General features: G+C 45.9%; 52 protein-coding genes (1 of these 52 running past the window's edge). 17 read left to right on the top strand and 35 right to left on the bottom strand.

Annotation, left to right across the window (positions count from 1 at the left end; genetic code table 11):
• Positions 1–584, top strand: partial view of a tetratricopeptide repeat protein gene (locus RH88_RS12545; RefSeq protein ID WP_005596496.1) — the 3' portion only. Its footprint begins 292 nt before the window's first position; the window shows 584 of its 876 coding nt (coding positions 293–876); its start codon lies beyond the left edge, outside the window; the stop codon is at positions 582–584.
• Between the two features lie 112 nt (positions 585–696).
• On the opposite strand, the gene RH88_RS12540 is transcribed toward RH88_RS12545, so the two are convergent.
• From RH88_RS12540 to RH88_RS12530, 3 genes are all read right to left on the bottom strand, one after another.
• A complete protein-coding gene (locus tag RH88_RS12540; RefSeq protein WP_005596494.1) occupies positions 697–2892 on the bottom strand; it encodes an immunoglobulin-like domain-containing protein in 2196 nt (731 codons plus the stop codon).
• Between the two features lie 283 nt (positions 2893–3175).
• The gene (locus RH88_RS12535) at positions 3176–3943 is read right to left on the bottom strand and encodes an alpha/beta fold hydrolase (RefSeq protein WP_005596492.1); all 768 of its coding nucleotides are present in this window, start codon (positions 3941–3943) and stop codon (positions 3176–3178) included.
• A 205-nt stretch (positions 3944–4148) separates the two neighbouring features.
• Positions 4149–5144, bottom strand: a complete 996-nt coding sequence (locus tag RH88_RS12530; RefSeq protein WP_040757961.1) for an MBL fold metallo-hydrolase — start codon at positions 5142–5144, stop codon at positions 4149–4151.
• 341 nt (positions 5145–5485) lie between these two features.
• Here RH88_RS12530 and RH88_RS12525 point away from each other — a divergent pair, with 341 nt between their 5' ends.
• From RH88_RS12525 to RH88_RS12515, 3 genes are all read left to right on the top strand, one after another.
• Positions 5486–5779, top strand: a complete 294-nt coding sequence (locus tag RH88_RS12525; protein ID WP_005596489.1) for a PTS sugar transporter subunit IIB — start codon at positions 5486–5488, stop codon at positions 5777–5779.
• A 39-nt stretch (positions 5780–5818) separates the two neighbouring features.
• A complete protein-coding gene (locus RH88_RS12520; protein ID WP_005596487.1) occupies positions 5819–7231 on the top strand; it encodes a glycoside hydrolase family 1 protein in 1413 nt (470 codons plus the stop codon).
• A 268-nt stretch (positions 7232–7499) separates the two neighbouring features.
• Positions 7500–7793, top strand: coding sequence for a SemiSWEET transporter (locus RH88_RS12515; RefSeq protein ID WP_005596483.1), 294 nt, complete (start codon positions 7500–7502; stop codon positions 7791–7793).
• A gap of 7 nt (positions 7794–7800) precedes the next feature.
• Here the strand turns inward: RH88_RS12515 and RH88_RS12510 are convergent, their stop codons facing one another.
• Complete coding sequence (locus tag RH88_RS12510; RefSeq protein WP_005596481.1) at positions 7801–8238, bottom strand: GNAT family N-acetyltransferase; 438 nt, start codon at positions 8236–8238, stop codon at positions 7801–7803.
• 259 nt (positions 8239–8497) lie between these two features.
• On the opposite strand from RH88_RS12510, the gene RH88_RS12505 reads away from it, so the two are divergent.
• Positions 8498–8974: a copper resistance protein NlpE gene (locus RH88_RS12505; RefSeq protein WP_005596478.1), complete on the top strand. Its 477-nt coding sequence runs from the start codon at positions 8498–8500 to the stop codon at positions 8972–8974.
• Between the two features lie 91 nt (positions 8975–9065).
• Here the strand turns inward: RH88_RS12505 and RH88_RS12500 are convergent, their stop codons facing one another.
• Positions 9066–9542: an outer membrane lipoprotein gene (locus RH88_RS12500; RefSeq protein WP_005596476.1), complete on the bottom strand. Its 477-nt coding sequence runs from the start codon at positions 9540–9542 to the stop codon at positions 9066–9068.
• Between the two features lie 256 nt (positions 9543–9798).
• On the opposite strand from RH88_RS12500, the gene RH88_RS12495 reads away from it, so the two are divergent.
• A complete protein-coding gene (locus RH88_RS12495; RefSeq protein ID WP_005596474.1) occupies positions 9799–11115 on the top strand; it encodes a ferredoxin reductase family protein in 1317 nt (438 codons plus the stop codon).
• A 69-nt stretch (positions 11116–11184) separates the two neighbouring features.
• Here the strand turns inward: RH88_RS12495 and RH88_RS12490 are convergent, their stop codons facing one another.
• Both RH88_RS12490 and RH88_RS12485 read right to left on the bottom strand, forming a co-directional pair.
• Positions 11185–11724: a GNAT family N-acetyltransferase gene (locus RH88_RS12490; protein WP_040757960.1), complete on the bottom strand. Its 540-nt coding sequence runs from the start codon at positions 11722–11724 to the stop codon at positions 11185–11187.
• A gap of 29 nt (positions 11725–11753) precedes the next feature.
• The gene (locus tag RH88_RS12485; RefSeq protein WP_005596470.1) at positions 11754–12917 is read right to left on the bottom strand and encodes a methyltransferase domain-containing protein; all 1164 of its coding nucleotides are present in this window, start codon (positions 12915–12917) and stop codon (positions 11754–11756) included.
• A gap of 381 nt (positions 12918–13298) precedes the next feature.
• Here RH88_RS12485 and sodC point away from each other — a divergent pair, with 381 nt between their 5' ends.
• Entirely contained in the window at positions 13299–13811 is a 513-nt protein-coding gene (gene sodC / locus RH88_RS12480; RefSeq protein ID WP_005596466.1) for a superoxide dismutase family protein, read from the top strand.
• Between the two features lie 100 nt (positions 13812–13911).
• Here sodC and RH88_RS12475 read toward each other — a convergent pair whose 3' ends face one another.
• Complete coding sequence (locus RH88_RS12475; protein WP_005596464.1) at positions 13912–14802, bottom strand: LysR family transcriptional regulator; 891 nt, start codon at positions 14800–14802, stop codon at positions 13912–13914.
• A 153-nt stretch (positions 14803–14955) separates the two neighbouring features.
• On the opposite strand from RH88_RS12475, the gene RH88_RS12470 reads away from it, so the two are divergent.
• The gene (locus tag RH88_RS12470; RefSeq protein WP_005596462.1) at positions 14956–15384 is read left to right on the top strand and encodes a PACE efflux transporter; all 429 of its coding nucleotides are present in this window, start codon (positions 14956–14958) and stop codon (positions 15382–15384) included.
• 89 nt (positions 15385–15473) lie between these two features.
• On the opposite strand, the gene RH88_RS12465 is transcribed toward RH88_RS12470, so the two are convergent.
• Positions 15474–17048 (bottom strand): glutathione synthase, encoded by a 1575-nt coding sequence (locus RH88_RS12465; protein WP_241212188.1) that lies wholly within the window; start codon positions 17046–17048, stop codon positions 15474–15476.
• Between the two features lie 479 nt (positions 17049–17527).
• Here RH88_RS12465 and RH88_RS12455 point away from each other — a divergent pair, with 479 nt between their 5' ends.
• Positions 17528–18274: a phosphatase gene (locus tag RH88_RS12455; protein ID WP_005596456.1), complete on the top strand. Its 747-nt coding sequence runs from the start codon at positions 17528–17530 to the stop codon at positions 18272–18274.
• Positions 18275–18356: 82 nt separating this feature from the next.
• Here RH88_RS12455 and RH88_RS12450 read toward each other — a convergent pair whose 3' ends face one another.
• From RH88_RS12450 to RH88_RS12435, 4 genes are all read right to left on the bottom strand, one after another.
• Positions 18357–19487 (bottom strand): DUF4056 domain-containing protein, encoded by a 1131-nt coding sequence (locus RH88_RS12450; protein ID WP_005596455.1) that lies wholly within the window; start codon positions 19485–19487, stop codon positions 18357–18359.
• Positions 19488–19495: 8 nt separating this feature from the next.
• Complete coding sequence (locus tag RH88_RS12445; RefSeq protein WP_420895767.1) at positions 19496–20608, bottom strand: BamA/TamA family outer membrane protein; 1113 nt, start codon at positions 20606–20608, stop codon at positions 19496–19498.
• Between the two features lie 245 nt (positions 20609–20853).
• Positions 20854–21315, bottom strand: a complete 462-nt coding sequence (locus tag RH88_RS12440; protein ID WP_005596452.1) for a DUF2059 domain-containing protein — start codon at positions 21313–21315, stop codon at positions 20854–20856.
• A 161-nt stretch (positions 21316–21476) separates the two neighbouring features.
• The gene (locus tag RH88_RS12435; RefSeq protein ID WP_005596450.1) at positions 21477–21857 is read right to left on the bottom strand and encodes a SpoIIAA family protein; all 381 of its coding nucleotides are present in this window, start codon (positions 21855–21857) and stop codon (positions 21477–21479) included.
• Between the two features lie 276 nt (positions 21858–22133).
• Between RH88_RS12435 and RH88_RS12430 the strand changes: the two genes are divergently transcribed.
• Entirely contained in the window at positions 22134–23333 is a 1200-nt protein-coding gene (locus RH88_RS12430; protein WP_241212187.1) for a hypothetical protein, read from the top strand.
• Positions 23334–23437: 104 nt separating this feature from the next.
• Here RH88_RS12430 and RH88_RS12425 read toward each other — a convergent pair whose 3' ends face one another.
• The gene (locus tag RH88_RS12425; protein WP_174269652.1) at positions 23438–24097 is read right to left on the bottom strand and encodes a Bax inhibitor-1 family protein; all 660 of its coding nucleotides are present in this window, start codon (positions 24095–24097) and stop codon (positions 23438–23440) included.
• Positions 24098–24192: 95 nt separating this feature from the next.
• The gene (locus RH88_RS12420) at positions 24193–24522 is read right to left on the bottom strand and encodes a zinc ribbon domain-containing protein YjdM (protein ID WP_005596445.1); all 330 of its coding nucleotides are present in this window, start codon (positions 24520–24522) and stop codon (positions 24193–24195) included.
• Positions 24523–24722: 200 nt separating this feature from the next.
• On the opposite strand from RH88_RS12420, the gene RH88_RS12415 reads away from it, so the two are divergent.
• On the top strand, positions 24723–25382 hold the full coding sequence (locus RH88_RS12415) for a CatA-like O-acetyltransferase (protein ID WP_005596442.1): 660 nt from the start codon (positions 24723–24725) through the stop codon (positions 25380–25382).
• A gap of 237 nt (positions 25383–25619) precedes the next feature.
• Positions 25620–26192: an AcfA family outer membrane beta-barrel protein gene (locus RH88_RS12410; protein WP_005596440.1), complete on the top strand. Its 573-nt coding sequence runs from the start codon at positions 25620–25622 to the stop codon at positions 26190–26192.
• A gap of 117 nt (positions 26193–26309) precedes the next feature.
• Here RH88_RS12410 and RH88_RS12405 read toward each other — a convergent pair whose 3' ends face one another.
• From RH88_RS12405 to RH88_RS12395, 3 genes are all read right to left on the bottom strand, one after another.
• Positions 26310–29462 carry an efflux RND transporter permease subunit gene (locus tag RH88_RS12405; protein WP_005596439.1) on the bottom strand — a complete coding sequence of 1051 codons (3153 nt, stop codon included), beginning with the start codon at positions 29460–29462 and terminating at the stop codon, positions 26310–26312.
• Positions 29463–29474: 12 nt separating this feature from the next.
• Positions 29475–30617 carry an efflux RND transporter periplasmic adaptor subunit gene (locus RH88_RS12400; protein WP_005596437.1) on the bottom strand — a complete coding sequence of 381 codons (1143 nt, stop codon included), beginning with the start codon at positions 30615–30617 and terminating at the stop codon, positions 29475–29477.
• A 903-nt stretch (positions 30618–31520) separates the two neighbouring features.
• Positions 31521–31736, bottom strand: a complete 216-nt coding sequence (locus RH88_RS12395) for a VF530 family protein (protein ID WP_005596436.1) — start codon at positions 31734–31736, stop codon at positions 31521–31523.
• A 331-nt stretch (positions 31737–32067) separates the two neighbouring features.
• On the opposite strand from RH88_RS12395, the gene RH88_RS12390 reads away from it, so the two are divergent.
• Positions 32068–33399, top strand: coding sequence for a tetratricopeptide repeat protein (locus RH88_RS12390; protein ID WP_005596434.1), 1332 nt, complete (start codon positions 32068–32070; stop codon positions 33397–33399).
• A gap of 166 nt (positions 33400–33565) precedes the next feature.
• Here RH88_RS12390 and RH88_RS12385 read toward each other — a convergent pair whose 3' ends face one another.
• The 9 genes from RH88_RS12385 to RH88_RS12345 form a co-directional block, all read right to left on the bottom strand.
• Positions 33566–34033 carry an ASCH domain-containing protein gene (locus tag RH88_RS12385; RefSeq protein WP_005596432.1) on the bottom strand — a complete coding sequence of 156 codons (468 nt, stop codon included), beginning with the start codon at positions 34031–34033 and terminating at the stop codon, positions 33566–33568.
• 150 nt (positions 34034–34183) lie between these two features.
• The gene (locus RH88_RS12380; protein ID WP_005596430.1) at positions 34184–36061 is read right to left on the bottom strand and encodes a propionyl-CoA synthetase; all 1878 of its coding nucleotides are present in this window, start codon (positions 36059–36061) and stop codon (positions 34184–34186) included.
• Between the two features lie 133 nt (positions 36062–36194).
• Complete coding sequence (gene prpF, locus RH88_RS12375; RefSeq protein WP_174269651.1) at positions 36195–37367, bottom strand: 2-methylaconitate cis-trans isomerase PrpF; 1173 nt, start codon at positions 37365–37367, stop codon at positions 36195–36197.
• Positions 37368–37482: 115 nt separating this feature from the next.
• The gene (gene acnD / locus RH88_RS12370; protein WP_005596426.1) at positions 37483–40086 is read right to left on the bottom strand and encodes a Fe/S-dependent 2-methylisocitrate dehydratase AcnD; all 2604 of its coding nucleotides are present in this window, start codon (positions 40084–40086) and stop codon (positions 37483–37485) included.
• Positions 40087–40178: 92 nt separating this feature from the next.
• Positions 40179–41321 (bottom strand): bifunctional 2-methylcitrate synthase/citrate synthase, encoded by a 1143-nt coding sequence (gene prpC / locus RH88_RS12365; protein WP_005596424.1) that lies wholly within the window; start codon positions 41319–41321, stop codon positions 40179–40181.
• Positions 41322–41489: 168 nt separating this feature from the next.
• Positions 41490–42407 carry a methylisocitrate lyase gene (gene prpB / locus RH88_RS12360; protein ID WP_005596423.1) on the bottom strand — a complete coding sequence of 306 codons (918 nt, stop codon included), beginning with the start codon at positions 42405–42407 and terminating at the stop codon, positions 41490–41492.
• Positions 42408–42446: 39 nt separating this feature from the next.
• Positions 42447–43172 carry a GntR family transcriptional regulator gene (locus RH88_RS12355; RefSeq protein WP_005596421.1) on the bottom strand — a complete coding sequence of 242 codons (726 nt, stop codon included), beginning with the start codon at positions 43170–43172 and terminating at the stop codon, positions 42447–42449.
• A gap of 258 nt (positions 43173–43430) precedes the next feature.
• Entirely contained in the window at positions 43431–43808 is a 378-nt protein-coding gene (locus tag RH88_RS12350; protein ID WP_005596419.1) for a hypothetical protein, read from the bottom strand.
• Between the two features lie 94 nt (positions 43809–43902).
• A complete protein-coding gene (locus RH88_RS12345; protein WP_005596417.1) occupies positions 43903–44208 on the bottom strand; it encodes a monooxygenase in 306 nt (101 codons plus the stop codon).
• 143 nt (positions 44209–44351) lie between these two features.
• Between RH88_RS12345 and RH88_RS12340 the strand changes: the two genes are divergently transcribed.
• Positions 44352–45242 (top strand): LysR family transcriptional regulator, encoded by an 891-nt coding sequence (locus tag RH88_RS12340; RefSeq protein WP_005596415.1) that lies wholly within the window; start codon positions 44352–44354, stop codon positions 45240–45242.
• An 80-nt stretch (positions 45243–45322) separates the two neighbouring features.
• Here the strand turns inward: RH88_RS12340 and RH88_RS12335 are convergent, their stop codons facing one another.
• The 7 genes from RH88_RS12335 to RH88_RS12305 form a co-directional block, all read right to left on the bottom strand.
• Positions 45323–46402, bottom strand: coding sequence for a YjhT family mutarotase (locus RH88_RS12335; protein WP_005596413.1), 1080 nt, complete (start codon positions 46400–46402; stop codon positions 45323–45325).
• Positions 46403–46405: 3 nt separating this feature from the next.
• On the bottom strand, positions 46406–47557 hold the full coding sequence (locus tag RH88_RS12330; protein ID WP_005596411.1) for an N-acetylneuraminate epimerase: 1152 nt from the start codon (positions 47555–47557) through the stop codon (positions 46406–46408).
• A gap of 164 nt (positions 47558–47721) precedes the next feature.
• Positions 47722–48555, bottom strand: coding sequence for a MurR/RpiR family transcriptional regulator (locus tag RH88_RS12325; protein ID WP_038219506.1), 834 nt, complete (start codon positions 48553–48555; stop codon positions 47722–47724).
• A gap of 186 nt (positions 48556–48741) precedes the next feature.
• Positions 48742–49638 (bottom strand): dihydrodipicolinate synthase family protein, encoded by an 897-nt coding sequence (locus RH88_RS12320; RefSeq protein ID WP_005596408.1) that lies wholly within the window; start codon positions 49636–49638, stop codon positions 48742–48744.
• Between the two features lie 63 nt (positions 49639–49701).
• Entirely contained in the window at positions 49702–50985 is a 1284-nt protein-coding gene (locus RH88_RS12315; protein ID WP_005596406.1) for a TRAP transporter large permease, read from the bottom strand.
• A gap of 6 nt (positions 50986–50991) precedes the next feature.
• The gene (locus tag RH88_RS12310; protein ID WP_174269650.1) at positions 50992–51513 is read right to left on the bottom strand and encodes a TRAP transporter small permease; all 522 of its coding nucleotides are present in this window, start codon (positions 51511–51513) and stop codon (positions 50992–50994) included.
• Between the two features lie 65 nt (positions 51514–51578).
• Positions 51579–52544, bottom strand: coding sequence for a sialic acid TRAP transporter substrate-binding protein SiaP (locus tag RH88_RS12305; RefSeq protein WP_005596402.1), 966 nt, complete (start codon positions 52542–52544; stop codon positions 51579–51581).
• 292 nt (positions 52545–52836) lie between these two features.
• Between RH88_RS12305 and RH88_RS12300 the strand changes: the two genes are divergently transcribed.
• From RH88_RS12300 to nagA, 3 genes are read left to right on the top strand one after another with little or no spacing between them, the layout of a single operon-like run.
• On the top strand, positions 52837–53520 hold the full coding sequence (locus RH88_RS12300) for a putative N-acetylmannosamine-6-phosphate 2-epimerase (RefSeq protein ID WP_406853491.1): 684 nt from the start codon (positions 52837–52839) through the stop codon (positions 53518–53520).
• Positions 53520–54401: an N-acetylmannosamine kinase gene (locus tag RH88_RS12295; protein ID WP_005596398.1), complete on the top strand. Its 882-nt coding sequence runs from the start codon at positions 53520–53522 to the stop codon at positions 54399–54401. Before RH88_RS12300 ends, RH88_RS12295 begins: the two co-directional genes overlap by 1 nt.
• 2 nt (positions 54402–54403) lie before the next feature.
• Entirely contained in the window at positions 54404–55537 is a 1134-nt protein-coding gene (nagA, locus tag RH88_RS12290; RefSeq protein ID WP_005596396.1) for an N-acetylglucosamine-6-phosphate deacetylase, read from the top strand.
• Positions 55538–55685: 148 nt separating this feature from the next.
• Here the strand turns inward: nagA and RH88_RS12285 are convergent, their stop codons facing one another.
• The gene (locus tag RH88_RS12285; protein ID WP_081467378.1) at positions 55686–57578 is read right to left on the bottom strand and encodes a methyl-accepting chemotaxis protein; all 1893 of its coding nucleotides are present in this window, start codon (positions 57576–57578) and stop codon (positions 55686–55688) included.
• Positions 57579–57671: the final 93 nt, after the last annotated feature.

Genomic DNA, 57671 nt, shown 5'->3' with positions numbered 1-57671 from the left:
TTGGTTGGCAATCGTTACGTGAATTCAAACACAACACCAAAGAGATGGCAGAAAGTCGTTTGGACTCGATCGCACAAGACTATGAGAAAAAATTCAGTGCACTAGAGCGGGATCTAAAACGTAAGACCCGTATTATCAGCGAAAACAATAAAGAAATTGAGATAATCAACGAAGTTCACAACTTATGGCTTCGCGCACAGAGCATGCAAACTCCAGAGCAAAAAATTGAAGTCTACGATGAGATTCTTCACATACGCCCAGGAGACTTAGAAGCACTGACTTACAAAGCCGATGCCGCAATGGAAATCAACGAATATAACTGGGCACTGAGTATGTGTAACCGAGTGCTCGAAGTTGATGATACCAACGGCCCAGCGCTCTATCAACGTGCTTGCGCCTTTGCTCGATTAGGCATTGAAGACCAAGCGATTGAAGATTTGCAACGAGCCATCGACGCCAGCCCTTCGATTAAAGATCTCATCGCCAGCGAAAGTAATTTTGAATCTCTGCAAGGAAACCAGCGCTTCGAAACCATGCTAGAACAGTATGCTGACGAAGCCTCAGGCGCTGAAATTACGCGCTAGAAGCGAGAAGCGAGAAGCGAGAAGATTTGATCACTATTTGCAATTCTGTCCAGCATCCTCATAAAAAAAGCACCACAATTGTGGTGCTTTGTCTTAGCTCAGCTGTTTGGGGTTACAGCTTCGTCCAAGCTTCTTTCCAGTAAAGGCTATCCGCTGGCGCGTAAGAAGCGCTCGCACACCATGCCGTTGTTGGCCAAGGCTTACATTCATATACTGCGTTATCAGCGCCTAACACACGATCACCCGTTTGGTAATTTGTGCCCGCTTGGTATGGCGGAATGTCACCTGGTGGTGGGGTTACGGTACCTTCTTCTTTGACTAAGAATGACTGGCTAAAGAGCACCATTTCACCATCGGCTGCCGAACCTGTCACCTCAAGCGTATATTGGCCTACTTGCGCGTCATAGATTTCTAATGTGATCGCTTTCGTGTCCACTAAGTTAACTTGAGCTTGATTCACCACAGTATTGCTGCTGTCTAGTGCCATAACGGTCACATCCAGCGCTTCATTCGCTGCCAGTGATAGCGATAAGTTCACACTGCCATTCGCGGCAACATACTCTGACGCAAGTCCCGTCACCGTCATTTCCAAATCCGTCTCTGGATCTGGCGTTTCACCGCCACAAGAGCTGTCAGAAACTTTCTTCCAAACGCCCCACTCACCAGTGGTACCTGGCTCATCACCGCGAGTCCACCAGCCCGCTTCCCAAGTGGCACCATCGTGCGATACTTGGTCACCTTCAACGTAAGTGGTTGCCGCATCCCATGCATTGGCACAACTGCTACCATCATTGACAACGACGTTGCGCTCAACACGTACCGTTTGATTTGCGCTGTCAGTCACCGCATATTCAAGCGCATAAGTACCCGCAACAGCCGTATCTACTTGGCCTGAAACGCGAATTTGCTCCGTTAGCTCACCATCTTCCGCATCCGTTGCCGTCACACCCGTAAGTGGGTTAAATGCACTGCCAATCAGAACCGTCGTATCAGACACACCACTAAATACAGGCTTCTGGCTATAAACTTCAACACTACGTGCTTTTACCGTTTCATTGTTGTCACTATCTTGCACGCGATAAGTCAGTACGTAAGTGCCGATCTGGTTTGTATCAACAATACCTTCAACCACGATCGTATTGGTCAGTTCGCCATCTTCTTTATCCGACGCCGTCACGCCTGCTAGCTCATTAAACGCACTACCATGCAGCACACGTGTGTTCTCAACCCCTTTCAGAACAGGTACGCCTGCTGGCGGTGGTGGGGGAGGTGTTTGTCCGTGTACAAATGGGCCGTAATCTTTAATGAACTGTTCGTTATATGCTTGGCCTGCTGCATTAGTCCCCATGTCCCAGTTAACTGACCAAGTCATCACTCCACGCAGTGGCTGACCTTGTGCGCTTAGGCGCGCAAATGCATCGTAAAGATCTTGTGGGTTTTGAACGTACCCCGTTGCTGCCGCATCAATGCTCGATGGAATACCAAACACTAATTTGCTGCTTGGGATCTGGTGGAAACCACGAGTGCCATTGACCAACGAGTCAGAAATGTAGTAGATAAATTCTTCTTTCAGCGCATCGTTATTTTGAGCAATCCAGCCGACACCATCAATCCAAATGCCGTCGCCACCTTGGTTGTAGAACTGTGGGTTAATCCAATCGTAATAACCTTCTAGGTTCTCAATGTATGGCACGTATTTACCATGTTGAACTAGGTAAGGAAATTCAGGAGCCATGGTGATAAGGAAGTTCTTTCCTTGTGCTTGGTAGTGATCTTTCACCATACGTAGCGCAGCAGGAATAACCGTTTGGTTATCAGCCGCGGTTACCGCCGCTTGCTCTAGATCGATGTCTAGGCCATCAAAGCCATAACGATCCGTGACACGAATAATTTCATCGGCAAAAGCACGCTCGTCGCCCGCTTTCAATTCAACGTGAGCATCAGCACCACCCAGCGCAATCAGTACAGAGCGGCCTTGCTTGTTTAACTCACCAATTTGGTCAATAAATTGCTGCTCAGAAAGGCCAATAGCTGGGTCTAAACGAAAGGTGGGAATACGGCCTTCAGCAACATCAAACACTTTCATAAATGAAACGTTGACGACGTTATACATTGGGTCAACTTCTTCCAGCGTCACACACGGTGCATTGCCCCCTTTATAGCCAGCACCATCACACCAGTTATGCCAGTAACCGACAACAACACCCGCTTCTGGGTTGACCATTTTTGAGCTGTCAGCGTACGCTGCGCCAGATGCAGCTGCGATACCGACCGATATTGCTAATTGAAGTGCATTAAGTTTTAACATGTCCTACTTCCACAAAAATCGCTGTGGTTATCACAGCTTTGAAAACTAATTTTAGTCGGCAAATTTTGTTTTCAGATATGGCTATTTGCAGAAAAACAACACGTTTTAGTCAAATCGAGATCTTCTGTCACGATATGAAAAACAAAAGCACGTTTTTATTGACTCACAAAAGGTTAAATGCAGTTAAGTTACTGAAAGATTTGGAACTAATATTACAAAAAAGCCCCACCAGCGTGGGGCTTTTCCTACAAGCTAACAAACCGAATGGCTATTGCTTAATCAATCAGTGATTAATTTGTAAAAAACGACGCAACACTTCACCGACCACTTCTGGGTACTCGTTATGTGCCTCATGTTCGGTAAATGGGACATTGAAAAACTCGCAATCTGGTACGCGACTGATTAATGTTATCGCTTCTGAAAGAGAGAATAAGTCATCTCTGTCGCCACGAATAATCAACGTCGAGCAATTGATGTCATCCACTTGCTCATTAGGGTATCCATTTTCAGATGTGTCTAGCCAGAGTTCTTTCACCTCTTCAACAAGCAAATTAAAATCAGCTTGAGGGTTAATCTCATTGTAGCGAGCCACTTGCTCTTCAAACTCTGCTTGCCAGTCTTCAGCCGTCAAATCTTGCAAAAGCTCGATTGAAGGATCATCAGGGTGTAAACGCCATTGAGAGCCCAGCGTAGTTAAACTTAATAGACGGTGATCATAGAGTGCAGCCAAGCGATAGCCAACAATGCCGCCATCACTAAAGCCAAATAGATGAAATTTATAAATTTGCAGATGATCCAGTATCGCTTCAACGTCTTGTTGGTAGCGAGCGTAGCTCAAAGGCAACTCACCCAACGTTGAACGACCATGACCACGTAAGTCAATTCGGATGATTTTAAACACATCCGGTACATAACCTAATAGCCCATCAAAATCTTCACTACTCCCCAAACCGCCATGCAACATCACTAGCGGTTGACCATCAGGATTGCCCGACTCTTGGTAGTAAATTTCAGCGCCATCAATTAATAAATGCTGACCAAAACCAGACATAATCCTTCCTTATCATGTTGTAAATCAGGTTCATTCTAGTGTGTGCAAATATTTAACAACGTCCATTTCTTCACAGAATGAGTCGCAAAGCCGTGCCTTAGTCTCATTATTCAATCAAACTTTTTTCGTAAGAAGATTCTTCCGACTGACGAAATGAAAAAGCCCCGCAATTTCTTGCAGGGCTTAGATCTGAGTAACACAGCACTTAGAACGTCAGAGCATCACCTTGAGCTGGGAATAAGAAGTTCACACCCAGCGTATTTGCCGCATCCAATTGGCGTTTAATCACAACTTGTGGGTCTTCCCCTTTCTTCAAGCTGTATTTAATATGGCTAACCACAACATCAAGATCTTTCAAGCTGCCTTTGCCAGCCATCGACTCTAACGCGGTTAGCTCCTTCATCAGCCAATTAGGTGTTAGATGACCAAATAGGGCTTTATCTGGCGTTTCATTGGTAAATGACACTTCAATCACAATGCCCTTTAGCTGCCCTTGCTTAACAAATGGCGTTAGCGTTGACCACACTTTATTAAGCGCATCGCTCTTTTCTACTGCATCTGGCCCCGTATCACCAAAGTAGGCAAATACGTCACCTTGGGTATCTTTCAGCAAAAATGCTGTCGATTCTCCACCAGAATGCGATAGCGGCATGGCCATAACTTGCATCGTCGTGCCTTTGACTGCCTGCCATTGGTATTGGGTTAAATCGGTATAGGTGTATTTGCTAAGCTTAAAGCCATTACCTTCGTTACCAAAGTTAGGCCAAGCCGACCAGTTGAAGTAGTTATTCATCAACCCTTCGTTCGTCGATGCCAAACCGTAAATAGGTTTATGGCTGTCATCCGGTGAACTGATGATCATGCCTGCCACATGATCTAAGTGAGCGTGACTAATTAAATAGCCTTTGATCTTCTCTTTAAGTAGATAGCCGACTTTAGTGTACTTGGAATCTTCCGGCACTTTCACATCCGCAAACGCACCTTTTTGCTCAGACACAATCAAGCCGTTCACTACCGAACCGGCATCCAATAGCACGTAGTTATCATCAAGCTCGCTCTTGAGCATAAATGCCGTAAGATTGCCGTCTTGAATGCCCCCTTTACTGCCCAGTGTGACGGTTTCAAATCCCGCTGCACTCGCATTAATTGCGACACCAAGTGACAAACAACCCACTAGCACTGCCAATTTCGTTTTTAGCATATCCATTCTTATCCTTATTAGTGGAGCGCGCAGAAATCGTTACCGACCTCATTCATAGCAGCGCTATTTAATCGCAGCAAAGCGTCTCATTATGAGAGTAAAAGAATTTTATTACAGATAGTTAACTCAATTAGCTGAACTTTGAATCGATCATTTTATCGACATCATTAAGTGCTCTAATCAAGCGGTAAGAGAAATAATTGCCGATTCTGTAGCGGTCGTTAGATAAGCAATCAGAATGCCGTTGCCGAATCTAGCTCACTGTTTGACGATCTGCATCTGGCGTCTTGTTTGCGACGGCGCATAATCTCATCTAAATAGAATAACCATGAGCTAAAACGATGTTTGCTGCATTACGCAAAATTTTTACGGCTTTAACCCGCGTGAATCCTAACCTTGAACAAGAAGCCGATATCATTATCGAAGCGCTTGGAGGGATAGCCAACATAAAAGAAATCGGCGCATGTGCGACAAGATTAAGGCCAGAGCTTTACGACATGTCACGTTTGAATGAAAAAGCCCTAAAAGATAACGGCGCGATAGGCATCGTTCACGTGGATTCGCATCATGTGCAAATCATCTATGGTTTAAAAGCCAATAGCTACGCGCAATGCATCGAGCAAAAGCTCAATTAAATTTCCTCACCTTTCGCTTTCATAAAACGGGGACACCTCATGACAACCAATACTCAGTTTCCACACGATTTTCTTTGGGGCGGCGCAATCGCAGCTAACCAAGTTGAAGGGTCATACCTTACCGATGGTAAGGGCCTATCCACATCAGACATGCTACCTAACGGCATTTTAAGCCCTCACCAAACCCGTGCAGAGCGCACCGCAGGCATTAAAGATCTCGCCATCGATTTTTATCATCGATACCCAGAAGATATCGCATTGTTCAAGGAGATGGGCTTTACTTGTCTGCGTCTCTCAATTGCTTGGACTCGGATCTACCCCAATGGTGATGAACTTGAACCAAACCAAGCTGGCTTAGAATACTATGACAAGATTTTTGCCGAATTAGCTGCTCATAACATTACACCATTCGTGACGTTGTCACATTATGAGATGCCTTATGCGTTAGTAGAAAACTATAACGGTTGGGGCAACCGAAAACTCATCGAGTTTTTCACTCGTTATGCTCGCACTGTTTTTGAACGCTATAAAGACAGCGTCAAACTGTGGTTGACCTTTAACGAAATCAATATGTCATTGCATGCACCGTTCACCGGTGTCGGCCTACAAGAAGATGCGTCTGAGCAAGCTATTTTCCAAGCCATTCACCACCAGCTTGTTGCCAGTGCCCAAACCGTGCAGCTATGCCATGAAATCATCCCTGATGCGAAAATTGGCAACATGTTACTTGGGGCTCTTGCCTACCCACACACGTGTAATCCTGACGATGTAATTGCTGCCATGCATGAGAATAATCAATGGTTGTTCTTTGGCGATGTACAAACCCGTGGTCGTTATCCTGGCTATATGCTGCGCTATTTCCGTGACAACAACATCAGTATCGAAATGGAGCAAGGGGATATTGAAACACTTGCTGCCGCCAGCGTCGATTTTATCTCGTTCAGTTACTACGCATCAGGTTGTGCCAGCGCTCGAGAACAAGAAAAAGAAGTCGGTAATATCATTGCTGGCGTACCTAACCCCTACCTTGAAAAGAGCCAATGGGGTTGGCTAATTGATCCAAAAGGCTTACGCATTTTGCTCAATTTCTTGCATGATCGTTACCAAAAGCCGCTATTTATCGTTGAAAATGGCCTAGGGGCACGTGATGAAATCACCGCTGACGGGGAAATTATTGATGATTACCGCATTGCTTACTTAAACGATCACCTCGTGCAAGCCCGTGAAGCGATCGAAGATGGCGTTGAATTAATGGGTTACACCACGTGGGGGCCGATTGACCTCGTCGCCAACTCAACCGCAGAAATGAGCAAACGCTACGGTTTCATTCATGTTGATCGTGACAATGAAGGCAATGGCGATCTCACTCGACTGCGCAAAAAGAGCTTTTACTGGTATCAGGAAGTCATCAAAACGCAAGGTGGCTCTTTAACCGTAACAAATGCTGACTAAGCAAAGTGACCATTGATAATCCCTGCATCGCAGGGATTATTTGCTTTTTGGTACAGACATTCTTCGCATATCGGTTTGGATGATATCGCCCAATAACAAGCCATCATCTTCAAACACCTTATTTCCCACACTGGCGGGGATCCCAGCACGCAAAGCGATAAGCGCGTTCAAAATCCCAATAGCAAAATTCCCATTTTCAAGGAAATGCCCAACGCCTTTGATTTATCACTATACTTCTAAATCAGTCAGTTAAAGACAAGGAAAGCAAATGGTTTTGATCGAACGAATTGGTAAAGCACTTGAACCACTGATGCTGGTCATGGGGTTGATCAGTCCACTCGCCACCATGCCTCAACTCTACAAACTCTACATCTCTCACAGTGAGCATGCATTAGGTTTGTCACTCACCACTTGGCTACTCTATTCATTTATCGCGCTACTTTGGACTATCTATGGGATATATCATAAAAACCCGACGATCTGGGTCGGCAACTGTTTAGGTTTTTTGATGTATGTCGCCATGGTTGCGGGCATCATTGCTCATACTGGTGGCACGTATTAGTAACGAGCTATTGTGCTTCGTTCACTAGAGTTTTACGCAGACCAATGCGGCTATGACCAGTGGGAAAATTGTCAAAGCGGGTAAACTCTTCAAAGCCTAAACGTTGGTAAAACATCGGGGCTTGCCAGCTTTGTGTCCATAGCCACATCCCGGATAACTGCTGCGCTCTGGCATGCTCTTCCGCTTGCGCCATCAACTGTTTTCCCATGCCTGTGCCACGGCAAGTGTCATCAACCCAAAGTTCATCAATGTAGAGCCACTCCCACAATAAACTCGCCGTGAGCGCGGCAATCAGATTGCCTTCTTCATCTTGCACCGTCCAATTGAGGCTCTGTTTGAGATAGGCTGGTGCATCTTGAGTTTGACTATGTGATTCAAACCCTACACTCAATTGACGCTGTTGCTCAGCGTTCAATCCGCCCTTAGTAAATTCAATTTTCGTCATTTTCTATCTCAGTTATTGTCCTTATTCTTACTGACTATTTTATCGTGCTCCACCGGTTCATCCGTAGATTTTTCTCTCAGATTAGCAAGCTATTTTCACTTAATTACAAGTAAAGCTGGATAGTTTTAATGCGGCTTCTTCAAACAGGTCTATTATTAATCAGTAAATCCAAGCTGTTTAAATTTATCACTTTTACTGTAAAACACGTATGTCATCCGGCGCTAAATAGCAAAGGATGAGTTATTTCGAGAGGAAGCAAATGAAAAAGGTCGCAATAGCATTAACAAGTGCCGTCATCATCCTAGTCGGCTGTGAAGATAGCAATACTAATCCGAGTGCGGAACTACCAGCCGCCTCTGCTGCAGTATCAACCGCTGACACCAGTATGAATGCCGACACTAAAGCGAATCAAACCGCTAAAGAGGCCTTGGCTTGGCAAGGCGTTTACAAAGGTGACCTTCCGTGTGATGAATGCCCAAACATAGAAGTCACACTGACGCTGATGCCAGATGGCAAATACACACTTATTCAAATCTATGATGATGCCGATAACACCGAAACGACATCACAAGGGGAAATTACTTGGGATGACACTGGTAGCATCATTACTCTAGTTAATGCACCTGAGCCCAACCAATACGTGGTAGGCGAAAACATGCTGACAAAACTCAAATTTGATGGCGAAAAAGTGGATGGTGAAATGGCGACGTTCACGATTTTGACCAAACAAGAGTAATGACGTTTAACAAGTTCACATAATAGAAAAGGCCTCAATTGAGGCCTTTTACCATTTCTACATAATCGCGACTAAACTTGCCACGACTTAATCAGCGAGGCACTACCCTTGCGGTACTACCATCAACATTCACCTGAACAGCTTGCCCGGGTTGGAAAATCATATTGGGATTGGCTTCTTGTACAATCGCGATTGTCTGGCCATCTTCAAGACGGATGGTTAGATTCACCCCATTACGCTTACCTGCCGCACCTGCTGCTTCACTACCGGCGTAGCCGCCTAGTAGCCCGCCACCAATGGCTGCGATATCGGAACCTGATCCACCACCGACTTTAGAGCCGAGAATCCCCCCAATCGCGGCCCCTGCAATGGTACCGATCACATTGGTTGAATCTGAAGCATCAATGGTTACTGGCTCAGCTTTGACGACGGTGCCGTAATACACCTGCTGTACGGTGCGAGTATCCCCAGAACCATAAGCATCACCATACGGATTCGGTGATGAGCAACCGCCTAAAATGACAAATGAAGACATAACAAGCATGCCTGTACTGATACTTTTGAACATCTGAACTCTCCCTCAAGGCTCACTACTGACAAAAGTATAGATGCAGCATTTGTTTTATGCCGTGAACACGCGACAGTTTAAAAGACAAAAAAACCACCAAACAGTGTTGGTGGCTTTCGTTGATCATATCGGTTTAATCGTTAGATCACGCAGTGATTAAAACTCTTTCATCAAGCATGATTTACACAGCTTTACATCGCTTGACGTCACGTTACATTGCAACCACTAAGGTATAAGTTCACTAGGAGCTTATGCGATGAACAAACTCTATTTAACAGTGCTTGGGCTAGTTGCCACTGGCATGCTTATTTGGCTACAAGCCGAACCGACTATCTTTAGCAATACCAATTTTATGCAATGGCGAAGTAGCCTAATACAAGGCACTGGTATCATTGGCCTATTGCTGCTCACGCTGACGATGTTATTAGCACTGCGCTTACCTTGGATTGAAAAGCTAACCGCAGGGTTGGATAAATCCTACCGTCTACACAAGTGGGTGGCTATTTGGGGTGTCATTCTTGGCGCTGCGCACTGGCTGCTCGCAATAGTGCCGAAAAAACTCGTGCAACTTGGCCTGTTGGAACGAGGTAACCATGCTCGACCTGAACTCGATCCCGACTCTTTGCAAGCCACTGTCATGAGCCTAAGAGGGGGCGCAGAATCAATTGGAGAGATCGCCCTTTATGGTTTTATTCTATTGACGCTCATTGCCCTGTTTGCACCGATAAAATACAAGCACTTTAAACTCACACATAAAGCAATGGCGGTGGCATTTATTGTGATCGCCTATCACTCAGTGGTACTGCTCAAACCGAGTTACTGGGATAATCTCATCACGCCGATGGTGATAGCCTTCGCTCTCATCGGTACTGCATGCGCCGTCGTTAGCTTGCTAGGACTGATTGGTAAACGTCGAACTCATCAAGGCGTGATCAGCGCTCTCACCTATAACACAGAGAACCAAACGACGAAAGTGGCGATTGCCTTACCGACTTGGTCTGGCCACCAAGCTGGTCAGTTTGCTTTTCTCAAAGTTGCAGGTGAAGAGCCGCACCCTTTCACCATTAGTTCAAGCGCCGATGCGCCACAATTGGAGTTCACCATCAAAGCGCTGGGAGATTTTACTGCCACTTTGCACCAACGCTTAACGGTGGGCGAGAAAGTCACGGTTGAAGGACCCTATGGTAAATTTCAGTTTGATGATAATAGAGCCCAAATTTGGGTTGCGGGCGGGATTGGGATTGCGGCATTTAAAGCTCGCTTGGCCGAACGACAAAAAGATCAAAATACCACGCCAGTGACCTTGTACTATTGCACGCAAGCGCCATCTTCCATTTTTATTCATGAAATTGAAACGCTGGCAAGAAAGGCCAATATTGAGTTTCACGTGATCGACAATCGCATAAGGCAACACCTTACTATCGCTGATATCACGCAACAACAAGGGCCTTTAGATAACCACAGTGTTTGGTTTTGTGGCCCACTCGGGTTTGGGGAAGCGTTAAAATCACAGCTCTCCAGAGAGCAATTTGATTTGAAGCACTTCCATACGGAGCTGTTTAACTTTCGCTAATCCGCATAAAAAAGGCGCTCAATCGAGCGCCTTCAAGATATTCAGACTCGTGCCTACTGCTAGATTAAACTACCAATACTTTTGCTGATCCAGCGCTGCGACACATGAAGTCTCACCTGAAATCGCATCAAACTCTGAACCATCAAGCTTTTGACCGAGCCAGCCGTGAGGGTAGCTCAAGATTAGTGGCGCTTTAACTTGTAGCTCAGTAATTTGAGCAAAGCCAACCTTGCCATAGAAGCTAGGATCACCATAAGTCACAACTAATTCAGCGCCATTGGCTTTAAGGGTATCTAAACCAAACTCGATCAACTTTTGACCAACACCTCGCTTTTGCGTCGCAGTGGCCACTGCGGCCGGTGAAAGTAAGTAAGCGCTTACTGAACTATCCACAAAGGTGAATTTAGTAAAAATCACACAACCAAGTAGCGCTTCATTATCACTCGCGCCAACAATAATCATCTCTTCTTGCGCGGTCGTATCTACTAACTCATAAGCGAGATGACCAATCATTTCGCCTTCTTCAGCACCTTCAGAATCTGTAAAGGTATTTTGGAACAACTCTTTAATCTGCTGCTTGTAAGATAAATCTAAAACAGAAAATTGCATCATTTTTTCTCTTCTTAACTAGAGGCTATTTATGCCTTCTTTAAAATAAACATCTGATAATCAAACTGTTGATTACGCTGGGTATAAGCGGCTAACTCTCGCTCAATATCTTTAATTGCTTGTGAGTTTGGCAGCTCATCTTTTAGCGCCGCAACTTGTTGAGACAACGGTTGGTAATAAGCTTCCCACGCCGCATCACTAATTGGGAAAGTATCGACCAGTTGATAGCCTGCAGCTTTGGCCTGCTTAATTCGGGTCTCAACCGTGGTCATATCTGGGTATTCACTGCCCCAAAATGCTTTCGCCGTCTCATTGGCATCATCGGTTGACCAAACAAGATCGCTCAGCACCAAAACACCACCTTGATTGAGTAGTGGTCGCCACTGTTTGAAGGCATTTTCAACCCCCATGATATAGGCGCTGCCTTCCGACCAAATCAAATCGAACGAGCGCTCGGCGTACGGCAAATCCGTCATGCTGGCACATTCAAAATGTATCTGTTCAGCATGCTCTTGATTGCTCGCCTGAAGCGCTTTGATCGCTTCTTCATCGTTATCAATCGCGGTAATCTGAGCATCACGCTGCTGAGCCAATAAGCGAGTTGCGATGCCTTGCCCGCAACCAATCTCCAATATTTGGCTTGGTTTCATCGGCACTTTACGCAGCGCTGCCAAGGTATCAGATTCGCTGCCTGGACCTCTTCTCTCCAATGGATCAAAGATGCGATAAAAGTCTGCCATGTAGGTATCATGTGTATTCATGTCTTTGGATAACCACCGTAATCGTTGGGCATCAGTCTCACTAAACCCTTGCTTAATAAGCCAGTCAATATGAGCATCAGGCGCCAATTTATCTAAAGTTTCGTGCCATTGGTTCAGAGAGGTTTCACCCAATAGCGCAGCCAATAAGTCGCGTGATTGCTGCTTTTGGGCGATTTCTTGATCAAGATGCTCTAACCGCTCAAGCAACACAGCACGCTCCACTTTTGCTTCAAGACAAGCCTTACATTCTTTCAGCGTAAGCCCACCACTATGTAGTTGTTGAATTAAGCGTAATCGCTGCAGATCCATATCACTGTAAGTGCGATAACCGTTGCTTAACCGCTGACCACAAATTAGCTCCAACTTCTCGTAATAGAGCAAGGTGGTACGTGACAAGCCGAGCATTTGTGCCAACTCTGATATTCGATACATACCGATCTCCTTAAAGTGCCAACATCACCGCCAGCGAATCTTGAATATGTTTGCATCCTAAACTGTAAAGCTATAGACAGGTCAATGATTATTTACCGGATTTTCAATAACAAATCACAACGCTCAAAAAAAACACGCTTACCAATACCATTTCACTCCTCAAACCAGTGATTAACCTCACTGCGATGCTCTCTAGGCCTTGTCCTGATTAGGGTTGCGCATACATCGATAAAAACGATTAATTTTGCAGCAAAAACTCATTTCCTCACCATACTTATTGGGTGCTATTTATAGCTCCGAACCACAGCAAGATGGTGATGTCACTGCGACATTGTGGTTGATTGAGCATCAAGCTCGATACTTTCAAAAAGGAAAATAATAATGAAATACAAACTATTATTTGCTGCTTTATGTGTGACTTCTACTGGTGTATTAGCGGAAGAACTTAGCGTTGAAATGATTGACTTAAACAGCGGCAATTCTGCTGGTACGGTTGTCATCACAGAAAGTGAATACGGCACCGTATTTACACCACAACTAACAGGCTTAACGGCTGGATTACATGGCTTCCATGTCCACTCCAACCCCTCCTGTGACAGCTCGGAGAAAAATGGCAAAACCATCATTGGTGGTGCCGCGGGTGGGCACTATGATCCGGCGAATACTGGCAAACATGGTAAACCTTGGACAACGGATAACCATCTAGGTGATTTACCCGCGCTCTACGTTGATATGGATGGCAATGCCAATCAACCTGTATTGGCACCTCGAATTAAACTGGCCGATCTCGATGGCCGCGCCTTAATGATTCACGCTGGCGGTGACAACCATGCCGATCACCCAGCGCCACTCGGCGGTGGCGGTGCTCGCATGGTGTGTGGTGTGATTAGATAATACCGCTAACCCACCCAAATTAATGAAGCCCTCTGAACCGACGTGTCCCCCTACTCGGTAGGTTCTAATCGATAGGTTCTAAGGGCTTTTTTGCCTTCAATTAGCGAGTCACTGCCAGCTTTGTCGCTTGCAATGCCGCAATGAAACTCTCCAAAACGGGGCCTGATGAGTGGCTGCGAGAAACTAAGCAACCAGCCGTGGTTAGCCAACCATCTTGTTCGTGAGTCACCGGCAACACAAGGAGCTTACCTTGTTCAACCAAAGGAGTGGCAATTAACTCCGGGATCACAGCCCAGCCGATACCTTGGCAGGCTAACTTGGCTAACATTTGGTGGGTATTGGCGTACCAAAAGTTAGAGCTAATGCCATAGCTAAACCACAGCTCTTTTTGAGATGCACTGCGGTGAACGATTTGGCGATGCGCTTTCAAGTCTGAATCTCGCACGCGCGTTAAGTTCGCTAACGCATGTTCTGGCGATGCCACGGTTAAAAAACGCATTTGGCCTAGGGTGAAAAAATCCATATCTTCACGTAATTCACCATCAGCAAAGATAATACCGACGTGGGCTTTATTGCTGCGCACCGCCTCTTCTACATCGAAGGTCGCACTGATCGTGAGATCAAAATTAGTGATCGGAAATTGTTCCGCTAATTGGGTCAATATTGCTAGCAATTCATCAGTGACCAAGCATTCATCAATCGCTATAAATAACTCATTTTCAATCGATTTATCCAACGACTCTACTTTTTGGTCGAAGTACTGCTGCTGGCTTAAGATCGATTTCGCGATAGGCAACAAAGCGTGGCCCGTCGCGGTTAATTTGGGAATGTTCTTATCACGAGTGAAAAGATCTTGGTTGATGGCAAGCTCTAGATTCGCCACTGATTGACTCACCCCAGATTGGGCTCGTTTGAGTTTACGAGCTGCGGCAGAAAACGAGCCGCACTCACACACGGTGACGAAAATTTTAAGTTGCTCGAAGCTGTACATGATATGACCTATTCAAAGTGCGATATTGAGTGTGTGATAGTGCAATGCCAGCCAAGCTATCACGAAGTGTGATAGATGTTAACTTTCTTTCTATTGAGGAATCCGCATAATCGCCGCCTCTAAAGTCGAGACATTATTTTATTGGGGGAGTTTATGAGTCGATTAGAGCGTCTATTTCACGCCATTACATTTGAGGTACTAGCGGTATCATTATCGATTATTGGCCTAGCGATATTTACCGATCATAGCGTGAGCCACTTATCAGGAACTATGATAGTTGTCGCCACTATTGCCATGATTTGGAACGTCATATTTAACTGGATCTTTGATAAGTTCGTACCGGGACAAAAAGAGAAGCGTTCACTGAAAACCCGCATTGTGCACGTACTATTGTTTGAAGCTGGCTTGCTGTTCGCCACGGTACCTGTGATGGCTTACTTATTGAAGGTCAGCCTTGTTGAAGCACTCATGATGGATATTGGCGTTACCCTCTTTATCACCCTCTACGCCTTTATTTTCAACCTCGCTTATGATCATATTCGCGCTTACATCGTCGCGAGAAAAACACCAGCACTCGCATAGGCAGAGTAAAGCAAAACCCGAGTTAGCGATTAAGCTGAACTCGGGTTGTCATCTCTCTTTTCTACTTAGCGTTTTTCTATCATGGCCCGCTAGTCAATCAGCGCCAACGAATCCAATATGCCTTGACCGCTATGAATGCCACCTTCGTTTTCACTCGCAGGTTTACTGCGGATCAAGTAACCCGCATACCCATGAAAATCCGTCACTGGCTGGCCTTGATAGTGAGCGGTAAACAAACCAATTTCGCTAACCAGATCAGTCACTAATGTTGCTTTACTATCACGAACTGCAACTGTTGGCGTTTCTCTCTCATGAGGATATAAGCGTTGCATCAACGCCCATGCATCATATTCTTCCACTTTAAGAGTGGCCAATTTCGCACTAATCTCAGCGGCAAAAATACAGTGTCCACCACCCTCGCCTTGGTTTTTAAGCACCCACTCTTGCTGGTTGGCGTGCGTGTTAAACCACGCAATGCTTTCTGTGGTGATCGGTTTCATTTCCGCCAACACACTTTTGACTAAGTGTGCTTCTTCAAGGCTTAAACCCCAGCGAGTATATTGTTCTGCACTCATCATCGTCAGCAACATCTGCATCGATTTACTGGTCGCCAATTGCTGACTTACCGTGGCATTAACCGCAACATAATGCTGTTCTATAAACACGCGAGTTTGGCTAAGGGTATAACAGCACTCTTGTTCTTTCAGTTCTGGGGCACAGTAGTCTTGATATTGGTAGCCTGCCCGCAAATAGACCGAATCAATCGCGCCAACCCCTTCTAGCATGAGTCGCGGCTTATTGGCACCATTCTGTGTATCATCACTGTTTATCTGAGTGCTTAACTGGCCACTTAGTTGGGCAAAGGTCCTTCTTACAGTGCGGACACCTAAATTTCGCAGTGCCACTTCCAACAAGTGTTGATCATAAACATTATCTTCATCTGGCTGCACTACCATCAAAAACGTCGGCTTGTTTGACTCAGCGTCATCATCGCCTAAGAAGTTATCTCTTACTTCACGCGCTGCTGTTGCAATCGCTAGTGCAAGTTGTTCCATCCCTACGTTATCGGCGGGCATTGCCTTAGGATCCACCACCCACTGATGGGTCGCCTCTCCCCATTGATCCGCAATGAATTGATGTAATTGCGTCGCACGTTGACCAAATGGTGCCATGCCTGCCGCAATGCCGTTGAACTCAATCACTTTTGCGCCTTGATGACGATCATCCATAAAATCGGTACGCATCAGCAGTAGAGGCTGACGCGGGGCGAAAAGCGCGCCATCACTTACCTTTGCATGGTGTTGATCTTGGTGATGCTTATATAAATACCCATGTAACTGGATATGCAGTTTCATCAGCAGACCAAAAAAGGGATCCGCTTGCGCCATCGTCGCTAAGCTCTGTTGTAAAAACGCATGATCTTCGGACACATTGGATATCAGTTTTGCAATCAATGGCGTGACATGACGAAGGTGCTGATAGGTGGAACGCTGCATCGTGGTTGGCGCAATACTAAACGGACAATGCCTTGCGGTATTGTCTGCTTGTTTAAATGCCACACCATGCATTATTGCCCATTCACAAGCCTCATCTATCACTTGTTTCGGTATCAGTGCCGTAATGAGCGGCTTAATTGAATCCATCGTCAAAGGAGTTTGTTTCATCTTTGTCATTCACAAAATAAGGTAATCATCTCTAAGACGAGCACCAACCAAAAAAGACGGCGCGAGTGTAAGAATTTTTTAGGCGACTGCAAACAGAAATCATCACGGAGCAAGCAAGTAACCACAAACGGCAAAGAAGCTGACAAAGAGGCATAACCAAGCAAAATGCGATGACTCGCAATCATTAAGTCACAGAATTGCAATCTGTTTTTTTAACTCATTGCTACGGATTAAAGATGCCGATCGACTCGAATAAGTATAAAATTCACTCGTCGCTATATTGTCATTGTAGCGCGTAACATCGCCATCAAAGGAAGCATGAGGGGTGACCTGAGATCAGATGCGGTGAATATACGAGAAACGATGGATGTTAAACATTCATCAAGGCTCATGTATTCAGTTCAAGCCATTCGGTATTTACTATTATTCGCTGTAAAAAGCGAGTTTGCCGTAACTACCCTGAATTTCCCGAGGTAACTATGGAAATCGTGATTGATACTCACACACATACGCTGGCAAGTGGCCATGCGTACAGCACGCTGCTCGAAAATGCCGCAGCCGCCCATCGTAAAGGATTAAAAATTCTCTGCACTACCGATCACGCCCCTGAAATGCCGGGCGCGCCCCACTACTGGTTTTTTAATAACCAACGCATTATTCCGCGCTTTTTAAATGAAGTGGGTATTATTCGTGGCGTCGAAGCCAACACTTTGAACACCAATGGTGATATCGATTTGCACGCAACGACCGATCAACATTTAGATTGGATAATGGCCAGCTTCCATGAGCCTGTCTTCCCACCAGCCAGTGAAGCAGAACATACTGAAGCGTTAATCAATGTGATTAAAAGTGGCCGTATTGATGCCCTTGGTCACCTTGGGAATCCTAACTTCCCGTTTGATATTGAAGCGGTCCTAACTTGCGCTAAAGAGCACAACGTCGCGATTGAAATCAATAATTCTTCACTGCTCGGCCACAGCCGCATCGGCAGTGTTGAACGTTGCGATAACATCGCCCGTATCGGTAAAGAAATTGGCGTTTACTTTACCACCGGATCTGATGCGCATTTCTGTGAAGATATCGCCAATCTTGATTTGGCGATCGCACTGCTTGAAAAATACCAAGTAGATGAAGAGAAAGTCATCACATCAAGCACTAGCCGCTTCTTAAATTTCCTCGTGTTACGAGGCCGCAAGCCAATCGCTGAGTTTGCCGACCTTTACTAATTTAATTGCCTTAAACGTTTAAACGAAAACGCCCCTCTATCTTTCGATAAGGGGCGTTTTTTTAAATCGTTAAAAGAGCTAACTAAGGGCGAACGTTTTGATCCGCTTGCTGAGCAAAATCTGCCAAACGTTGGAATTGTTCAGGACGCCAAATCGCTTGTTGATTGATTGTATTTGGGAGAGCATAAAATGCGCTGTCTTGATCATCGGAATGCAGCTCTAAACTCACCCACTCTTCAATTCGCTGCTGATCAGCAAAACGATCCTCAAGCGCTAACGCGTGCACAGAGCCTGAGAAGTTTGGCATCAGATTAAGCGCTAAATGATAATCACGAAATAGCACTACCCACTTATCTGGCAAGCGCTTATCGCTGTCCCACCAAACGCCATCCAATTGCTGTAACTTACTTCTTGTGACCGATTTAGGCTGCGCTTTTAACTTAATCAGTTGATTGGCAAACGCAATATCCATCGCCTGTGAAAACTGGGAAGCCGTCAAATGCGGCTGCGCCACCAGTATCTCTTGCGCCAATCTCGCACCAAGCATATTGGAATAGAGATCTTCAGAAGAAAAGGCTGAGGCGTACTCTTTAAATCCCGTCACTGAGACCATACCAAACCACTGTGCAATTTCATGCCACTGCGCCAAACGAAAAGCAATTAACGCCGCTGCTTGCGCACTGCGTTCAATACGTTCAAATTCAGAGAGCGGTCTCTCTTGTTTATGCCATTGAATGCGACGACTCTTGAGCTCTGATGGCAACGTCAAGTAGCCATTGTGTCCCATCATCTGACGATTGAGTTGAAACAAATAGTAGCTATAGTCTGCCGTGTCGCGCACGTGGGCAGTATCAATAAACCCACCCAGTTCAGTAAAAATGATCCCATTACGTTCATCATTAAACCCCAGCAAACTGCCAGAGACGGACTCGCTACCATCATTGTAACGGTGTGAACCAATATTCGTTGGCTCAAGGACATTTTCTAATGAAAAGAATGGTACAGGGACACTGCCTAACTGCGCTTTTAGATCAACCCCAAAGGCACAACAAGGGCGCACACCAACAGGCGCTTTTATCGCTGCGAGCGCCTCTTGATCGACCGAATCTTGTGAAAGGTTTAAGCTTTGCAAGGTAATTTCATGTGCACTGAGGGTTTGATAGGCCAATAAGCCACCGCAAAAACTGAGCAATAACAGTCCGACTTTTTTCATCTCACACCTCAGAATGCTTCATTTATCTGAAAATAAAACCCACGGCTCTCTTTACCGATACCTAAATCAATTCGCACGTTGATACGCGCCTTAAAGGCAAAGCGATAGCCCAACCCCACACTTGGCAACCAATCACTTTCAAACAGTTGCGAATAGCTTGAAGCAACATTACCACCACCAAGCCATGCAACCACACCGTGGCGGCCTGACACCGTATGGCGGAGTTCAATTTGAGTCGAAATCTGATGTTTATCGCGGTATTGGCCTTGATAGTAGCCCCGCATGCGTTGATCATCGCCAAGCTGCGCATAATCAAACCATGGCGCATCACCAATAATCGATTGTGAATAGACTTCCATCGCAATGATGGTGGCCGTAGACCAAGGCTGGTAATGACGAATATTGGCAACAATGTTGTCATAGCCATTATCGCTACCGAGGCTATCGCGGTTTGCAATCCATTCAATATCAATAAGCTGACCTCGTGCCGGATTAGGCTCGAAGTCTCGCGAATCATATTCCAACCCCACAAGAGCACCACTACTGACTAGAGCTGAACTTGATAGCATTTCTACTGGCAAGCGATCGCCATCAACCCCTTCTACATCTCGATAAGATTGGTACTGCCAACCAAATTTAGCGTAAGTATCGGGGAATATCTCCACGGCAATCTTGGGACTAAATTGAACGCGCTGGCCTTGATATTGTCTTTTCTGATCGTCATTTTCCGCCGCGTGTCGGCCAATCCCCCAGTAGTAACCCGGAGTATGGCTGATCCAGGCTTCGCCTAGTAAACGCAAAGTATCATGATGTAGATAAGTACGGTTATTAACACCTAAGCCATAAGAGCCTGATGTCGAAGCGTAAGAAGTGAGTGTGAGAGTAGAATAAGGATCATCTTGCTGCCAATCATAAGGGGTATACAAGCCAACCGCTGCAACACCGATACCAAAGCCTTGTTCTGGGTTAACAAATGGCCCTGGTAATACTCCCCAATCAATTAGTTTGGATTCATCAACCGTTTCACTAGACCCCAAATTAGTCAGCAAGTTATCAAACCAGCTATCCTCACTCGGCTCTGCGATGAGTATAGGAGAGTAGAATAAGGCAGAACTAAACATCGCAGCATAAGCAGCTTTTGGCAATGACATCAAACCCATCCTTCCCTGTAAAACAAATGAGTGGGCAAAGGTGGCATTGATAACCGATAACTCACTCTAACTAGAGCAATATTATCGCTAAGAACCAGGCAAGTAAACTCATAGGTTTACTTTTAATATACAGCTAACGCCCAACATAAGAAAGGCTCAGTTCTTGCGAACTGAGCCTTGGGAGATAAGTCTTTTAAAATATGAGTAACGAATGACTAATTTTGCGCTGCTTGAATACGCTCTGCTTCTTCTTTAATCATTTGTTCTAAAATGTGTGCGTTTTCCATCACTCGCTTCTGGCCAATTTCCGCCCCTTGCGCTGTTAGCATTGGCGAAAGTTTCAAAGATTTCTGACCTGTAGGAGACTGTAAAAATGCAGCCAGCTCATTGAGTTCTTGCTCGGTATAAGCGCTTTGATATAGCTGAGCAAAATCGTCTCGCAAACTATCGCCGCTCATATAGGTGTTAAAAAACTCTTTCATCGTACCTTGAAACGGCTGCAACTGAGGCTGTGCTTGTAATTGTACCGCCAACATGGAATCGATGGTTTCAGACATAAGTTGATTGAGGTTCATCGCATCAATCAAATCATAAGCGGCTTCTTTATGTGAATTAGCCCATGTATTCGCGGAGAGAAAGACACATAAAACAACCAATCCTTTCTTGACGTATCGCATCGTATATCCTTATTTCATTATGACTCAATAACACTCCAAGCCAGTACAAAAAGTACGATAAGCCATTGTGTTATATATGTTTAATAGCCAGTAAAAATAGCACAAATTGATCTCAATGTTAAATTGGCTGCGTATTTTTCAATCTACATCACTCTTCGCAACTAGTTACCGTCCATTAACCAAGCGACCGCTTCGTCATACTCTTCAAAAGAACGAATCTCACCATGAATAAACCAACTCCCCACCTTAGCAGCCCATTCTTGCCAACCATGTGAACCGTACAAGGCCACGCGTTCAAATTCCGAACCATGACTCATACCAAGTTTAAAATCATCCCAAGCCGCTCTCATCTCCCAGCCTTGAAACTCAGTCGCATCAAAAAACACGTTCACTTTCGGTTGTTCAATTTTCGCCAATGCGGCATCCAACATGGGAACGAGTCTTTGATAATCATCGTGAGTTAACTTTCCGACTGCTTTAATCGATAAAAAAACATCATCATCGACTCTATCAAGGCCGATAGAAATACCATGTTTATTCATAATTCACCTCTGTGCTAGACCTTGTTCTAATTTAGTACAAATTTGCGCAAATAGAGGAAAATGAAAAGCCATATTTCGGTAAACAAAGTATGTAAGTCTCAGCCATAGCCGCGTGAGCCAATCACAAAAAACATTGATAATCTTATGCTAACCCTTATCTCATAAAAAACCTAAGCCATTGAAAATAAAGCCATAACAATTGAACGTTAACGATAAATCCAATAGGATAGGCGGCAATAATGGGGCTCAAGCCCATCACAAATAAGAGAACCCAACTTGACTGTTAGTAAGATACATAGAAAAACGAAATTACTGATTGGAATCGGCGCTTGTATCATAGTGGGTGGCGGGATCACTTACACTCTCACCAAACCCTACTTCAAAGAAAGAGCCCGCATAGCGCTCTTGGCGGAACAACTGGATAGAAAAGACAGTGCGAGAGAGTGGCGCTATGCCTACAGATTTGAATTTCCTAATAATCCGAAAGTAGCCGATTGGAATACGGAAAACTTAGAAGTACCACAAATTTTATTTACCGTTGCAAATAGTGAAGATAAAACCAAACTCAGCTATTGGGCACTCAACGTCAATGGCGGAGAACCACAACTGCTTATCCCTGAAGGTCAATTACCGCCACCGCCTGCTCTAGGAAAAGGCGCCCGCGACAGCGCCAGTTATATGAGCCGCTCTCCTAATGGACGCTATATGGTTCTTCCACTCTCTATCGGCGTCGTGCTTTATGATTTAGCGACTCAAGAAATCACAAAACTCAATGACGAAAAGTTCACGTGGAATGCTGAGTACCTTTGGGCAGCCGATAGCAGCCAGGTCATTGTAAAAAATAGTGACTTACTTGTGTTGGTGAAATTGCCCAGTAAAGAGATTCTTGATTTTTTTGAGGTTAATGATCCTGACATCGAGGAGATATACTACTCTCCTCGCGATTACAACATTGTCTTCAACCGAGCAGAAAACCGCATCTATCTTCAAGAAAGTGGACATGGCTTAACGTGTATTGTTGACGCTACAACCTTCAAAGTGATTGAACGTAAACAGTACCTTCCAACTCGATATCAATGCAATGTTGAAGCAAGTAAGTTCGGTGATAGTTACATGTGTGATGGACATGGTGATGGCCGTGTCTTTAGCTCACAAGCCCCAAATAACAAGATAGCGACCTACTCGCCATCTGAGCATATTGTCTCTCTAAACGGAGGGGATGTGTGGTATACCAATCAATACTATCATGGCCTCATTCGCAGACTCGCCCAAGCCACCCCAGAAAGCCCAACTCTAAAAATGAGTTATCATTATCTAGGTTATCAGAATGGGGAGCGTGTCTATATCTCACCGAAGAGCTTTGCTTTTAGCCGTTATGTCATCGAACATGCTGATAGCGAAAAATGGCGTGATTTTCTATACCCACTGCCCAGCCATGAAGACCTAAAGAAAGCCTTCGATACGCTTTATGACTGATCAATTCGACCGAGCTAAGTCATAGCGAGCTAAGCCACACTAAAAAATTGAGTGACTTAGCTTGTTATCGTATCTAGGGCTAAAAGTAATACGTAAATAAGAGATTATTTGCGCCCCATAATGCGCAGAATACGTAAGAACAAGTTGATGATATCCATGTAAAGCGCCGCAGCACTATCGACAGCGTTATCTAAGGTTTTTGGGATCTGATTCGCGCGGCCCCAGTCATAACCGATGTAACCACAGAAAATTACTGCAACAGCCCAATCTATCCACGCTTGATGAATGCCCAAAACGAAGATTTGAAACAGCTCAACCACAATCACGGCGAGCAGCGCGATGGTCAATGCACCAGCGATCTTAGCGAAGAAGTTCGGGAATAGAGTGCCAAGTATCATCATCACCCCAGTAACAAGCCCGGTCACTTGAATTGCCGATAACACCAATGCGGGATCATATTGGGAGACCACCATATTAATGATCAGGCCAAAAGGCACTACGACAAAGTTATAGCCTAGAAAGCTGACTAACGGATTCGATGACGACCGAAAGAGATAAATACCGATAAAACAGCTAGCAAAATAGCCAATGAAAAAGACCCAAGGATTGATCGACGCAATCACCTCGACGGGAATGGCTGACACCATTAACCAGTTGATCCAAAACCCCCAACACAATACAGCGCCAATCGCCAAATTATAAAGGCGTGCACTGATCTCAGGTTCGCCAGTAAAACCGCGTTCAAATACGTTATCTTCCATTATGTCCTCACTTCCTTACGCTTGATTTATATTGCCACGACTCTTGTCAGCTATATTTCCATTCCTATAGGTAACAGGAAAATAGTGACCAAAATTCACTACGCTTTTTTGACAAACTTCGCTGTCACCATCATTTCGCCTGCCCCATCCACTTTACAATCCAGTTGATGATCTTTTCCTTCAACAATACGTTTAATTATCGCTTTAGTACCAATCTTCAATACCAACGAACTGCCTTTGACCTTGAGATCTTTGGCCAACGTGACTTTGTCGCCTTCAGATAACAAAGTGCCATTCACATCTTTGATATTTAAGCCTTCTTCGACCTCATCAGGGTTCCACTCATGCGCACATTCCGGACACACAAGATTGTTTTGATCTTGATAAACAAACTCAGACTGACAATTTGGACAAGCAGGAAAAGACATAACACACCTTCAATCAATAAACTTATTACACATGGTAATGGCTCTGATACATCTTAGCGAGGGGATTGTGTGCATCGAACATTTCAATCGTAGTTTGCGAGATCTCAATTACAAAACTTCACTAAATTTAAGTTCTCTTCTCCCACCACAATCACTACAATTTGCGCGGTTAAAATCATTGAAACTCATAGGGAAATCACATGGCGTATCGAGTGCTGGATGTCAGCCAATGGGCGCGTGCCGAACACTTCAAATTCTATCAAGGCTTTAGCCATCCTTGGTATAACATCTGCTCCAATATCGATGTCTCTGCGCTATACCAATATTGTAAGCAGCACAATCATCGCTTCTTACATGCTTATCTTTATCTCACCCAGCAAGCGCTGAATAAATGTGAGCCAATGGCTTATCGCCTAGTGAATGATGAAGTGCGTATTTACTCGCCGATGTGTGTTAGCGTCGCGCTGCTGGCCAACGATGATACGGTGCGTTTTTGCGATTTAGATTATCAAATCGATTTCGCTGATTTTACCGTTCGCGCAACGGAAGCCGAGGCTCGCATTAAAAACACACCATTTATCTTAGAGCAGTTCATTGGTCAGGAGATGAAGCAAAATACAGTTCATTTAACCGTGTTGCCATGGATAGATTTCACCAGCATGAGCCACGCGAGAGATGTCAATTTTCCTGATAGTGTACCGAAGATGGCCTTTGGTAAATTGGTGCAGCAAGGCGAACAATGGCGCATGCCATTATCGCTTGAAGTGCACCACGGCTTGATGGATGGCTTGCACGTAGGGCAATTTCTCCAAACACTGCAACAACTCTTTGATGAGCCGACGCTGCTCGATATGAACTAAGTCAGTTTGCTTTCTTGCTTGGGCGAATGACTCAACTCGCCCAACTCACCACGATGTCAGTCAATCGATAATATCCGAACATCGGTATGCGAACCTGACCATCATCATTTCTTTGACTAACTCTATGAGCGCGTGAGAATTTTCTGACATTCAACCGCACAAATATGCAGCGCTCACTAGTTAACTAATTCAATCGCAACCCATAGAATACAGCGCTTCAGTTACTGGATTGATTCTATGAAGAAATATTGTTTGTCCCCACTGCTTGCTTGCGCATTGCCCGCGTTTGCTTCGCCTTATATTGGTTTGGAAGTGGGCCGTGCGATGCCCCATCACGACATCACGGTGTATGATCTGGCTACCGAGCAAAAACTCAGCCCTGATTCAACCGATGGCTTTATCGCATTATTGGCTGGCTATCACTTTGATAATAATTTCGCACTTGAAATGGGCTATCAAAAAAATTATCACTACCATGAGTCTGATAGCAGCAATCTGTGGGATGTGTCATTACAGGCTAAACAGTTTTCGTTAATGCCCGTCTATGCCCTATCACTGACTAATAGCCGCGATTGGAGCTTAAAAATGAAAGCAGGGGCGACCTATACGCAATATCAGCTTTCTGCCACCAAAGCAGGTGCAGATCCCCTCCATGCCTCCAAACAGAGCAATGAGCTGGGTATGGTTGGCGTGGTTGGCATTGAATATCACCTAACCGACAATGTATCGATGAGTGCTAACTTCAAGTACCAAGCCGACAGCTTCTCAAACATGAGCATGATGACATTGGGTGGTCAGTACGACTTCTAAGCTACCCGTTGGCTTGGCTTCATCTCTCATGGTTTTTGTGCTCTTCACTATGACACAAAAAAAAAGGGTCGACTAAGTCGACCCTTTCTATTTTGCTATCAACAAATATCGCGAATATTACGCTTCGTTTGTCTCTGCTGAAAGTTTACTTTGGCGATGCTCTTCACGCTCACGTTTACTGAACATGCGTTCTACTACGACAAAGAATAGTGGTACGAAGAAGATGCCTAGGAAGGTTGAACCCACCATGCCACCTAGTACACCAGTACCGATAGCGTTTTGCGCGCCAGAACCAACACCAGAGCTGATTGCTAGAGGCACAACACCTAAACCAAATGCCAATGAAGTCATTAGGATAGGACGAAGACGTACACGAACTGCGTGCAGTGTCGCATCTCTCAGGCTTGCGCCTTTTTCGTAGTACTCTTTGGCAAATTCGACGATAAGAATCGCGTTCTTCGTTGCAAGACCAACGGTCGTCAATAGACCAACCTGGAAGAATACGTCGTTTGGCAAACCGCGTAAGTTCATCGCAACAATCGCACCAACCACACCTAATGGCACAACCAGAATAACGGCGATTGGTACCGACCAGCTTTCATACAGCGCAGCCAATACGAGGAATACCACTAGGATAGACAGTGCGTATAGTGCTGGCGCTTGGTTACCAGATAGACGTTCTTCATAAGAAAGACCGTTCCATTCAATGCCATAGCCCGGTGGCAGTTTGGTCAGCATGTTTTCGATGTCAGCCATTGCCGCACCTGTACTGTAGCCTTGTACTGGCGCACCTTGAATGTTCACCGCTGGCATACCGTTGAAGCGCTCTAGACGTGGTGGACCATATTCCCAGCTACCGGTTGCAAATGCCGAGAATGGCACCATTTCACCTTTACTGTTGCGTACGAACCATTTGTCCAGATCATCTGGTTGCATGCGGTATTGAGCTTCACCTTGCAACATCACTTTCTTGATGCGGCCACGGTCGATAAAGTCATTTACGTATGAACCACCCCATGCCGACGCCAATACCGAGTTCACTTCTGAAATGTTCAGATTCAACGCTCGTAGTTTTGTATGGTCGATATGTAACTGGTAGATCGGAGCTTCTTCTTGACCGTTCGGGCGGACACCCACTAGATTTGGATCTTGTCCTGCCATACCCAGCAGTTGGTTACGAGCCGCAATCAATGCGTCATGGCCATTGCCGCTACGATCTTGTAGGTAGAAGTCAAAACCACCTGCCGTACCTAGCTCCATTACTGCAGGCGGAACGAAGGCAAATACCATCGCTTCTTTGATCTGCATGAAAGCACCCATTGCACGATTAGCAACAGATTGTACGTCGGTACCTGGCTCGGTACGCTCATCCCATGGTTTTAGGTTGATGAACGCCATACCCATGTTTTGACCCATACCAGCAAAACTAAAGCCTGCAACGGTAAAGACTGATTCAACCGCTTCAGCTTCATCCGTATTGAGGTATGTTTCCATCTTATCCAGCACTTTTAGGGTGCTTTCTTGAGATGCATTCGCCGGTAGGATTGCTTGCGCAAACATAACGCCTTGGTCTTCATCCGGTAAGAATGCGGTTGGCATACGTAGGAATAAGAAACCAGTACCAATCGTGATCGCAAGGAAAATCATAAACATACGACCAGTACGTTTAATGATGCTTGCGACACCTGACTCATAGCGATTCGTCCAGCGATCAAACCAACGGTTAAATGCGCCAAAGAAGCCTTTATCAGTGTATGCGTGACCTTTTTCTACCTGCTTAAGCATCGTGGCACAAAGTGCAGGCGTAAGAACCATTGCCACCAACACTGACAAAGCCATTGCTGATACGATGGTAATCGAGAACTGACGGTAAATAACACCGGTAGAGCCCGACATAAATGCCATTGGTACGAATACCGCAGACAGCGTTAGACCGATACCAATCAATGCGCCAGTGATTTGATCCATTGATTTACGCGTCGCTTCCAAAGGCGTACAGCCTTCTTCCGACATAATACGTTCAACGTTCTCTACCACAACGATGGCATCATCCACCAGCAAACCGATGGCCAGAACCATTGCAAACATCGTCAGCATGTTGACTGAGAAGCCAGCCGCCGCCAAGACACCAAAGGTACCTAGTAGTACCACCGGTACCGCAATCATCGGGATCAGGGTCGCGCGGAAGTTCTGCAAGAATAGGTACATGATAACGAACACCAGTACGATTGCTTCTAGCAAAGTCTTCACAACGCCTTCAATCGAGCTGCTTACGAAAGGTGTGGTATCAAAAGGAACAACCATCTCTAGACCCGGAGGGAAGAACTCTTTCAGCTCATCCATACGCTCCATAACGGCATCTTTAGTATCCAGTGCGTTCGCACCACTTGCTAGCTGAATCGCCAAACCAGACGCGACTTTACCGTTGTAAAGACCCGTGATCATGTAGCTCTCAGCGCCTTTCTCCACTTTCGCTACATCGCTCAGTAGAACCTGTGCACCAGTAGAGTCAGATTTCAATACGATATCACTGAATTCTTCTGGGGTTTGTAGTAACGATTGAGACGAGATCGTCGCGTTAAGCTGCTGACCTTGCACCGATGGTGCCGCACCAAGTTGACCAGCAGATACCTGAGCATTTTGCTCACGAATCGCGCCAATCACATCATTGGTTGTCAGGTTGTACTGATTCAGTTTTAGCGGATCAAGCCAGATTCGCATTGCGTACTGCGCACCAAACACCTGAATATCACCCACACCCGCAACGCGGCTGATTGGATCTTGAATGTTTGATGCAACGTAGTCGCCAATATCGGCTTTATCCATGCTGCCATCTTCAGAAACGAAGGCGACAACCATCAAGAAACCACTACCCGCTTTGTTTACGCTAATACCTTGCGCTTGCACTACTTGAGGTAGTAAAGGCATCGCTAATTGCAGTTTGTTCTGAACTTGAACTTGCGCAATGTCGATATCCGCTTCAGCGTTAAAGGTCAGCGTAATTGTTGCGTTACCAAAACTATCACTTTGTGCAGAGATATAACGTAGATGGTCAAGACCAGTCATACGCTGCTCGATAACCTGAGTTACCGAATCTTCCACAGTCTTAGCAGAAGCACCAGGATAGTTTGCACTCACTACAACAGTAGGTGGCGCAATCGTTGGGTATTGCGATACTGGCAACGTGCTAATAGAAAGCACACCAGCCAACATAATAATAATCGCAATAACCCATGCAAAGATCGGTCGATCTATGAAATAACGAGCCATGTTGAGTTCCTGTTAGCTTGCTTGAGCATCGCTCATTACTGAAGGTGCAACCGCAGCGCCTGGACGGATTTTTTGTAATCCTTCCACTACGATTTTGTCACCTTCTTTCAGGCCAGACGTAATCAACCATTGATGATCGATTGCTTCTGCTGTCGTCACGACGCGCGCTTCTACCTTGTTTTCTACATCCACAACCATCGCGATTGCTTGACCACGAGGGTTACGAGTGATCGCTTTTTGTGGTACTAGAATCGCGGTTGGATCGGTACCCACAGTGACGATAGTACGGACGAACATACCCGGTAGTAGCATGCTTTCAGGGTTCGGGAATTCAGCACGCAGTGAGACTGCACCTGTTGATTCGTTAACCGTTACCTCAGCAAATTTCATTGAACCTTTGTGTTGGTAAACACTGCCATCTTCCAGAATCAAGCGTACTTCTGCTGTTTCTGGTTGATGAAGCTGCCCGCTAGCAATACGTTGCTTTAGACGCAGCATTTGCGTACTTGATTGCGCAATATCGATGTTGATCGGATCAAGTTGCGAGATTTTTGCAAGAGCTTGACCTTGGTTAGCCGTCACAAGAGCACCAGGAGTCACGCTTGATTTGCTGATTTGACCCGCAATCGGTGCCGCAACTTTAGTGTACGCTAGATTGATCTCAGCATTATTGATTGCCGCTTTCGCTACCGCCACACTCGCTTGCGCTTCTAAGTACGCCGCTTGAGCTTGGTCAAAATCTTGTTGGCTGATCGCTTTGGTTTTTAAAAGCTCTTTAAAACGTTTTGCCGTCGCGCCTGTTGATGCCAACGCCGCTTCTGCACGTTTTAGCTCGGCTTTAGTACTGATCAAGGCCGCTTTGTAGGTCGCATCATCAATTTGATACAGCGACTGACCTTGTTTAACGTAACCACCTTCGGTAAAGCTACGCGCAAGCACAATACCATTTACCTGCGGGCGAACTTCAGCTTCCATATAGGCACGGCTTCGACCTGGCAATTCCATTGTAATCGCTTGAGGTTGGCTCTTAAGTTCGATGATGCTTACTGGAACAGCTTGAGCGCCTTCTTGTGGTGCGGCGTGTGATGACATATCACAACCAGAAATCCACAGGGCAGCAGCAATCGCCGAAGCAATCCTAAGTTTGTTGTTCATTTAATCTCCAATATAAACACATTACGACTCTAGCGAAAATTGATGCACCGAACCAAATGATCGTCAGGAACACCCGAACTCCACAATTCAATTCAGAACGTCATTAAGAATTAGAATAAACGCTTGAGTGCAATTTTCTCTTTACTATCCAAGTGGTAAGTAAGAGCGCTAAATATGCCACAAATACAAAAATCAATGTAGATAAAAATACCTCAAATAAGCATAAATTAATCAAATTATTCACATTAGACAAAGATGGATAAATAAAATTAATGATTACGATTAAATATACTTATCGCACTATTTTTCCCTTGCATACTGAGGGCAACTGTGAACAAGAACAGTCGCCATATATTTTCAAATAAAAACTCAACACAAAACTACAAGATATTGATTTAATAAGATAAATTTAAAAATAACAATAGTAAGAACAGTATTAACCAATGTAATTAAGATAATTATGAAATCGTTACAGATATTCTATTGACGCCAAAAGATTTATTTGAACAAACAAATTTAGCTGCAGAATAAAGTGGACACCACGCCAATTACGTGAGCAAAAGCACATAATATAACCCAACACCATCCACTTAATATGGCATAACAATGCATGTTTAAATCGTATTAGGCATCAAAATAAAATATTGCAATAACACAGCGATTTTAAGCACCATATTTACGTAAATTTACGCAATGATACAAAGCTAAGCTCTATGAGATAGGAAAGTCGTGACGAAAAGAAACCAAGTGAGAAATAAGAGGCGAGAAGCGAGAAGTAGAGAGAACAGCCCTTAATTCACAAGAGCATATAGAAAACCTTGGGGAATATAGCCTGCCGAATAACCAAAGGTAAGAATCTGGCACTAGGCTCTCGCCAAAGGAAGAACCTAGAACCTCAAACCGCTAGCTGAAAGTATCAATATACAGAGCTTCAACTTTATCGCGAGCCCATTGGGTTTTGCGCAAAAACTTCAAAGAAGACTTAATTGAAGGATCACTATTGAAGCAATTGATACGAATTCTTTGGTCCAGTCCGTTCCAACCGTAGTGTTCAACTAAGCGCGTCAGAATTTTTTCAAGACTTAAGCCATGTAATGGATTGTTTGGTTGTTGGCTCATTGAGCAGTTTCCTAAATCAAGATTGAGATCATCGTTATCACAACGAGGCAGCGCTACGCTCAGTAGCTGCTTGGATTGGGTGATTTTAACAGATAACCCATCATTCCCTATCGAAATTAATTCAGCAAATCCTTCTATACCCGTATAGAGCGCATAAAGCAGCACATAGCCAAAAAGATTTAGTGTGTTCAATCTCAACGATCACGACATAGTTTTCAATAAAAACAACACTTTGCTTACTCTTCAACACACTATATGATCACGTAAATTTATATAACCGTCTGTCTTTGTGTACGTTACGGTTCAGCCATACAGGTCTAATCAAAAGAGCATGAAAGGTTTTATTCTAGCTATGACATTGCTGATTAATCCCATTTTGGGATGTACTCATTACGCGATAGAACACCAAACAGGTAAAGAAACTTATGACCTTGCTGTTCAATACTATTTTGGTAATGGCGGATCAATAAATAAAGAGAAAGCCTTCGAACTATTCAGCCAAGCCGCCACAGATGGGCACAGTGAAGCTCAATATTACCTTGGTCATATGTATTACTTTGGTGAAACAACACCAGTAGACAAAGCACAAGCAACACGGTGGATGGAACAAGCGGCAGAGCAAGGCAACATGCGTGCCCAATACCATCTCGCGACGATGTACTATCACGGTGATGGTATTAGTGAAAATCGATCTATGGCGTTTCACTGGTATTTAAAAGCGGCGGAACAAGGCCATGCCAAAGCACAACTTAACGTCGGTAGAATGTTGGAGTTTGCTCAAGGAGTAGAAGAGAATCTCCAGCAAGCTCTGGAGTGGTACAGCAAAGCGGCTGAGCAAGGTAGCGCTGAGGCACAATATAATATGGCGGCAATGCTTGCTTATGGCATCAGTACCGATGAAGACTTAGGAGCGGCGCTATATTGGTACTATCAAGCTGCCGAGCAAAACCATCTTGAAGCTCAATACAGCGTAGCGTTAATGCTGGAGCTCGGTAAAGGCATCGAAAAAAATAAGTCCGAAGCAATAAAATGGTATCTGATCGCCGCACAACAAGGCCATGCTGAGGCTCAGTTCAATTTAGCTATGATGCTCTATTTCGGCGCTGGTATTGAGGAAAACAAACCCGACGCTTTCACGTGGTTCCTTAGGGCAGCAGAGCAAGGTCATGTAGAAGCACAGTATAATGTTGGCATGATGTACGATTTTGGTCGAGGCACAGAGCCAAATAAGACTAAGGCTTTCATTTGGTACCACCATGCCGCTGAGAATGGCCATGCCGACGCCCAATTTAGCTTAGCGTCGTTGTACGAACTCGGCGTAGGCACTCCCGTTAACAAAAAGGAAGCGTATTTCTGGTACGTCAAAGCGGCGAAGCAGGGCTCGGTAGCGGCTCAATATAATCTCGGTGTGATGCTAGAAGCAGGCAAAGGCATTGAGCAAGATATGGATGAAGCGATCGCGTGGTATACCATGGCGGCAGAACAAGGTGATGCTGAATCCCAGTACATTCTCGGTACGCTATATCACTCAAATCTCGAAGATTTTGAAAGCAAGCATTTGGCGATGATGTGGTATCAAAAAGCCGCCAAACAAGGCCATGAAAAAGCACAGCAAGCCCTACTGGCGAAAGAGTTTGAAATGGCAGCGCCTAAGGCTCATTAACGCATTGTCATTCCTTAAACACGCCTTTGACTTTGCCTATATAGAACAATCCGCATCGAGATGGACAAGTAACTAATCACAATGAGGGGTATCGCCCCTCATTGACTCTCACTCTTAGCTTTATGTCACTCCAAAGAAAACGCAATAACGACCCTATTGCATCTCGCTAAACTGGGTAAACCTTCTCAAACCGCTCTAACACCAGTTCTGACTCTTCAGTAAAACTAACGCCGATTTCTTGAGCGTATTGGTTAAAGAAATCGATATGTGCCTTGCGCCACCAAGCATAGGTGCCATCCCCCTCGCCTTCTGACTGGGCAAACGCCTCGGTCACTTGATTGAATGGACAAATTTCGACGCTAGTCAGTTTAACAATACAGATGGGTGTTTGATTCCAATCCAACACCACCGTTAAACGACCAACCACAGGCAAAAGCTCATCATCAATATCGTAGCCAGCTTTCAAACTGCATGAGGCGGTTTTGATCCCCAGACCGATTAAACGTGCACACTCATTCGCGTTGTATTCATCGGCACAAAAATACTCAGCCAAAAACTGCGGAATGTCGTTACGCTCTGCTTCCGAGAGCTGAGCAAGGTATTGGTCAAGAAACGCTTGTTGATTCGGAGTCATACTCTTCCTTGATATGCTATTGAAAAATCGAGCAATACTACCATGCACGACTTAGAGCGATAAGCCACATAGATGTAAAAAGAGGTGAACAACAAAAGACGTAGTCGCAAAACTCCGCCCTTCATTTGGTACTTTGATTTTCATGATGAATTAGACGCGCAATACCCGCTCTATCTCAGCAATACTGGAGGGGTCATCAATCGTGGATGGTACGGTATAGCTTTCACCATCGGCAATCTGGCGGATGGTTCGGCGTAGAATTTTACCTGAACGGGTTTTCGGTAAACGCTCCACCACCAGAGCGTGCTTAAAGCAGGCAACTGCGCCAATCGAATCTCGCACCTTACTGACAAGTTCCCCCTCTAAGGTTATATCATCGATGCTGACACCGTCTTTGAGTACCACAAAGCCAAGTGGCAGTTGCCCTTTAAGCTCATCATGGATACCTACCACCGCGCACTCGGCAATAGCCGGATGGCCACCGACAATCTCTTCCATCTCACCGGTTGATAGACGATGACCGGCAACATTAATCACATCATCAATACGGCCCATGATAAACAGGTAGCCATCCTCATCGAGATAACCGCCATCGCCTGAAACGTAGTAATCTGGAAATTGGCTTAGGTAACCACTTTCAAATCGATCATGGTTACGCCATACCGTCGGTAAACAGCTGGGCGGCAAAGGGCGTTTCAGCGCAATAAAGCCTTGTTGATTGGTCGCCACCGGCTGCCCCATCTCGTTTAAAATTTCCACTTGATAACCGGGTACAGGCATCGTGGCTGAACCGGCCTTCACTGGCATCATTTCAATTCCCGTCAAATTTGCCGCGATCGCCCAACCAGTCTCGGTCTGCCACCAATGATCAATCACAGGCTTATCGGTGTGGCTTACCACCCACTCTAAGGTTGGCGGGTCAAGGCGTTCGCCAGCCATAAAGATGGTTTTTAAATGGGATAGGTCATATAGCTTAAGATATTCCCCTTGTGGATCTTCTTTCTTAATCGCGCGAAACGCCGTCGGCGCTGAGAACAAAACATCCACTTGATGCTCTTCGCACACACGCCAAAATGCCCCCGGATCAGGCGTCCGCACCGGTTTTCCTTCATACAACACGGTAGTGCAGCCATGGATCAGTGGCGCGTAGACAATATAGGAGTGACCAACGACCCAGCCGACATCCGACGCCGCCCAAAACACGCCATCTCGGGGCATATTGTAGATGGCACTCATCGAGTATTTCATCGCAACGGCATGACCGCCATTATCACGTACCACGCCTTTCGGTTTACCCGTGGTGCCCGAAGTATAAAGAATATAGAGCGGGTCAGTCGCCAACACGGGGACACAAGCATGGGGCAAGGCGTTTTGTTGTGCTTGCCGCCAATCAATATCGCGATCTTGATTAAGCTCAGCAAGGCATTGCGGCCTTTGCAAAACAAAGACATTTTCCGGCTTCCAGCGACTATCCATAATCGCTTGGTCGACCATCGGTTTGTATGGGATCAGCTTGTTGACTTCCACGCCACATGAGGCGGTCATGATCACTTTGGGTTCAGCATCTTCAATTCGCACCGCTAACTCACTGGGCGCGAAGCCGCCAAACACTACGGAGTGAATGGCTCCCAATCGCGCGCACGCGAGCATTGCCATTACCGCTTCAGGGATCATCGGCATATAAATCACCACCCGATCACCTTTGCCCACTCCTTGCGCGGCTAACATGCCGGCAATGACTGCAACTTGATCGCGCATTTCAACATAACTATAACGCTGCTTAGCGCCCGTTACCGGTGAATCATAAATCAGCGCGGTTTGCTCACCTCGCCCCTGCTCACAATGGTAATCCAGCGCTAACCAGCAAGTATTCATCAGCCCATCAGGGAACCAGCGTTCGATGCCATTTTCATCCTTAGCGAGAATAGTTTGTGGGGCTTGAAACCAATCAATATTGTGCGCTTGTTGCTGCCAAAACTGTTCTGGTTGCTGTTGCGCCCACTGATATTGTTCTTGATATGCCGACATAGTGCTTCCTCCAGTATGTCTTTGTTTCGACTTATAGCAACACAACGAAATGAGATTGTGTTGGTAACGGCCTATGCGAGAAATGCGTAAGGGTCGTCCTTGAATAAAGCGACTCACTGAGATTATCTAAGCGTTATGAGAAAATGGAATCGAACGGAACTCGCACCATCCCTTCCATTAAGACTCGCGCACTGCGGCTCATAGTAACTTTCTCTATCTGCCACTCATTGTCCGTTTGACTCGCATGCGCCCCCACCTTTAGGGTTCCAGATGGGTGGCCAAAGGTCACCGCCGAGCGCACACCTCCGCCCGCCGCAAGGTTGACCAGCGTTCCGGGGACACACGCCGCGGATGCAATCGCCACCGCTGCCGTACCCATCATGGCGTGATGCAGTTTGCCCATCGACAAAGCGCGAACCAGTAAATCTACCTCATCGCGAGCAATGACATTACCACTGGAAGAAAGGCTCTCTTTGGCTTCAGAAACAAAAGCGATCTTGGGGGTGTGTTGGCAACTTGTAGCTTGTTCAATATCACTGATTAAGCCCATTTTGAGCGCGCCATAGGCTCGAATTTTTTCAAACTTAGCCAGCGCTTGCTGATCAGAGTTAATCGTCTCTTGCAGCTCTGTGCCTTGATAGCCAAGCGAGTGCGCATCAATAAAAATCGTAGGTATGCCGGCGCTGATTAAGGTTGCGTTAAAGTTGCCAACTCCCGGAACTTCAAGATCATCAACCAAGTTGCCAGTCGGAAATAGCAGTCCAGAACCATCCGCTGGTTCGACAAAATCAACTTGGATTTCAGCGGCAGGGAAAGTGACCCCATCTAGCATAAAGTCGCCGCACTCTTGTACTTGCCCATTGAGCATCGGCACATGTACCACGATGGTTTTGCTGATATTGGCCTGCCAGATACGCACCTCTGCGATGCCGTTACGCGGCAGACGCTTGGCATCGACTAGCCCAGCGTGGATCGCGAACGGGCCGACAGCGGCAGAAAGATTACCGCAGTTACCACTCCAATCGACGAACGGTTGATCAATCGAAACCTGACCAAATAAGTAATCAACATCATGATCAGCACGCGTACTTTGGCTGACAATCACCGCTTTACTGGTGCTGGACGTTGCTCCGCCCATACCATCAATCTGCTTACCATAAGCATCAGGGCTGCCAATCACGCGCAGCAATAATTGGTCACGCGCCTCACCCGCGACCTGCGCCGCAGGCGGCAGATTATTGAGGCGAAAGAACACCCCTTTGCTAGTGCCGCCCCGCATGTAAGTCGCAGGTACTTTCATTTGCATTGCGGTGGAGTGTTCACACTGACGCTCTTCGTTGTGGCTTGCTGCCGAATACCCTTCTTGTTTTGAGCATGGGGTTTGTTTTAAGAAACGAATTTTATTCATGATCTTCTCTCCCTCACTCAGCCAAAAAATCTTGAGCAAAGCGCTGTAACACGCCACCCGCTTGATAAACATGCACTTCATCAGCGGTATCTAAGCGACACGTCACGGCGACATCGAGCTTTTCGCCATTGGTTCGAGTGATCACTAAAGCCAAATCGACACCAGCGGCAATCTCACCGACTACGTCGTAAAGCTCTGAGCCATCCAATGCTAAAGTGTAGCGATTCGTTCCCGCTTTAAACTGCAATGGCAGCACTCCCATCCCCACAAGGTTGGTGCGGTGAATGCGCTCAAAGCCTTCAGCCACAATCACCTCAACCCCAGCCAAGCGCACCCCTTTCGCCGCCCAATCGCGTGATGAACCTTGACCATAATCAGCACCGGCAATCACAATCAAAGGCTGCTTGCGCTGCATATAGGTTTCAATCGCTTCCCACATGCGCATCACTTGGCCTTCCGGTTCCACGCGAGCTAGTGAGCCTTGTACCACTTCGCCATTGTCCTTAACCATTTCATTGAACAGCTTTGGATTGGCAAATGTCGCGCGTTGCGCAGTGAGGTGATCACCACGGTGCGTGGCATAAGAGTTAAAATCTTCTTCCGGTAGTCCCATTTGGGCTAAGTACTCCCCCGCAGCGCTCGTCGGTAAGATCGCATTGGAGGGTGAAAGGTGATCAGTGGTGATGTTGTCGCCTAATATCGCCAAAGGCCTCATCGCCGATAATGTTCGCTCTCCAGCAAGCGCACCTTGCCAATAGGGAGGGCGACGAATATACGTGCTCATTTCACGCCAGTCATAGAGCGGCTTTGTCGTTTGCCGATCATCATCGAGTTTGAACATCTGAATATAGACTTGCTTAAACTGCTCAGGCTTGACGCTGGTCTTCACTACCGCATCAATCTCTTCATCGCTTGGCCATAAATCACTAAGATAAATCGGTTCACCTTGGCTATTGATGCCTAACGCATCGCGCTCAATATCAAAACGCATCGTGCCTGCCAATGCATAAGCGACGACTAACGGTGGCGAAGCGAGAAAAGCTTGTTTGGCATAAGGATGAATACGACCATCGAAATTGCGGTTGCCCGACAAAACAGCGGTGGTGTACAGATCGCGCTCAATAATCTCTTGCTGAATCGCCGGATCTAAAGCGCCACTCATACCATTGCAAGTGGTACAAGCATAACCAACAATGCCAAAACCCAATTGCTCAAGCTCAGTGAGTAAGCCCGCCTCCTCTAAATAGAGCTTGGCGACTTTCGATCCCGGCGCGAAGGAGGTTTTGACCCACGGCTTACGGGTTAACCCTAATTGATTGGCCTTTTTAGCCACCAATGCAGCGGCCACTACATTGCGCGGGTTACTGGTGTTAGTGCAGGAGGTAATGGCGGCAATGATCACCGCACCATCTGGTAGGTTTTGATTTGCGCTAAACGTGTCAGCATTGCGTCTTTCGGCATCAGCAATACCTCGAGCAGTAAGCTCTGACGTTGGTAGACGAGAATGCGGATTCGAAGGCCCGGCCATATTGCGTGTTACACAGGAAAGATCAAACTCCAACACGCGCTCATACACCGCAGTTTGCAGATCATCAGCCCACAATCCTGTCTTTTTAGCGTAGTTTTCTACCAACTTTACCTGTTCTTCGTCGCGACCAGTCAGTTTTAGATAGTTAATGGTTTGCTCATCAATGTAGAACATGCCGGCGGTGGCACCGTATTCTGGCGTCATATTGGAAATCGTTGCGCGATCGCCAATGGTTAGCGCTCGCGCGCCTTCGCCAAAAAACTCCAAATAGCACGATACAACGCGCTCATTACGCAAAAACTCGGTCATTGCCAACACAATATCGGTGGCGGTAATACCTGCTTGACGCTGCCCTGTAATGTTCACGCCAACAATATCCGGCAAGCGCATCATTGATGGTCGGCCCAACATTACAGTTTCTGCTTCAAGGCCACCCACACCAATCGCAATCACACCTAGCGCATCCACATGTGGTGTATGGCTGTCGGTCCCGACACAGGTATCAGGGTAAGCAACCCCTTGTTTAACTTGCACCACTGGCGACATCTTCTCGAGATTGATCTGGTGCATGATGCCGTTACCCGCCGGGATCACACTGACGTTTTCAAACGCCGTTTTACACCACTCAATAAAATCAAAGCGATCTTGATTACGACGATCTTCTATCGCACGATTTTTATCAAACGCCTCACGATCAAAGCCAGCATGCTCAACCGCCAACGAGTGATCAACGATCAACTGGGTTTCCACCACCGGATTCACCTTAGCCGGATCACCACCTTGCTCGGCAATCGCATCGCGTAGACCTGCCAGATCAACCAAAGCCGTTTGGCCGAGAATGTCATGGCACACCACCCGTGCTGGATACCATGGAAAATCCAAATCACGCTTACGCTCAATCAGTTGTTTTAAGCTCGCTTCGAGCGCAGCAGGATCGCAGCGGCGCACTAACTGCTCAGCGAAAACACGAGAAGTGTAAGGCAGCGATTGATACGTATTTTCAGCGATGGCATCGACCGCTTCTCGCGCATCAAAATAATCTAACTCTGTTCCTATCAGCGGCTTACGATATTGGCTGTTTATGCTCATAACCGAGTTCCTATTTGATTCTCTTTGGCCTTAATCACCGCCTGCTAACATCGACGTTAGCAGGCCATCCTCTGTATTTATTGCGCTGAAATTTATCGCTCCGCGATGGGTACCCAAGCTTGATAATCAGGGCCGGTGTAGTCGGCGCTAGGACGGATAATGCGGTTATTCTCGCGCTGCTCATAAATGTGTGCTGCCCAACCAGTTAAACGGCTCATCACAAAGATAGGGGTAAATAATTTGGTCGGAATATCCATAAAGTGATACGCCGAGGCATGGAAGAAATCGGCGTTACAGAACAGGTCTTTTTCTCGCTTCATCACCGCTTCTACTCGTTCTGATACGGCGTACAAATGGGTATCACCGACTGCGCGTGATAACTCTTTAGCCCAACGTTTAATCAGCGCATTGCGCGGATCGCATTCTCGATAAATGGCATGACCAAACCCCATGATCTTGTCTTTGTTTGCCAACATTCGTAGGATGTTTTTTTCAGCTTCATCTGGGGTTTGCCAGTTTTCGATCATTGCCATCGCCGCTTCATTCGCACCGCCATGCAAAGGCCCACGCAAGGTGCCGATGGCTGCCGTCACGCATGAATGAATATCGGATAGGGTTGAAGCACAAACGCGAGCCGCAAAGGTTGAGGCGTTAAATTCATGCTCGGAATATAAAATCAGCGAGCAATGCATTACCTGTTTTTGCATCGCACTCGGCGCTTTATCGGTGAGCATTTGTAAAAAATAGCCGCCAAGCGAGTCTTGGCTTTGATCTTCAGTATCGATTCGCACCCCATCGTGACTAAAGCGATACCAGTAGCAAATAATCGCTGGGAAAAGCGCCAACATGCGCTCTGTAGCGGGTAATTGCTGCGAAAAGTCCATTTCTTGCTCTAAATTACCCAGTATAGAGCAACCTGTTCGCATCACATCCATCGGATGAGCATCCGCAGGAATCAGCTCTAACGCATGCTTAAGCTGCAATGGTAATCCCCGCAGCGCAATCAAATGGGTTTTGTAGTTATCCAGCTCTTGTTGATTAGGTAGATGACCGCGCAGTAGCAAATGCGCCACTTCTTCAAACTGAGCATGATTCGCCAGATCGGTAATATCATAACCACGATAAGTCAGGCCCGTGCCCGATTTACCCACCGTACATAATGAAGTGCTTCCTGCGCTTTGACCACGCAGACCCGCACCACTTCCAGTTGCATCGATTGCTTGTGTAGAAGGCATGTTGAACTCCTTTTCTGTCTGGCGAGTTATCCTCTATTGGGATGCTTTATCGTCACCAGACGGTTTCACGTTATTGGTTATTTGCTGACTTATTTGTTGAATTGTTATTTGTTGAGTAACTATTTATTAGCCTGATTTTTATTGGGACAGACGGTATTAAGTAAGTGGTTACTTCGCCTCTGATACAACCTCATTTTCTAACGAAAACAGACTGTCGATCTTATCCTCATAGGCGTGATAATCGAGGTGGGCGTAGAGCTCTTTACGCGTTTGCATCGAGCCCAATAGCGCTTCTTGATTGCCCACTTCAAACAGGTGGCTGTAAACCATTTCCGCCGCCTTGTTCATGGCACGGAATGCACTTAACGGGTAGAGCACCATATCCACCTTGGCTTCCGCTAGTTCTTCACCGCCATATAGTGGGGTTTGGCCAAACTCGGTAATGTTGGCCAAGATCGGCACATGCTTACCGCACGCTTTAACAAGCGCATTAGAAAACTGCACATACTGACCCAGCTCATTGACCGCCTCAGGGAAAATCATGTCAGCGCCTGCCTCAACGTAGGCTATCGCTCGTTGAATCGCACTTTCCATTCCCTCTACAGCCAACGCATCAGTGCGCGCCATAATGACGAAACTGGCATCACTACGTGCATCGACAGCCGCTTTAATGCGATCGACCATTTCTTGCTGACTGACAATCGCTTTGTTGGGGCGATGACCACAACGCTTCTGCGCGACTTGATCTTCCATGTGCACCGCAGCAACACCGGCTTTTTCCATCGCTTTAATAGTACGGGCAATATTGAACGCACCACCAAAGCCAGTATCGATATCGACTAGTAACGGTAAATCACAGGCATTGGTGATACGTTCAACGTCCACCAACACATCGTTTAAGGTGGTAATACCGAGATCAGGCAAACCATATGAGGCATTGGCAATGCCGCCACCAGAAAGATAGATCGCTTGGTGGCCGATATTTTTCGCCATCATGGCGCAATAGGGATTGATGGTGCCGACAATTTGTAAAGGATGGTTATTTTCTACTGCGAGTCGAAACTTCGCACCGGGGGATAAGTTCATGGTGATATCCTTATTTGGCCTATGCTGGCAAATGACAGCTTAGCGATTTTCAGCAAGAGAAATTTGTTGTTCGATTAGTTTTCGACTGCCGGAGATATGACGACGCATCAGCATTTCGGCCAGCTCTTCATCGCGATCTCGGATCGCCTGCAAAATGAATTTGTGTTCATTAAGGGCCTCTTTCGGTCGGGATTGTGAACGTGGAGATTGGAAGCGATACATACGCAGTTGGTGATAAAGCTCGTTACACAACAAACCAATCAGTTTTTGATTGCGGCTGGCTTTAATAATGCGGTAATGAAAATCAAAGTCGCCGTGTTGATGAAAGTAAGAGGCTCCTTCTACTTCATCAATATGATTAGAATGCTTCGTTAACAGCAACTCCAAAGCCAAAATCTCCTCTTGCTGAATATGGCGCGCCGCTAGACGTGCTGCCATGCCCTCTAATGCTTCGCGCACAGCGTAAAGCTCAACCAGTTTCTCTGGGCTTAAAGTAATCACTCGCGCCCCTATATGGGCGGCACGCTCAATCAACCCCAGCCCTTCAAGACGCATAATTGCTTCACGCAACGGCCCACGGCTGACTTGATAATGTTTGGCCAGTTCAGGCTCTGAGATCTTGCTACCTGCGGGAATTTGGCCACTGACAATCGCTTCCACCAATGACGTAACCAGAGATTCCGTCAACGTCGCTGACTTAGCACTCTCTTTATCATTCGAGCCGTTGTTGCCAATCGCAACCGTACTTTTCAGTTCTTGATTCATATCAATGCCCAGCGTTCAATCGAATAATGGGACACTTAGCTGCGCAGCGCATTAGCAAAATAAAGTGTCAACAATTTATTAACTTCAATTCAAAATAGACTAGTCATTCGCTATTAATCAAGAAGATTGTCGACAATTTAGACTAAGGTATAACCTCGTTGTCACTGGGGAATAAAACAAAAAAGCCCTACTGACATAGCATCAGTAGGGCTGGAACAGAGCTTAGCGCGCTAGATTGAGCAAGCAGTTAACGATAAATTAGCCACGACTCTTTTGGTACTGTAGGAATGTCACCACACTCAACACCGCAAAGAAGATCGGGTCACTCCAACCAAGGCCAACAAAGATACCAGTGAAGCCAGCGTAAGCGGTGATCACGGCGCCGAGAATGTTGGTTATCAATAGCGCTTTGATAAGCTGTTGCATCGCTTGGACAGAATCAATATTACGCATCATCAAACTGATCGCGGCAATACCGCCAAGAAATATCGACGTATGTTGAGAAAGAAAATACGCATATTGATCATTAATCTCAACGCCATACACTGGCCACATAAGGCTAGGAATGAAAAACAGCGCGAAAGCAAACGTGGTGTAAATAGCACCGTGGAGAGTTAGAAAAGTTTTATTGTTCATCTTAATATTTCTTTTGAGTTGCTGACAGCAAACGCATCAATAGTTTCTTTTGTCAGCAACAATATGATTTACAGTGTGAATTGAGCGGGATTCATTAAGCTAACGGCGCGCGATTTATCTCGCTAAGCGGTTGATTAATATCGAAGATAATACCTCTAATATTACTAATGCCCATTTGTTGCAAACGGGCAGAATGCATCTCTAAGTAGCGCTGAGCTGAGGCTTGATTTTCAAACAAATAGATCCCCCCACCCAGTTGATCTTTTTCGCTTTGCGTCCAGATCTTCCAAATCAGGCCCGGCTCTTGATTAATTGACTGAGCTAAGCCTGTCATCGCCTGCACCATCTCTTCACCAAATGGGCCTTGAAAATCAAAATCAACTTGCAGTAATTTCGCCATCGCTACTCATCCTATCTTTTTAAATATTATATCGCTCTAAGCCACAACAAATGGCTCACGTATTTTGATGTGATGATTATTACCTTTATAAAACCGACAAAAAAGTTCATAATCTTGCCATTAACTGTCGAAAAAACTGACCAATGAGACTTAAAACGACCTTAGAGCAATGGCAAACGCTGCATCAAATCGACCAAGCTGGCAGTATTCAAGCCGCAGCAATTACGCTGAATAAAAGCCATACCACCTTGATTTATGCCGTTAGAAAGCTGGAAGAACAGTTAGGTATAGAGCTCGTAGCAGTACAAGGCCGTCGCGCAGTGTTAACCGAACATGGTAAAACGCTACTGCGTCGTGCTCACTCAATGCTTGAGCAGGCTCGTGAGTTAGAAATGATCAGCCAACAACTCAGTAGTGGTATAGAGTCGCAAATTACTATTGCTATCGATCACTTATGTGACCCAAGCTGGCTCTATCAACCGATGCAGCAGTTTTTAGCCACCAATAGCACCACCTCAATACAGGTCGTAGAGACCTCGCTGAGTAAAACCACCGAAATGGTGGTAACAGAACGAGCCGATATTGCCATTATCAATTTGCCGATCACCAACTACCCAGCCGAAGCTTTTGGTATCACCACCATGGTTCCGGTCATTGCAAGCCATCATCCGCTAGCGAGCAAAGCCTCACTCTGCTTGGCTGATTTGGACACGACGTGTCAAATCGTAGTGCGTGATTTGGGTGATCGTTCAGCGAATAAACGCGATGTGGGTTGGCTTAAATCGCGCCAACGTATCACGGTCGATAATTTTGACCACGCCTTTCGCGCCGTGGAACAAGGTGTCGGCTTTTGTCGCCTACCATTGCATGTGGTTGAGCAACGCCGCAGCGATAAAATCACAGTAATAAATTTAGAGCAGTCGGAGCGCTATCAAGTAGCACTGCACATCACCCTACCCAAAGGGGCCAAAACCGGTCCAGCCGCGACAGCCTTCTACCAGCAGTTGTTGCAACAAACACCATCGAGAACCTAGATTTACTTGCGCTAAAAACGCAGCATAAAAAAAGAGAGCAAAAATGCTCTCTTTGATAAACAAATGACTCAGTTAGACAATTACGATACTAAGTAACACTCTGTCATTGCCTCACCTTGCGCAGATTCACCACCGACAATCACCATGCCTTGTTTGGTCGTCATTGCGACACCATAAGCACAGCCTTGCGGTAAATCAGCAACGTGTTGCCATTGTGCGCCATCGAAGCACCAAACCTTACTATCGAAGGTTTTGCTGAGTCCTTGATGACTATACCACTGCCCTTGCTGGTATTTGTGTTGGCTACCAATGAAAAATGCTCCACCGACCACTAACCATTGACCATTCAGTTCGCCACAGTACGCCCCAGCCAACCCTTCATGACTTGGGTGCAGATCATGAATCGATGGTAGGTACATCGACTCCACCACCTTGCCATCTTTAAACTGCAGTTGCTTACTGTGTAAGCTGCGCAGACCCGGCTTCACTTCCCCTTCAACTAAGGTTAAACGATCACCATCGCGGAAGACGCCTGCACCGCAGTTCGCTTGGAAAGGATTGTTCGCAATCACATGCCACTGCTGGGTACTCAGTTGATAACCATAAACTTTGTCGTTCCATTGATAGTCATCGATCGATTGGGACATAAACTGCACTAAACACGCTTGTTTCGCATCGGCATCATTAGCGATTAACGGCTCGTTAAGCTGTGCCATTAGGCCATCGAAAACCGATTTGTTATAGCCGCCAACAAAAGCCAAGTGATCACTATCGAGTGCAAAACCTACACCGCCGAGCAATCCAACCGGAGTCGTCACTGCCACTTGCTGCCAACTGTCTTGTTGGCAATCGTAGTAATAACCATCATCCAGAACAGTCGTGTAATGGCCACCCTCTGCGACGCCGGCACCAGAGAAAACAAAACAACCGCTCTCTACTGGAATGCACACGGCGTCATTACGCGCCACACCGGGAAACGGCGCTTTTGCTTGCCAATCCGAGCCACCATCCATATCAAACGATAGCCACTGCTGCCCTAAGCTACCAAGCCCTGCATAAATAACCTCGGTGCTATTATCAGAGCTTGCGATGTGGCTAAATCCCACGCCGTTTTTCAATCCAGCAGGCAACGCCGCTAACTGTGTGAACTGAATCTTCATTGATTAATCCTGTTGTTCTACATGCTGACCATTCCAAGTTAACTTAGTAACCTTGGTACTGGCCGAACTATCTGGTTTCTCACCGCCAACCAGCAACACGCCATCGTTCACGGTAAAGGACAAGCCATAGGCAAGCGGTTCTGTCAGATTTTTATCTTGCTTCCATGCTCCTTGATTAAACACGTAGGTTTCGGCATTAAAGGCTTTCGCTAGGCCGTTATGAGCAAACATATTACCCTTATCAAAAGCTAATTTAGCACCGTGGAAATTAGCGCCACCCGCCACCAGCACAACACCATTACTGGTGCCAGCAAAGGCCCCCGCGACCCCTTCTTGTTGTAACTGAGACTCTGGAGTCGGTAGTGGATGCTCACTTATCCATGGCTGGCTTTCACCAAATTGATACGATTTTACTTCTGCTGTACGCAGCCCAGGTTTAATTTCTCCGCTAATGATCAACGCATTTTGATCTTCGACCACTAAGGCTGCCCCACAGTTTGGCAAATATGGCGAAGAACCAAGATCCTGCCACTGATTCGAACTTGGGTTGTAACTCAGTACTTGTCGATTCCATTGATAATCAACCGGCTTCATGCCCATAAAGTCGTCGACGATCTTCTGCCATTGTTCTGGCGTGGCCTTTTTATCGGTAGTGATAACATCGTGCAGGTATTGATCAAACAATCTCTTGTTGTAACCACCAAAGAAAACGATTTGTTGATTGTCTGGTGAGTAGGACGCAGCGCCGAGCAGCCCAACTGGCGCCTTAGTATTCACTTGCGACCACGTATTAGCATCGGTATCAAATCGATAAACCGTTTCAAAAATAATCGGTGACGCAGCCTTGCTGTCTGCTTTACCTGAACCACCAAAAATATAGATATCATCGTTAATCACGCTTGCGGTCGCACCATCACGTGCAGGGCCAGAAAAGTCCGCTTGTGGCTGCCAGCCTTTATCCAGCTGCTGCAGATCAAGCATATAAAATTGTTTGCCCATTGAACCAAGCCCAACATAGATCTTTGAATCTATTTGCGCACCAACACCATTTTTCACGCCGTTGGGTAAATCAGGCCAAGTTTGATTGGCATAAGAAGCCGCAGAGAAAGCAGCAAGCAAAGGTAGTGTGAGTAGTACAGGGGTTAATGGTTTCATGTTATTGATTTCCTTATTATGAGCTGATTGCCCTCTCGATCATGTCAAGCTCGGCACTCGCATTAACAAAAATATTTTCCACAACCACGCGTTAAGAAGAATTTTTTCTCCATTAAAAAAGCAAAATAAAGCCCACTCTTTGGCAGGCTAAAATAATTTGACGGTTACTTGAGTAACGGTACAACCACTTCCGCGGTTTCAAGTACCGATTCAGAATACTCTGGGTGCTCTTCTAACAAGCTATTGACCAGCACATCCACCAGTAGTAATGCACCCACTTTCGAGGCAAATGCACCACCCGTTAGTGGGCCTTCAGGTCTTGCTGCCACCAACATCTCTGAGCAAATCGCACTTAGAGGGCTATGGCTGATATTCGTCAACGCCACCACTGGCACATTACGCGTATGAGCTTGTGTTGCCGCGTGAATCACTTCTCGCGTCGAGCCTGAGCTTGATACGGCAAACCACAAATCCCCCGATTGGCTTCTTACCGCATTCATCGCTGCTAAGTGCGTATCTTCATACATGGTCACTTTCTTGCCGATTCGTAATAAACGGAACGCAAGATAACGGCCCACAATGCTCGAAGCGCCAACGCCGACACAACTAATAAAGCTCGCGTTATGCACCAAATCACAAATACGTTTAAGCGCTTTGCGATCAATCAATTGTGCAGTATCAAGCAAACTCGCTGATGCACTTTGTGCTGACACTTCACAAATATCACCATCAGACTCTTGTGGCTGACGCTCTTGGCTTTGCGATAAACCCACCGCCAATGCCATACGAAAATCAGAATAGCCTTTGTAGCCCATATCTCGACACAAGCGCACAACGGTAGCTTCACTTGTTTCAGTATTACGTGCCAAGTCAGTGATCGTTTGGTATTGAACGTCATTGGCATTTTCTAGGATATAGTCCGCAACTTGACGTAATTTCTTACTTAGCGGCTCTATATTTGAACGCAATCGAACCAACAAATTTTTAGGCGTATTCACAGGTGCCTCTTCTATGCTTGTTTTGACCGCTAAAAGTAACAAAGTGATGGTCACTTTGACACATCCACCACGAATTAATTGCTCCGATTTGCTCTAAAAGGCAGCATGCAAGTCGATTTTTCTTACATGCTGCGACGCAGTTAGAGATTTACTCGGCTATTCGCGTAACAATATGTGTTGTATGCCTTACAGGTTCATGAAACCCGCATCGCGCATTTTCGCCAAAACGTCGGCTTTTTGCGCGTCTGTCAATGAGCGGATTGGCGTACGTGGGTTACCCGCATCAATGCCATGCAGTTGCATTGCGACTTTACCCGCCGCCACACCGCCGTATTCAACCAAGACACGAATAATCGCGATCACTTTATCCATCAGCGCTGCCACTTTTGCTTGGTCGCCACGGTTAAATGCTTCAATAATTTCTAAGTACAGTGGTGCTGCGTAGTTATATGTACTACCCACAGCGCCTACAGCCCCCACCGCTAAGCCAGCAGGTAAGAACTCATCAACACCAAAAGGAATATCGTATTTACCATTAGCAACGCGAACGCAACGTTGGTATTCGTACAGGTCAACATTGTTGAACTTCGCGCCCGATAGGTTTTCAATGCGCTCGCCACCTTTGATCAAAAACTGCTCTAGATCGAGGTTCACCCCTGACATACCAGAGTGGTAGTAGTAGAAGCCTTTTGACGGCGCGGCCGCTGCGATTTGCGCGCAGTATTCCACCAAATCATCCACTGAACCTGGCTTAAAGAAACAAGGACCAATGGCTGAAGTCGCTAAAATATCCAATGTTTCTGCATGTTCTGTCAGTTCAATCGCATCAGTAATACTCAGTGCACCAGTATGTAAAATCAGATCCAGTTTGCCATCCGCCGCTTTTACCCAGCGCTCAGCAATCGCTTTACGTTCTTCCACTGAACAGTGAATGCCTTCACCGGTAGTGCCACACACGTAAGCACCTTTTACGCCTTGTGCAATCAAGACTTCGGCAATTTGATCAATCGCGCCAAAGTTCACTTTGTTGTTGATATCAAATGGAGTATGCGGAGCAGCAATAAGACCAGTTAGTTTTTTCATTTTTATATCCTAGAGAGTTAGAGCCGGAGCACCCGGCTCATCACCATACAAGTAGATTAATTGTTATTGACCGTAGCCGAGGAAGATCTCAGGTAACAGCAGAGTAAATTGAGGGAATACCGCCACTAGCGCCAACACGATAAACAGCGGCACAAGCAGTGGCATCACACCACGAGTAAGCACGTGGAACGGAATATCACCAACACGCGACACCACATACAACGCCATACCCATCGGTGGAGTTAAGATGCCGATCATCAGGTTCAAGATAGCCATTACACCAAAGTGAACAGGGTCAATACCAACTGAAACCGCCACAGGCACAAGGAATGGAACCAACAGTAGCAACAGTGCAAGTGACTCGATAAACGTACCCAAGAACAACAGCAGTAAGTTGATCAGTAGCAACAGCACTAGCGGGTTGTCACTAATCGTTAAGAAGAATTCAGCCAGCATTTGCGGTAGCTGTTCACGCGCTACAATCCAACCAAATACTGTTACGCCCATCACCATCAGAGCCACAACTGCCGTGTTATTTACCGTCTCTTTCAGGATTTCAATAAAGTTCTCAAGCGTTAGCTGCTTGTAAACCACAGTACCCAAGAATAGAGCGTAAAGAGATGAAACCGCTGCCGCTTCTGTTGGGGTGAATTTGCCTGAAAAGATACCGCCGATAATGATGATTGGCGTCAATAGCGATAGGAACGCTTCTTTGAAAGCAATCAAACGCTCACGACCCGTTGCACGAGGCAATACCATGTAGCCGCGTTTTTTACAGATGTAGTAGCTCATCACCATCAAAGCCGCACAGCACATCAAGCCCGGAATCGCACCTGCTAAGAACAGAGCACCAATTGATGTACCCGAGACCACACCGTAGATAACTAAAGGGATTGAAGGTGGTACGAGTGGGCCGATAATGCATGATGCAGCCGTTAAACCGCCGGCGAAATCATCATCGTATTTCGCATCACGCATCGATTTAATCTCTAGCTGACCTAAGCCGCCAGCATCAGCAAGTGCCGAGCCTGACATACCAGAGAACAGTAAACTCGCCATGATGTTCACGTGACCAAGACTGCCCGTGATATGACCCATCATTGATTTAGCGAAATTAAAAATACGTTCTGTAATCCCAGCACTGTTCATCAGGTGACCGGTGAGAACGAAAAACGGTACAGAAAGTAGCGTAAAGTTATCAACACCAGTGATCATTTGCTGAGCCGCAAAGTTGATACCTGGACTGCCTGTCACCAATAAGAAAATCAGTGCGACAAAAATAAGCGAGAATCCTACTGGCATCCCTGCAAATAGCAGACCTAACCAGCCAAAAATTGAAGTTGCCATGATCGATTACCTCTCAGCCATCTGTGAGTCAGATGCCGCTGCATCATTACTACTGGTAGAAAACTGCTTCGCAATGCCTACCATCTTTTGTACTTGTCTAAACACCATAAACAACCCACCAATCGGCAGAGCATAGGTTTGCCAACTGCTTGATACACCTAGTGTGATTAGCTCAAAAAAGGCAGTGCGCTGTACATGTTGATAGCCGAGATAAACAATGGCGAAAATAGAAAGAAGAACGGCAAATTCCAATGACAACACTAAAGCTAAACGGGTTTTCTCAGGCAACTTATCAGAGAAAAAAGTGATGTTTACATGCGAGCCGCGTTTCAGCGCCATCGCACAACCAATCATGCACATGTACATGAAAAGAACCCTTGCAAGCTCTTCACTCCACAACGAAGGATCGTTCAGTAGCCAACGGCTACCAATCTGCCAAGTCAATACCACTAACAATGCTGCCATGAGCGGCACGGTGATGATTTCTTCAATATTGTCGATTATCTTGCGTAACATTTTGAACTCCACGGCTGGCCAGTCTCGACCAGCCTAGAAATTGACACTTAACTTAAGATCAAACTTGAGTGCGATGCTTACATTGCCGCAAGCTGCTTCACTACCGGTTGACCAACTTGCTCTTCAAACTCGGTGTAGAGAGGCTGCATCGCTTCACGGAATGGTGAAAGCTCTGGGTAAGTCACGGTTACACCTTCCGCTTCAAAGTAAGAAATCAGCTCAGCTTCTTGTTTCTTAACGAAGGCGGTATGTGCTTCACCCGCTTTTGCCACTGCTTTAGTGACAATGTCACGCTGCGCTTCATTCAAGCCTTGCCACGTCGTTTCTGAGATGATCACCATTTGGTCGTTTACGATGTGATTGGTCATTGCAAGGTTGGCCTGAACTTCATAGAACTTCATGGTTTTGATCGCTGGCAATGGGTTTTCTTGACCATCCACCGCGTTGGTTTGTAGTGCTAGATACACTTCAGAGAACGCCATTGGTGTTGGTGATGCGCCTGATAGTTTGGCGAAGTTCAAGTTAGCTTTAGCATTTGGAACGCGCAGCTTCAGACCTTTAAAGTCTTCAATGCTGTTAAGTGGACGGTTAGAAGAGGTTTCGCGTGTGCCGTTGTACCAAGTATCCAATGCGCGCCAGTTAAATTTGGTTAACATTTCACCGCGGATTTCTTGGCCAAAATCTGAATTGAAAATACGTTGTAGATGTGAAAAATCACGCACTACGTAAGGCAACATAACCGCCTCAGCACGCGGGATCCATAGGCCCATACGACCAAACTCAGCGTAAGTGATATCCAAATCACCCATCGAAAGTTGTTGCAGCATCGCACGGTCATCACCGAGTTGTGCGCTTGGGTAAAGTGCCACTTTCATTTCGCCGTTACTAAGCTCTTCAATCGTGTCTGCCAGCATTTTTGCCGACGTATATTCCACTGACCCAACAGAAGGTTGCATACCCATTTTAAGTGTTGTCGCCGCTTGAGCAGAGACAGCACAACCTAAAGCAAGCATAGCGAGAGTAATCTTGTTAATGGCTTTCATAGTGTTCCCTTTTTGTTTTTTTAGCCTCGATTTTTCTAAACCAAGACTTTTATTGACCAAGTTTCACGTATTTGAAAAAAGTTTTTATTTTGTTTGAAAAAAATCTTCGTTATGGATTATTATTGCGATGAAGATTATTTTCAAACCAACTTTTATTGAAATGTGATCGCGGACAAAAATTCGTCAGAGATATGATTCCTACACCCTATTTCGACGAATGTGATGGATTTTCAGTCACTATAAATCCGCTGTGAAATATCTTATTGAGAGGCCAAACGTGAGAACAAAAAATATAAATATCAACCAGTTAAAAGAGCAACTCCAAGGTCAAACTGTCGTTTCGATTCAACCAGTGCCAGATAGCCCATTAGAAAAAACCGAATTCATCGTCGCAATGGCACAAGCGGCAGAACAAGCAGGAGCAAAAGCGCTGCGCATCGAGGGCGTAGCCAATGTGGCTGCCGTTTCGCGTGCAGTTAATCTACCAATTATTGCGATTGTGAAACGTGATTTAACGGACAGTCCTGTACGCATTACCCCTTACCTTTGTGATGTTGCTTCACTGGCTGAAGCAGGTGCGACAATAATCGCTTTTGACGCGACCAATCGTGAACGCCCAGAAAGTCGTGATGTGATTGCTAAAGCGATCCAAGAAAGCGGCTGTTTTGCTATGGCGGACTGCTCAAATTTTGAAGATGGTCTTTGGGCCAACGAAGTTGGGGTTGATATTATTGGCTCTACTTTGTCGGGTTATGTTGGTGGTGAAGAGCCAACCGAACCAGATTTACAATTGGTGAAACAATTTTCCCAAGCGGGATTCTTTACCATGGCCGAAGGTCGTTACAACACCCCAGAACTCGCCGCTCAAGCGATCGCTCATGGCGCTGTAGCGGTAACCGTCGGTTCAGCACTGACTCGTTTAGAAGTGATGATTGATTGGTTTAATTCAGCCACTCAAGCAGCAGGAGAGCGTTAATGTCGACACTGGCGAAAAACACACTGGCAATTGATATCGGCGGCACAAAGATCGCAATTGGTTTGGTACACGGCGATGCCATTGTTGAACGTCGTCAGTTCCCAACTCCAACAGTAAAAGAAGCGAGCCAATTTGCAGTGATGATCCTTGAACAAGCGACAGATTGGCTTGATCGTGCAACGCGAATTGGCATTTCGACCACAGGGCTCGTTACCGAGCAGGGTATCTCGGCCATTAACCCTGAGACCCTCGCCTTCCCTGCGCCTTTTCCATTGTCCGCCGCGCTCGAAAGCCTAACCAACAAACCTGTTGCCATGCTCAATGATGCTCAAGCCGCGGCTTGGTATGAGTATGTCAATCTACCTCAACCTGCGCGTAACATGGCGTTTATTACCGTTTCTACCGGGGTCGGCGGCGGTATCATTATTGATGGTAAATTGCACAGCGGTGCTACTGGCCTTGCAGGTCACGTGGGTCACTTCTCGATTGATCCTAACGGCCCGCAGTGTGGCTGTGGTCAGGTAGGCTGTGTGGAAGCCATCGCGTCAGGTACCGCAATTCAACGTCGTAGTCACGAGGTGTTCCACCCGCCAATCAGCAATGTTGAGTTATTTAAGCTCGCGCCAAATGAACCGCAAGCGGAAGCGATTGTCCAAGCCAGTGCGCAAGCCATTGCCACCTTATGTTGTAACCTTAAAGCAACCCTTGATTTAGATGTTATCGTGTTAGGTGGTGGTGTCGGCCTTGCCAGTGGGTATTTAGCTCGCGTCGTTGAACATATTGCTCAGCGTCCAAACGCATTCCAAGTGCCGATTATTGCCGCTCAAGGTGATTATGACGCCTGCTTGCTCGGCGCTGCTTTCCAATTTAATAAGGACTAATTATGGGAATGAAAGCCATTTCTGCTGCACGTCTTTTTGATGGAACTCATTACCATCACGATGCCGCTCTCATTTGGAATAACGATGTGATTGAAGCGATCCTTCCGATTGCCGAATTACCTAGCGACATTGAGCATCAACATTATGCCAATGCCTTAATTGCACCAGGCTTTATTGATTTACAAGTTAACGGTGGCGGCGATGTGATGTTTAATAGCGACATCAGCGCTAGCGCGATTGATACCATTTGTCGCGCACACCGCAAACATGGCACCGCATACCTATTGCCAACGCTGATCAGCTCTACCCCGCAAGACATTAGCCAAGCATTAACCGCCACCGAACAAGCGATTGAAGCACATGTACCGGGCGTGATTGGCGTGCATCTTGAAGGCCCATGGCTGAGTAAAGAGAAAAAAGGCGCGCATAACGCTGAGTTATTTTACTCCCCTACCATCAACGATCTCGCTGATTTTCCTTGGCCAAAACAGGCCAAAGTATTGGTCACTGCGGCTGTGGAGAACATGAGTGATGAAACACTCGACTGGCTACAGCAACAAGGCGTAACCCTCTCTTGCGGCCATAGCAATGCCACCGCAGCGCAATTAACCCCGCGCAAACTCAGCCGCATCGATGGCTTTACGCACCTTTTCAATGCCATGTCAGCGTTTGAAGGGCGAGAACCCGGTGTCATTGGCACAGCACTCCACACTGACCATGCTTGGTGTTCAATCATTACTGACGGTATTCACGTACACCCAAACAATGTGATGCTGGCGCAAAAGGTAAAACCTGCAGGTAAGCTTTTGATCGTCACCGACGCGATGGCAACACTGGGCAGTGAAACCAACCGTTTTGAACTTGATGGGCAAATTATCGAGGTGATCGATAATAAACTGGTCAACAGCGAAGGCCGCTTAGCGGGTGCACACATCGGCATGGATGAATCAGTCGCCAATGTGATTGCATGGGGCATCGATGAAGCAGAAGCGCTGAGAATGGCCTCAACCTACCCAGCCCAAGCGATGAACCTAACTCAATTAGGCCAGCTAAAACCGGGCTACCGCGCCGCAGCAACCGTACTCTCCAACGATTACCAATCACAGGCCGTATTGGTGGATGGCCAGTTGTTGTAAGCCGAGTTTTGTTTTGGTAAATATGAAGAAGGCGCTCATGATGAGCGCCTTTTTACAAGTGCTGTTCCGTTTGAACGTTGTGCCGTCTTTCTTTTTATTTGTAGAGTAGCTTTACGGAAAATGATGTCTAAATAAAAGGCAAGATGCTTTATTCATTCTTCATTGATGTGCTTTGATTAACTATCGTAAAAAACTCTAGTTCTGAGGTCAGATCTTTGGTGAGTTCAGTGATAGTTTCATTCACAGACTCTACCTGCTGGTTTCCTGAAACGTTGCTAGTTACAATGTCTTGTATACCGCTTAGGTTAGATGAAACCGTATTGGCTAAGTTTAACTGATTGTCTGCGGCAGTTGCGACACTCATATTAATCATCGAGACTTCTTTCACTTTATTACCAATATCTCCAAATAGCGTCGCGAATCGCCCCATTAGCTCTTGAGATTCAGTGACTAACGATACGTTACTCTGCATTATTTCATCGGCATTTTGTGACTGTTTTTGTAGCACAAGTATTTCATCTTGCACCCCTATCGTCGCCTGCTGGGTTTTGGCTGCTAATGATCTCACTTCATCAGCTACAACAGCAAACCCTCGACCGTATTCGCCAGCTCTGGCGGCCTCAATGGCCGCATTTAATGCCAAAAGATTAATCTGATCAGAGATACTGTTAATAACTTCAACAACAGAACTGATTTTTTGAGAATGCAACGTCAGATCTGATATTTTCTGCGATGACTCTGTGATTGCATTAATCATATTGTTCGACATTAATTCAGAATGTTTCAACGTAGCAATAGCATCATCAAGCGCATGAATGGCTGCATTTGTCGCAGCATCGGCTTGTTGCGCACTGATGGCAACTTCAGACGATGTCTCCGATAAGTCTTTCGCGACTCCCGTAAGCTCCGTCACCTTAAACATTTCATTCTCAGCGTTTTGAAGACTGTTAGTAATAGCGTCTGAAATTTGATCTTGATAGCCACTCAAGCTTGTTATTGAGCCGTGGGACGAAGAAACGATAGAGGATATGTTATGGTGCAGTGCAAACAACGCATCAACAATAATATCAAATTCATTGTTGGCTCGTTGTATGCCTTTACTGTCCGAAAAAACACCTTTCGACATATCGAGTATCCAGCTGCTTATCTGGCTGAGATTTCTTAGCTCTCGCTTAACGATAAATGAAACCACGCACATTAAAATTGCCGTTAATACCAGTAACAACGCGATTTGAGTGATTAACTGCGAGCGAGTACTTTTCACTTCGTGATCAAGAGGCGTAATGGCCCATAGATTTTTATCATCCGTCAGTTTATTACGGGTCACGGAAAACCATTCATCATTTGGATTTTGGTATACAAATGGCTTGGCATCAACACTGTTAAAGACAGGCCGCAATTTAAATAAATTCTGCGAAATTGAGGATATATTGCTAGCATCTGTTGCGAACACATCACCTTCATCATTTGTAATTAGAAATTCATCCGCACTATCTGTAATAAATCGACTGGGATCCATATCAAAGAGCAATACACCAATACGTTGATCATTGTAAGAAATTGGCACCGACATCGTAATCACGAAATCACCTGTGGCAATTGATTGATATACGCTCGACATATAAAAATTAGCGGATTTTTGCATCACATCCGTGTACCAAGGCCTATTGAGCAATTTAGGATTTTGTTCTTGGTGAACATCTAGGTTGCCGTAAGAGTTACCATCCACATCTGACACGATAACTTCTTTTAGATCGTATGTTCTCGATAAGTAATGCACGTAATCAAGTAGATTATCTCGTGAACCATTTGGTATCTCATGGAGTTGTAATGCAATGAAAGTTGATACCGTATCCATCAAAGTTCGGTAACTATCTAATGATGAAGTATATTGATTCGTTAACGCGCTAACATTTTCCTTGTTCGCTAACTCTATAAGGTTTTGCCTATCATCTTTCATTTTGAAATATGAAATTGACGAAAATAAAAAGCAACTTAGCAATGCAATGATAAAAAGTGATAGATTTATTTTTCTGATCATGAATAAACCGAATAATGTAATAGAAAACAATGAACATTTACTCAATACGCAAACTGGACATATCGAATAACAATTAACCAAAACCTAGCACTT

It is taken from the genome of Vibrio scophthalmi LMG 19158, assembly GCF_000222585.1.
Lineage (GTDB): Bacteria > Pseudomonadota > Gammaproteobacteria > Enterobacterales > Vibrionaceae > Vibrio > Vibrio scophthalmi.
The sequence above is the reverse complement of the archived record's forward strand: the minus strand, read 5'-3'. Positions and strand labels throughout refer to the sequence as shown.

Bases quoted from the DNA above. Each gene is read 5' to 3' on its own strand.
- RH88_RS12540 (WP_005596494.1), bottom strand. From the start codon at position 2,892: ATGTTAAAACTTAATGCACTTCAATTAGCAATATCGGTCGGTATCGCA.
- RH88_RS12535 (WP_005596492.1), bottom strand. From the start codon at position 3,943: ATGTCTGGTTTTGGTCAGCATTTATTAATTGATGGCGCTGAAATTTAC.
- RH88_RS12530 (WP_040757961.1), bottom strand. From the start codon at position 5,144: ATGCTAAAAACGAAATTGGCAGTGCTAGTGGGTTGTTTGTCACTTGGT.
- RH88_RS12525 (WP_005596489.1), top strand. From the start codon at position 5,486: ATGTTTGCTGCATTACGCAAAATTTTTACGGCTTTAACCCGCGTGAAT.
- RH88_RS12520 (WP_005596487.1), top strand. From the start codon at position 5,819: ATGACAACCAATACTCAGTTTCCACACGATTTTCTTTGGGGCGGCGCA.
- RH88_RS12515 (WP_005596483.1), top strand. From the start codon at position 7,500: ATGGTTTTGATCGAACGAATTGGTAAAGCACTTGAACCACTGATGCTG.
- RH88_RS12510 (WP_005596481.1), bottom strand. From the start codon at position 8,238: ATGACGAAAATTGAATTTACTAAGGGCGGATTGAACGCTGAGCAACAG.
- RH88_RS12505 (WP_005596478.1), top strand. From the start codon at position 8,498: ATGAAAAAGGTCGCAATAGCATTAACAAGTGCCGTCATCATCCTAGTC.
- RH88_RS12500 (WP_005596476.1), bottom strand. From the start codon at position 9,542: ATGTTCAAAAGTATCAGTACAGGCATGCTTGTTATGTCTTCATTTGTC.
- RH88_RS12495 (WP_005596474.1), top strand. From the start codon at position 9,799: ATGAACAAACTCTATTTAACAGTGCTTGGGCTAGTTGCCACTGGCATG.
- RH88_RS12490 (WP_040757960.1), bottom strand. From the start codon at position 11,724: ATGCAATTTTCTGTTTTAGATTTATCTTACAAGCAGCAGATTAAAGAG.
- RH88_RS12485 (WP_005596470.1), bottom strand. From the start codon at position 12,917: ATGTATCGAATATCAGAGTTGGCACAAATGCTCGGCTTGTCACGTACC.
- sodC (WP_005596466.1), top strand. From the start codon at position 13,299: ATGAAATACAAACTATTATTTGCTGCTTTATGTGTGACTTCTACTGGT.
- RH88_RS12475 (WP_005596464.1), bottom strand. From the start codon at position 14,802: ATGTACAGCTTCGAGCAACTTAAAATTTTCGTCACCGTGTGTGAGTGC.
- RH88_RS12470 (WP_005596462.1), top strand. From the start codon at position 14,956: ATGAGTCGATTAGAGCGTCTATTTCACGCCATTACATTTGAGGTACTA.
- RH88_RS12465 (WP_241212188.1), bottom strand. From the start codon at position 17,048: ATGAAACAAACTCCTTTGACGATGGATTCAATTAAGCCGCTCATTACG.
- RH88_RS12455 (WP_005596456.1), top strand. From the start codon at position 17,528: ATGGAAATCGTGATTGATACTCACACACATACGCTGGCAAGTGGCCAT.
- RH88_RS12450 (WP_005596455.1), bottom strand. From the start codon at position 19,487: ATGAAAAAAGTCGGACTGTTATTGCTCAGTTTTTGCGGTGGCTTATTG.
- RH88_RS12445 (WP_420895767.1), bottom strand. From the start codon at position 20,608: ATGTTTAGTTCTGCCTTATTCTACTCTCCTATACTCATCGCAGAGCCG.
- RH88_RS12440 (WP_005596452.1), bottom strand. From the start codon at position 21,315: ATGCGATACGTCAAGAAAGGATTGGTTGTTTTATGTGTCTTTCTCTCC.
- RH88_RS12435 (WP_005596450.1), bottom strand. From the start codon at position 21,857: ATGAATAAACATGGTATTTCTATCGGCCTTGATAGAGTCGATGATGAT.
- RH88_RS12420 (WP_005596445.1), bottom strand. From the start codon at position 24,522: ATGTCTTTTCCTGCTTGTCCAAATTGTCAGTCTGAGTTTGTTTATCAA.
- RH88_RS12415 (WP_005596442.1), top strand. From the start codon at position 24,723: ATGGCGTATCGAGTGCTGGATGTCAGCCAATGGGCGCGTGCCGAACAC.
- RH88_RS12410 (WP_005596440.1), top strand. From the start codon at position 25,620: ATGAAGAAATATTGTTTGTCCCCACTGCTTGCTTGCGCATTGCCCGCG.
- RH88_RS12405 (WP_005596439.1), bottom strand. From the start codon at position 29,462: ATGGCTCGTTATTTCATAGATCGACCGATCTTTGCATGGGTTATTGCG.
- RH88_RS12400 (WP_005596437.1), bottom strand. From the start codon at position 30,617: ATGAACAACAAACTTAGGATTGCTTCGGCGATTGCTGCTGCCCTGTGG.
- RH88_RS12395 (WP_005596436.1), bottom strand. From the start codon at position 31,736: ATGAGCCAACAACCAAACAATCCATTACATGGCTTAAGTCTTGAAAAA.
- RH88_RS12390 (WP_005596434.1), top strand. From the start codon at position 32,068: ATGAAAGGTTTTATTCTAGCTATGACATTGCTGATTAATCCCATTTTG.
- RH88_RS12385 (WP_005596432.1), bottom strand. From the start codon at position 34,033: ATGACTCCGAATCAACAAGCGTTTCTTGACCAATACCTTGCTCAGCTC.
- RH88_RS12380 (WP_005596430.1), bottom strand. From the start codon at position 36,061: ATGTCGGCATATCAAGAACAATATCAGTGGGCGCAACAGCAACCAGAA.
- prpF (WP_174269651.1), bottom strand. From the start codon at position 37,367: ATGCAAATGAAAGTACCTGCGACTTACATGCGGGGCGGCACTAGCAAA.
- acnD (WP_005596426.1), bottom strand. From the start codon at position 40,086: ATGAGCATAAACAGCCAATATCGTAAGCCGCTGATAGGAACAGAGTTA.
- prpC (WP_005596424.1), bottom strand. From the start codon at position 41,321: ATGCCTTCTACACAAGCAATCGATGCAACTGGAAGTGGTGCGGGTCTG.
- prpB (WP_005596423.1), bottom strand. From the start codon at position 42,407: ATGAACTTATCCCCCGGTGCGAAGTTTCGACTCGCAGTAGAAAATAAC.
- RH88_RS12355 (WP_005596421.1), bottom strand. From the start codon at position 43,172: ATGAATCAAGAACTGAAAAGTACGGTTGCGATTGGCAACAACGGCTCG.
- RH88_RS12350 (WP_005596419.1), bottom strand. From the start codon at position 43,808: ATGAACAATAAAACTTTTCTAACTCTCCACGGTGCTATTTACACCACG.
- RH88_RS12345 (WP_005596417.1), bottom strand. From the start codon at position 44,208: ATGGCGAAATTACTGCAAGTTGATTTTGATTTTCAAGGCCCATTTGGT.
- RH88_RS12340 (WP_005596415.1), top strand. From the start codon at position 44,352: ATGAGACTTAAAACGACCTTAGAGCAATGGCAAACGCTGCATCAAATC.
- RH88_RS12335 (WP_005596413.1), bottom strand. From the start codon at position 46,402: ATGAAGATTCAGTTCACACAGTTAGCGGCGTTGCCTGCTGGATTGAAA.
- RH88_RS12330 (WP_005596411.1), bottom strand. From the start codon at position 47,557: ATGAAACCATTAACCCCTGTACTACTCACACTACCTTTGCTTGCTGCT.
- RH88_RS12320 (WP_005596408.1), bottom strand. From the start codon at position 49,638: ATGAAAAAACTAACTGGTCTTATTGCTGCTCCGCATACTCCATTTGAT.
- RH88_RS12315 (WP_005596406.1), bottom strand. From the start codon at position 50,985: ATGGCAACTTCAATTTTTGGCTGGTTAGGTCTGCTATTTGCAGGGATG.
- RH88_RS12305 (WP_005596402.1), bottom strand. From the start codon at position 52,544: ATGAAAGCCATTAACAAGATTACTCTCGCTATGCTTGCTTTAGGTTGT.
- RH88_RS12295 (WP_005596398.1), top strand. From the start codon at position 53,520: ATGTCGACACTGGCGAAAAACACACTGGCAATTGATATCGGCGGCACA.
- nagA (WP_005596396.1), top strand. From the start codon at position 54,404: ATGGGAATGAAAGCCATTTCTGCTGCACGTCTTTTTGATGGAACTCAT.
- RH88_RS12285 (WP_081467378.1), bottom strand. From the start codon at position 57,578: ATGATCAGAAAAATAAATCTATCACTTTTTATCATTGCATTGCTAAGT.